The 57,050-nt window shown below is 69.1% G+C and carries 45 protein-coding genes and 2 pseudogenes; 24 read left to right on the top strand and 23 right to left on the bottom strand.

Annotated features, from left to right (window positions below; all coding sequences use genetic code 11):
* Nucleotides 1–153 precede the first annotated feature (153 nt).
* On the top strand, nt 154–411 hold the full coding sequence (locus tag NS2_RS12580; protein ID WP_033087543.1) for a hypothetical protein: 258 nt from the start codon (nt 154–156) through the stop codon (nt 409–411).
* Here NS2_RS12580 and NS2_RS12585 read toward each other — a convergent pair.
* The 4 genes from NS2_RS12585 to NS2_RS12600 are packed head-to-tail and all read right to left on the bottom strand — an operon-like array spanning nt 385 to nt 3,790.
* Nucleotides 385–1,098, bottom strand: coding sequence for an ABC transporter permease (locus tag NS2_RS12585; RefSeq protein ID WP_033087544.1), 714 nt, complete (start codon nt 1,096–1,098; stop codon nt 385–387). The two genes, NS2_RS12580 and NS2_RS12585, sit on opposite strands and share 27 nt — an antisense overlap.
* Nucleotides 1,095–1,736, bottom strand: coding sequence for an ABC transporter permease (locus tag NS2_RS12590; RefSeq protein ID WP_033087545.1), 642 nt, complete (start codon nt 1,734–1,736; stop codon nt 1,095–1,097). Before NS2_RS12590 ends, NS2_RS12585 begins: the two co-directional genes overlap by 4 nt.
* Nucleotides 1,733–2,878: an ABC transporter ATP-binding protein gene (locus tag NS2_RS12595; protein WP_036546107.1), complete on the bottom strand. Its 1,146-nt coding sequence runs from the start codon at nt 2,876–2,878 to the stop codon at nt 1,733–1,735. The genes NS2_RS12590 and NS2_RS12595 overlap by 4 nt, the downstream gene beginning before the upstream one ends.
* A gap of 15 nt (nt 2,879–2,893) precedes the next feature.
* The gene (locus NS2_RS12600; RefSeq protein ID WP_081985859.1) at nt 2,894–3,790 is read right to left on the bottom strand and encodes an ABC transporter substrate-binding protein; all 897 of its coding nucleotides are present in this window, start codon (nt 3,788–3,790) and stop codon (nt 2,894–2,896) included.
* Nucleotides 3,791–4,090: 300 nt separating this feature from the next.
* Here NS2_RS12600 and NS2_RS12605 point away from each other — a divergent pair, with 300 nt between their 5' ends.
* Nucleotides 4,091–5,020, top strand: coding sequence for a glycine betaine ABC transporter substrate-binding protein (locus NS2_RS12605; RefSeq protein ID WP_033087547.1), 930 nt, complete (start codon nt 4,091–4,093; stop codon nt 5,018–5,020).
* A gap of 50 nt (nt 5,021–5,070) precedes the next feature.
* Here NS2_RS12605 and NS2_RS12610 read toward each other — a convergent pair whose 3' ends face one another.
* Together NS2_RS12610 and NS2_RS12615 are read right to left on the bottom strand one after the other, a co-directional pair.
* A complete protein-coding gene (locus tag NS2_RS12610) occupies nt 5,071–6,486 on the bottom strand; it encodes an AAA family ATPase (RefSeq protein ID WP_033087548.1) in 1,416 nt (471 codons plus the stop codon).
* 149 nt (nt 6,487–6,635) lie between these two features.
* Nucleotides 6,636–7,265, bottom strand: a complete 630-nt coding sequence (locus NS2_RS12615; protein WP_033087576.1) for a TetR/AcrR family transcriptional regulator — start codon at nt 7,263–7,265, stop codon at nt 6,636–6,638.
* An 86-nt stretch (nt 7,266–7,351) separates the two neighbouring features.
* Between NS2_RS12615 and NS2_RS12620 the strand changes: the two genes are divergently transcribed.
* The 5 genes from NS2_RS12620 (at nt 7,352) to NS2_RS12640 (ending at nt 13,878) form a co-directional block, all read left to right on the top strand.
* The gene (locus tag NS2_RS12620) at nt 7,352–8,884 is read left to right on the top strand and encodes a flavin-containing monooxygenase (RefSeq protein ID WP_033087549.1); all 1,533 of its coding nucleotides are present in this window, start codon (nt 7,352–7,354) and stop codon (nt 8,882–8,884) included.
* A gap of 36 nt (nt 8,885–8,920) precedes the next feature.
* A complete protein-coding gene (locus tag NS2_RS12625; protein WP_033087550.1) occupies nt 8,921–9,751 on the top strand; it encodes an SDR family NAD(P)-dependent oxidoreductase in 831 nt (276 codons plus the stop codon).
* A 13-nt stretch (nt 9,752–9,764) separates the two neighbouring features.
* On the top strand, nt 9,765–10,679 hold the full coding sequence (locus NS2_RS12630) for an alpha/beta hydrolase (protein ID WP_033087551.1): 915 nt from the start codon (nt 9,765–9,767) through the stop codon (nt 10,677–10,679).
* Nucleotides 10,680–10,793: 114 nt separating this feature from the next.
* Nucleotides 10,794–12,590 (top strand): AMP-dependent synthetase/ligase, encoded by a 1,797-nt coding sequence (locus NS2_RS12635; RefSeq protein ID WP_033087552.1) that lies wholly within the window; start codon nt 10,794–10,796, stop codon nt 12,588–12,590.
* Between the two features lie 136 nt (nt 12,591–12,726).
* Nucleotides 12,727–13,878: an epoxide hydrolase family protein gene (locus tag NS2_RS12640; RefSeq protein ID WP_033087553.1), complete on the top strand. Its 1,152-nt coding sequence runs from the start codon at nt 12,727–12,729 to the stop codon at nt 13,876–13,878.
* 43 nt (nt 13,879–13,921) lie between these two features.
* Here the strand turns inward: NS2_RS12640 and NS2_RS12645 are convergent, their stop codons facing one another.
* Nucleotides 13,922–14,797 carry an alpha/beta fold hydrolase gene (locus NS2_RS12645; protein WP_033087554.1) on the bottom strand — a complete coding sequence of 292 codons (876 nt, stop codon included), beginning with the start codon at nt 14,795–14,797 and terminating at the stop codon, nt 13,922–13,924.
* Nucleotides 14,798–14,885: 88 nt separating this feature from the next.
* On the opposite strand from NS2_RS12645, the gene NS2_RS12650 reads away from it, so the two are divergent.
* From NS2_RS12650 to NS2_RS12660, 3 genes are all read left to right on the top strand, one after another.
* Nucleotides 14,886–15,470, top strand: a complete 585-nt coding sequence (locus tag NS2_RS12650) for a CGNR zinc finger domain-containing protein (RefSeq protein ID WP_033087555.1) — start codon at nt 14,886–14,888, stop codon at nt 15,468–15,470.
* Nucleotides 15,471–15,575: 105 nt separating this feature from the next.
* Nucleotides 15,576–17,102 carry a molybdopterin-dependent oxidoreductase gene (locus NS2_RS12655; RefSeq protein ID WP_045437172.1) on the top strand — a complete coding sequence of 509 codons (1,527 nt, stop codon included), beginning with the start codon at nt 15,576–15,578 and terminating at the stop codon, nt 17,100–17,102.
* A gap of 148 nt (nt 17,103–17,250) precedes the next feature.
* The gene (locus NS2_RS12660; protein WP_147207172.1) at nt 17,251–17,871 is read left to right on the top strand and encodes a Uma2 family endonuclease; all 621 of its coding nucleotides are present in this window, start codon (nt 17,251–17,253) and stop codon (nt 17,869–17,871) included.
* A gap of 74 nt (nt 17,872–17,945) precedes the next feature.
* Here the strand turns inward: NS2_RS12660 and NS2_RS12665 are convergent, their stop codons facing one another.
* Entirely contained in the window at nt 17,946–19,439 is a 1,494-nt protein-coding gene (locus NS2_RS12665) for a DHA2 family efflux MFS transporter permease subunit (protein WP_033087556.1), read from the bottom strand.
* Between the two features lie 17 nt (nt 19,440–19,456).
* The gene (locus NS2_RS12670) at nt 19,457–20,080 is read right to left on the bottom strand and encodes a PadR family transcriptional regulator (protein ID WP_033087579.1); all 624 of its coding nucleotides are present in this window, start codon (nt 20,078–20,080) and stop codon (nt 19,457–19,459) included.
* A 244-nt stretch (nt 20,081–20,324) separates the two neighbouring features.
* On the opposite strand from NS2_RS12670, the gene NS2_RS37420 reads away from it, so the two are divergent.
* Entirely contained in the window at nt 20,325–20,450 is a 126-nt protein-coding gene (locus tag NS2_RS37420; RefSeq protein ID WP_256255711.1) for a hypothetical protein, read from the top strand.
* Nucleotides 20,451–20,550: 100 nt separating this feature from the next.
* Here the strand turns inward: NS2_RS37420 and NS2_RS12675 are convergent, their stop codons facing one another.
* Nucleotides 20,551–24,321: a multifunctional oxoglutarate decarboxylase/oxoglutarate dehydrogenase thiamine pyrophosphate-binding subunit/dihydrolipoyllysine-residue succinyltransferase subunit gene (locus NS2_RS12675; protein WP_081985857.1), complete on the bottom strand. Its 3,771-nt coding sequence runs from the start codon at nt 24,319–24,321 to the stop codon at nt 20,551–20,553.
* Nucleotides 24,322–24,433: 112 nt separating this feature from the next.
* Nucleotides 24,434–28,283: pseudogene (locus NS2_RS12680) on the bottom strand (ABC transporter ATP-binding protein).
* Nucleotides 28,284–28,431: 148 nt separating this feature from the next.
* Here NS2_RS12680 and NS2_RS12685 point away from each other — a divergent pair.
* The gene (locus NS2_RS12685) at nt 28,432–28,965 is read left to right on the top strand and encodes a VOC family protein (protein WP_033087558.1); all 534 of its coding nucleotides are present in this window, start codon (nt 28,432–28,434) and stop codon (nt 28,963–28,965) included.
* A 46-nt stretch (nt 28,966–29,011) separates the two neighbouring features.
* On the opposite strand, the gene NS2_RS12690 is transcribed toward NS2_RS12685, so the two are convergent.
* The 3 genes from NS2_RS12690 to NS2_RS12700 form a co-directional block, all read right to left on the bottom strand.
* The gene (locus NS2_RS12690) at nt 29,012–29,800 is read right to left on the bottom strand and encodes an ABC transporter permease (RefSeq protein ID WP_033087559.1); all 789 of its coding nucleotides are present in this window, start codon (nt 29,798–29,800) and stop codon (nt 29,012–29,014) included.
* 352 nt (nt 29,801–30,152) lie between these two features.
* The gene (locus NS2_RS12695; RefSeq protein ID WP_261772279.1) at nt 30,153–30,965 is read right to left on the bottom strand and encodes an ABC transporter ATP-binding protein; all 813 of its coding nucleotides are present in this window, start codon (nt 30,963–30,965) and stop codon (nt 30,153–30,155) included.
* Nucleotides 30,962–31,678, bottom strand: coding sequence for a hypothetical protein (locus tag NS2_RS12700; RefSeq protein ID WP_033087580.1), 717 nt, complete (start codon nt 31,676–31,678; stop codon nt 30,962–30,964). Before NS2_RS12700 ends, NS2_RS12695 begins: the two co-directional genes overlap by 4 nt.
* Before the next feature lie 124 nt (nt 31,679–31,802).
* Between NS2_RS12700 and NS2_RS12705 the strand changes: the two genes are divergently transcribed.
* Entirely contained in the window at nt 31,803–32,642 is an 840-nt protein-coding gene (locus NS2_RS12705) for a helix-turn-helix domain-containing protein (protein WP_036546123.1), read from the top strand.
* A 5-nt stretch (nt 32,643–32,647) separates the two neighbouring features.
* The gene (locus tag NS2_RS12710) at nt 32,648–33,121 is read left to right on the top strand and encodes a VOC family protein (RefSeq protein WP_081985858.1); all 474 of its coding nucleotides are present in this window, start codon (nt 32,648–32,650) and stop codon (nt 33,119–33,121) included.
* Here NS2_RS12710 and NS2_RS12715 read toward each other — a convergent pair.
* Nucleotides 33,106–34,140, bottom strand: coding sequence for a glutathione S-transferase family protein (locus tag NS2_RS12715; protein WP_045437180.1), 1,035 nt, complete (start codon nt 34,138–34,140; stop codon nt 33,106–33,108). The two genes, NS2_RS12710 and NS2_RS12715, sit on opposite strands and share 16 nt — an antisense overlap.
* Nucleotides 34,141–34,339: 199 nt before the next feature.
* Here NS2_RS12715 and NS2_RS12720 point away from each other — a divergent pair, with 199 nt between their 5' ends.
* Nucleotides 34,340–35,134, top strand: a complete 795-nt coding sequence (locus NS2_RS12720) for an enoyl-CoA hydratase/isomerase family protein (RefSeq protein ID WP_033087562.1) — start codon at nt 34,340–34,342, stop codon at nt 35,132–35,134.
* Between the two features lie 333 nt (nt 35,135–35,467).
* Nucleotides 35,468–36,703 (top strand): class I adenylate-forming enzyme family protein, encoded by a 1,236-nt coding sequence (locus NS2_RS12725; protein ID WP_071343650.1) that lies wholly within the window; start codon nt 35,468–35,470, stop codon nt 36,701–36,703.
* Nucleotides 36,704–36,729: 26 nt separating this feature from the next.
* Here NS2_RS12725 and NS2_RS12730 read toward each other — a convergent pair whose 3' ends face one another.
* The gene (locus tag NS2_RS12730; RefSeq protein ID WP_033087563.1) at nt 36,730–37,464 is read right to left on the bottom strand and encodes a tyrosine-protein phosphatase; all 735 of its coding nucleotides are present in this window, start codon (nt 37,462–37,464) and stop codon (nt 36,730–36,732) included.
* A gap of 380 nt (nt 37,465–37,844) precedes the next feature.
* On the opposite strand from NS2_RS12730, the gene NS2_RS12735 reads away from it, so the two are divergent.
* Both NS2_RS12735 and NS2_RS12740 read left to right on the top strand, forming a co-directional pair.
* The gene (locus NS2_RS12735) at nt 37,845–38,327 is read left to right on the top strand and encodes a hypothetical protein (protein WP_033087564.1); all 483 of its coding nucleotides are present in this window, start codon (nt 37,845–37,847) and stop codon (nt 38,325–38,327) included.
* 58 nt (nt 38,328–38,385) lie between these two features.
* A complete protein-coding gene (locus tag NS2_RS12740) occupies nt 38,386–39,564 on the top strand; it encodes an amino acid deaminase/aldolase (RefSeq protein WP_033087565.1) in 1,179 nt (392 codons plus the stop codon).
* A gap of 8 nt (nt 39,565–39,572) precedes the next feature.
* On the opposite strand, the gene NS2_RS12745 is transcribed toward NS2_RS12740, so the two are convergent.
* Nucleotides 39,573–43,340: a bifunctional RecB family nuclease/DEAD/DEAH box helicase gene (locus NS2_RS12745; RefSeq protein ID WP_052086316.1), complete on the bottom strand. Its 3,768-nt coding sequence runs from the start codon at nt 43,338–43,340 to the stop codon at nt 39,573–39,575.
* Between the two features lie 615 nt (nt 43,341–43,955).
* On the opposite strand from NS2_RS12745, the gene NS2_RS12750 reads away from it, so the two are divergent.
* Nucleotides 43,956–44,678 carry an alpha/beta hydrolase gene (locus tag NS2_RS12750; RefSeq protein ID WP_033087566.1) on the top strand — a complete coding sequence of 241 codons (723 nt, stop codon included), beginning with the start codon at nt 43,956–43,958 and terminating at the stop codon, nt 44,676–44,678.
* A gap of 69 nt (nt 44,679–44,747) precedes the next feature.
* Here NS2_RS12750 and NS2_RS12755 read toward each other — a convergent pair whose 3' ends face one another.
* Both NS2_RS12755 and NS2_RS12760 read right to left on the bottom strand, forming a co-directional pair.
* Complete coding sequence (locus tag NS2_RS12755) at nt 44,748–45,419, bottom strand: phosphoribosyltransferase (protein WP_052086317.1); 672 nt, start codon at nt 45,417–45,419, stop codon at nt 44,748–44,750.
* Nucleotides 45,420–45,602: 183 nt separating this feature from the next.
* Nucleotides 45,603–46,436: a carbon-nitrogen hydrolase family protein gene (locus NS2_RS12760; RefSeq protein ID WP_081985864.1), complete on the bottom strand. Its 834-nt coding sequence runs from the start codon at nt 46,434–46,436 to the stop codon at nt 45,603–45,605.
* A 242-nt stretch (nt 46,437–46,678) separates the two neighbouring features.
* Here NS2_RS12760 and NS2_RS12765 point away from each other — a divergent pair, with 242 nt between their 5' ends.
* A complete protein-coding gene (locus tag NS2_RS12765; RefSeq protein ID WP_033087567.1) occupies nt 46,679–48,490 on the top strand; it encodes a DEAD/DEAH box helicase in 1,812 nt (603 codons plus the stop codon).
* An 82-nt stretch (nt 48,491–48,572) separates the two neighbouring features.
* Here the strand turns inward: NS2_RS12765 and NS2_RS12770 are convergent, their stop codons facing one another.
* Both NS2_RS12770 and NS2_RS12775 read right to left on the bottom strand, forming a co-directional pair.
* Complete coding sequence (locus tag NS2_RS12770; protein WP_147207173.1) at nt 48,573–49,388, bottom strand: hypothetical protein; 816 nt, start codon at nt 49,386–49,388, stop codon at nt 48,573–48,575.
* A gap of 218 nt (nt 49,389–49,606) precedes the next feature.
* Nucleotides 49,607–50,782, bottom strand: coding sequence for an RNA-guided endonuclease InsQ/TnpB family protein (locus NS2_RS12775; RefSeq protein WP_033087568.1), 1,176 nt, complete (start codon nt 50,780–50,782; stop codon nt 49,607–49,609).
* A 124-nt stretch (nt 50,783–50,906) separates the two neighbouring features.
* On the opposite strand from NS2_RS12775, the gene NS2_RS12780 reads away from it, so the two are divergent.
* From NS2_RS12780 to NS2_RS12790, 3 genes are all read left to right on the top strand, one after another.
* The gene (locus tag NS2_RS12780; RefSeq protein WP_033087569.1) at nt 50,907–52,076 is read left to right on the top strand and encodes an acyl-CoA dehydrogenase family protein; all 1,170 of its coding nucleotides are present in this window, start codon (nt 50,907–50,909) and stop codon (nt 52,074–52,076) included.
* A gap of 9 nt (nt 52,077–52,085) precedes the next feature.
* Nucleotides 52,086–53,213, top strand: coding sequence for an acyl-CoA dehydrogenase family protein (locus tag NS2_RS12785; RefSeq protein WP_033087570.1), 1,128 nt, complete (start codon nt 52,086–52,088; stop codon nt 53,211–53,213).
* A 428-nt stretch (nt 53,214–53,641) separates the two neighbouring features.
* Entirely contained in the window at nt 53,642–54,742 is a 1,101-nt protein-coding gene (locus tag NS2_RS12790; RefSeq protein WP_036550432.1) for a hypothetical protein, read from the top strand.
* A gap of 395 nt (nt 54,743–55,137) precedes the next feature.
* On the opposite strand, the gene NS2_RS12795 is transcribed toward NS2_RS12790, so the two are convergent.
* Nucleotides 55,138–55,656 (bottom strand): hypothetical protein, encoded by a 519-nt coding sequence (locus NS2_RS12795; RefSeq protein WP_033087572.1) that lies wholly within the window; start codon nt 55,654–55,656, stop codon nt 55,138–55,140.
* Nucleotides 55,657–55,950: 294 nt separating this feature from the next.
* Here NS2_RS12795 and NS2_RS12800 point away from each other — a divergent pair, with 294 nt between their 5' ends.
* On the top strand, nt 55,951–56,220 hold the full coding sequence (locus NS2_RS12800; RefSeq protein WP_143161447.1) for a hypothetical protein: 270 nt from the start codon (nt 55,951–55,953) through the stop codon (nt 56,218–56,220).
* Between the two features lie 16 nt (nt 56,221–56,236).
* Here NS2_RS12800 and NS2_RS12805 read toward each other — a convergent pair.
* Nucleotides 56,237–57,043, bottom strand: a pseudogene (locus tag NS2_RS12805) (hydroxymethylglutaryl-CoA lyase-like TIM-barrel protein); the annotation flags it as partial.
* Nucleotides 57,044–57,050 lie beyond the last annotated feature (7 nt).

Raw genomic sequence — 57,050 nt, forward strand, 5'->3', positions numbered from 1 at the left:
GCGCTGCCCGGGCCTATCTACTAACGTCCGCAGCCCGGTCCATGACGGCAGACGAAGAGCAGCAACTCGCTGACTTCGACGCGACCTGCGAGGAGTGGCGCAACGGTGCGTAGAGGAGACGTCTATCGGATCATTACGGTGACCGGCAGAGCGATGAACGCGCTGGTCATTTCCGATCTCGATGTCGCCGAGCCGATCGGCTACATCTTCATCACCCCCATCGTGGAATCGCCGGGCACACGCCAGCATGTGACCGCGCCGATTTCCGCCGTCGAGAACGGTTCCGCCGTCGTCTGGCGCACACAGGCTGTCCCTATCGCCCACCTCGAGAAGGGCGAGTTCGCCGGACGGGCTACCACCACCGAATTGGCCGAGGTCGACTCGCTATTGAAGGCGCTCTTCGGGCTTTAGCGGTCGCGCGGGAGCGGTGACGCGGCGCAGGCGGCCCGTGCCCGGGGCGCTGAGCCACACCGCGAAGGCCAGCAGGCCGTCCAGTACGAGCGCCAGGGCGGCCACCAGGATCGCGCCTACGAGGACCTTGTCGTAGCGGTAGAGGCTGATGCCGTCGAAGATGTATCGGCCCAGGCCGCCCAGATTCACGTAGGCGGCGATGGTGGCGGTGGCGACGACCTGGAGGGTGGCCGCGCGCAGACCGCTCAGCAGCACCGGCAGCGCGTTGGGCAGCTCGACCTGGAGCAGCACCCGCGGCTCGCTCATGCCCATGGCCCGGGAGGCGTCGACTACGGTCGGGTCCACATTCGCGATGCCCGCGTAGGAGCCCGCCAGCAGGGGTGGGATGCCGACGGTCAGCAGGGCGAGGAGTGGCGGGGTCAGGCCCAGTCCGAGCCAGAGCACGACGAAGGTGAGCACGCCCAGGGTCGGCAGCGCGCGCATGGAGTTGGCGAACCCGACGATGAGCGCCGAGCCGCGGCGGGTGTGCCCGATCAGCAGGCCGATCGGGACCGCGATCGCCGCCGAGAGGCCGACGGCCAGCAGGCTGTACCAGAGGTGCTGGAGGATGCGCTGCCAGATTCCGGCCGGGCCGGACCAGTTCGCACCGTCGGTGAGGAAGGACCAGGCGTCGGCGAAAAGGCTCATGCCGCATGTCCTTTCAGCCACGGCGTGGCCAATCTGCCCAGCACGTACAGCAATCGGTCCACGATGAGGGCCAGCACCAGCACGACGAGGATGCCCGCGATGATCTCGTCGGGATAGTCGCGCTGATAGCCCTGGGTGAACAGCTTGCCCAGCCCGCCGACGCCGATCAGCGCGCCGACGGTGACCATGGAGATATTGGTGACCGCCACCACGCGCAGGTTGGCCACGAAAACCGGTAGGGCCAGGGGGAATTCGACGGTGAGCACGCGCCGCAGCCGGGTGTAGCCGATGGCGTCGGCGGCGTCGAGGGTCTCGGCGGGCACCGAATCCAGGGCCGTCGGCACCGCGGTGACGAGCAGCGCCACCGAGTAGATGGTGAGGGCGATAACGACATTCAGCGGATCGATGACCCCGATGTTCAGCAGCGGCGGCAGAATCACGAACAGCGCCAGCGACGGAATCGTGTAGGCGATGCTGGCGGCGGTGGTGGTGATCCGCCGCAGCCATCGCGCCCGCGACGCCAGCGCCCCCGCCGGGACGGCGATCGCCAGGCCGAGCAGCAGCGGCAGCAGCGCCAGATACAGGTGGGTGCGGGCGTATCCGGCGATCTCGTCGAAATTGTCGATGAGGTACCTCACCGGGACTCCTCGAAGAAGGCCCGGTTGCGTTGGGCGTCCTCGGCGGTGCGCTGGCGATGCAGCTGTTCGAGCACGTCGCGGGCGTGTATCGCACCCACGGCCGCGCCGGAATCATCGATGGCCACACCGATTTCCGAGGGGGAGGAGATGGCGGCGTCGAGGGCTTGACGCAGGTCGCCACCGGGCGGGAAGAGCGAGCCGCCCGCGGCCACGCTGTTCGCGAGGGCGTGCCCGGCGCGTACCCCTTCCACGCCGGTGGTGTCGATCCAGCCCACCGGCTTCTTCGCGTCGTCGATGACCAGCCGCCATTCGCCCTTCGCCAAACGGATCTCGTGCACCCGGTCGGGCGTAACCGTCGAAAGTTCGTGCAGTGGAACCGTTTCGGCCGATCGGAACGAGAGCTCCCGGTAACCGCGGTCACGGCCCACGAATCCGGCCACGAAATCGGTTGCGGGCTGGGCGAGTACGGTCCGCGGTACATCGTGCTGCTGGAGGTAGCCGCCCGGCCCGAAGACGGCGATGTGATCGCCCAGCTTGATCGCCTCGTCGATATCGTGGGTGACGAAGACGATGGTCTTGTGCATTTCGGCCTGCAACCGCAGCATCTCTGCCTGCAACTCGGTGCGCACCACCGGGTCGACGGCGCTGAACGGCTCGTCCATCAACAGGATCGGCGGATCGGCCGCCAGCGCCCGCGCCACGCCGACCCGTTGCTGCTGACCGCCGGACAGCTGCGCCGGATAGCGTTGCGCCAGACCGCGATCCAGCCCGACGCGATCCATCACCTCCAGCGCCGCCTTGCGGGCGGCCCGGCGGGTCTGCCCGCGCAGCACCGGCACGGTGGCCACATTGTCGACCACGCTGCGATGCGGCAGCAGCCCCGCGTTCTGGATCACATACCCGATGCCCAGCCGCAGCTTGACCGGGTTGATGCGCGAAATATCCTGCCCGCCACCGGTGATCGTCCCCGCGGTGGGCCCGATCATGCGGTTGATCATGCGCATGGAGGTCGTCTTGCCGCATCCGGACGGCCCGACGAACACGGTGAACGACCCCGATTCGATGCGCAGATCGAGGTGGTGGACGGCGGTGGTGCCGTCCGGGTACGTCTTGCTGACGCCGGAGAATTCGATGTCGGACACCGTGTCACGCCCTCCCTATGCGATCGGCTTGTCGAGCCCCTGCGCGGCGACCCACTGCTTGGCGGCCGTGGCCGGCTCGGTCTTGCTGCTGCCGGAGACGGCGGTGTTGAGCGAGATGAGCTCGGCGGTGGTCAGTTTCGCCGATACGGCATCGAGCACCTTGAGCAGCTTGTCGCTCTTCTTGGCGGTATTGAACAGCGGCACCACGTTCTGCGGCGGGAAGTTGTGCTTGGGGTCGGCCAGCACCACCAGGTTGTTGGCGGTGATGGCGGGAGAGGTGGTGAAGATGTCAGCCGCGGTGACCTGGCCGTCGACCAGCGCCTTCACGGTGGCCGGGCCGCTGCCGTCGGCGATCGGCACGAAGTTGGCGGCCGGAATGTCGAGGCCGTAGTTCTTCTTCAGACCGGGCAGTCCGCCCGGGCGCTCGGCGAATTCCGCGGGCGCGGCCAGTTTCACCTCGGATGAGTGCGTGGCCAGGTCGGCGATGCTCTTCAGATTCCACTTGTCGGCGGTGGCCTTGGTGACCACGACCGCGTCGGAGTCCTCACCCGGCGCCGGGGTGCCGATGGCGAGCTGATCGCCCAGCGCCTTGGTCAGCGCCGCGTTCACCTCGTCGGGCGAGGTGGCGGTGCTCGACTTGTCCAGGTACTGCAGCAGGTTGCCGGTGTAGTCCGGGATCAGCGAGATGGCGCACTGCTTCAGTGCGGGCACGTAAGCCTCGCGGCTGCCGATATTGAGCTTGGAGTCGATGCTGAACCCGTTGGCGCGCAACGCTTCCGCGTACACATCGGCGACGGTCTCGGATTCCGGGAAGTTGGCCGAGCCGACGGTCACCTTATTGGTGTCGGAGCCGCAGTCGCCCCCGCCGCCGAGCGGGTTGGACTTACCGCCGCCACAGGCGGACAGCGCCATGGCCGCGGCCAACGCCACCGACGCGGCGAGAATCCTGAATACGGTCCGGGCGGTGCGCCTGCCGTCGGCGCGCGTGGTGATGAGCGAGTGCACTGTCGTCCTTCCGAGCGGGGTGCCTGCGGCGTGCGGGATGAATGGACCACCCCGAAACAGACCTAACTGTCCATATTGCCCGCTCTGTTCCGCGAACGTTGCCTACCCGAGGTCGGTTTCGCGATCTGGCGGATGCGGCCGAGCCATCCTCCCCGGCGTCCGCACCCTCCGGAAGCACTGCGATCAGGCTGCGGCAGACTGTTGCGGGTGTCCGCCGCAACAGCCGCTCTCGCGCGCCGCCTGACCCGTCCGCTGCTGGTCGCGGTGGTGGCGGCGGTCGCCGTCGCCTGCGGGAGCACCGACTCCGGGCCGGTATTGACCGTCGGCGCGGGCAATTCCGCGGAATCGATGATGATCGCCGAGATCTACGCGGGCGCGCTGGCGCGAAGCGGGCTGCACACGCGGACCAAGGAGCGCATGGGGGAGCGCAAGGACCTGCTCGCCGGGCTCGACTCGGACAGTATCGCGCTGTTCGGGGACGTCAGCGGGGATCTGCTGGCCGCGCTGGACTCGACCTCGATGGTGACCAAACCGGACGAGGTCAATGCGGCAGTGTCCAAGGCGCTTCCGGAAGGCGTGGTCGACTCCGATCCGGCCGACGGCACCGACCTGCGCCCCACCGTGGTCGCCGCCGCCTCCCGGCCCGCCGACTTCCCGTCCTCGCTGCAGAACCTGGGCCCGCGCTGCGAGGAGCTCAATATCGGCATCACCACCGGCCCGCCGCTGGACGCCCTGCGCGCCCCGCTGGATCCCATCCGCGACGTGCTGAACCCCCTGCGCAATGTCTACCACTGCGAATTCGCGCACGCGGTGACCTTCACCACCGACGCGACCCTGCGAAAAGCCCTCTCCGAAGGGGAGATCCAGCTCGCCGTGCTGACCGGACCGCCGTCCTTCCTCCCCGACGGCGGCGCGGACCTGACCCCGCTCGCCGACCCGGACTACGCTTTCCGCGCCGCGAGCGTCCTGCCGGTCATCCGCAAGGCCGCCCTCACCGACCAGCAGATTCGCAAACTCAATTACGTCGCAGGCGAACTCACCACCGTCGAGCTGGCCGACATGATCCACCAGGTCCGCGACCAGGGCGCGATCCCATCCGCCGTCGCCCGCGTCTGGCTCGACGCCCACGCGCTGTGAACGGGCGAGCGATCTGCTCGAACCACCCCGGCCGTCTCGTGCGGCGATCGCTACGAGTGCGAGGTCCGGTCTGTCGGCGCGCCGAGCAGTGAGCGGGTGAGAGCCGAAGCGGCGTCGTTCATTTCGGCCAGCGCGGCGGTCAGCTCGGCATCGTCCACGATCACCCGGTCCCGTTCCGGTTGTGCGGTAATGGCGCGCAGTGCCGCGCGGCGGAGCAGTTCCTTGATGAAGGAGGCGGTCTGCTCGGCGGTGGCCGCGACGATCGGGCCGAGGTCGGCGGTCACGGTCAGACCGCTGCTGTAGAGGGCGAGCAGTGCCGCGCGGCCGCGGGCGTCCGGTCGCGGGATCTCCACCGCGAGATCCACGCGGCCGGGCCGGTCGGCCAGCGCCGTCTCGAGTTCCCCGGCGCGATTGGTGGTCAGCAAGAAGGTGACATCGGCGTCGCCGCCGATGCCGTCCATGGCATCGAGCAGGCTGAACAGCAGGGGATTTCCGCTGGGGCTGTAACTGCGGTCCTTGGCGATGAGGTCGACGTCCTCGACCACGACCACGCTCGGTTGCAGGCGTCGCGCCAGCGCGGCGGCGGGATCGATCATGCGCATGGCCGGACCGCTGATCACGATGACGGTCGTGTCGGGAAGCCGCCCCATCAGATATCGGACGGTGTGGGTCTTGCCGGTGCCGGGTGCACCGTGCAGCAGCAGACCGCGCTTCACGTGCTGCCCGGCCGCCCGCAATCGCTGCCCGTACTCGGCGATGCCGACGGTGTGACGTTCGATCAGATCCAGCACGCCGTCGGGCAGCACCACGTCCGCCGGGCTCAGGTGCGGGCGCGGCAGGAAACTGACCAACTCGTTGCCGCGATGCTCACTGACTCCGAAGGACAGCACCTGACCCCGGTACACGTCGTGCTCGGCCATCAGCTGTTCGATCCGCTCGCGGGCGGCGGTGGCGGTAACCCGTTCGGCCGCAAGCACGACCAGCTGACACATCTGATTCCCGTACCGGGGATCCGCGCCGCGCACGCACAGCACCACCGGCTCACGGTTCGGCGCGGTGGTGTTCACCAGGCCGAGCTTCACGGCCTCGGTGGATTTGTCCGGGCCGATGGCCACCGTCGTGTAATCGACCGTGCCGAGTTCATAGAACCCGTGGCGGCGGGCATGGGTCAGCAGTCCCATGAGGTCGTCGCCCGACCGCTGCGCCCCCGCTATCCCGAACCAGTCGGGCGCGGACCCGCATTCGGCCACATAGGCATCCACCCCGCGCTGGACATTCGCGTGCTCCCACCCCGGCCACTCCTGGGTCACCATCGTGACCGCGGTCAGCTCCACCCCCAAATGCCCGAACACCTTCTCCACCAGCGGATTGACCTGCCCGTCCCCGGACACCGCATCCGCCGTGGCCTTGATGATCCGCTGCAGTTCCGCCGCGAACTCCCCGGCGTCGAACGCCTCACTCCCCATCCAGCCAAGCATCCTCGCCCTACCCCTGCGCCGCAATGACTTTCGCCCGCTACCGTGGATGGTCCGGCCGCACGCCGACCCGCGTGCGTGGCACCCTGGCGGCCGCGCTCATCGTGGTCGCGCGATGGGGGAGTGTCCGCGCAACGGCGTCACTGTTGCAGTGCCGCAGCCAGATCCGCGCTCAGCGCCAGTGCCGGTAGCGATGCGACCAGCATGTCGACGAGTGCCTCGCGGGTGATGGGTTTCTCGCGGAGCCAGGTGAGGACGACCTCTTCGACGAAGGCGATCCAGCCGCGGACGGCCAGGGCCAGACGCGGCTGGTCGGGGTCGTCGGCGGGGATGGGGGCCTCGGCGAGAATGCGTTCGGCGGTGGCCTGGCGGGCGTTCGCCACCAGTTCGGCCATTTCGGGACGCGTGCTGACCGGGCCGCGCAGCAATGCCTGGTAGGCCGAGCTGTTCTCGCTGACGTAGTCGATGTAGCGGTCGATGGAGTCGTGCAGCATGGCGTACAGGTCCAGGCTGCGGTCGGGGGCGGTGCGTTCCAGGAATTCGGCGTTGGCCTCGCGCAGGATGGCCAGCTGGAAGTCCTGCGTGGAGGAGAAGTAGTGGAACAGCAGGCCGCGGGAGATGCCGGCGCGGTCGGCGATCTCGGTGACGGAGATGTCCTCGAGATCGCGGTCGCGCAGCATTTCCACGCCCAGTGTGATGAGCTGCTGGCGGCGCTCGGCCGGGCTCAGGCGGACGCGCTTGCCGGCGGCTCCGGTTTCCGGTCTGCTCACGCTGCGCTCCTTGGTCACGAGTCCACTTTACTGAACGTGAGTCAATAGTATTGACTCGTGCTCAATAAGACCCTACTCTCGCGTATATGAGTCGCAAGGTTACAGACAAAGCTGTCGGCAACAATGCTGCTCGGGCTGGTGCTCGGCACGCACACGTGATCATCGTGGGCAGCGGGTTCTCGGGCCTGGGCCTGGCCATCCGGCTGAGCCAGCAGGGCCGCTCCGACTATCTCGTGCTGGAGCGCGGGAACGATGTCGGCGGCACCTGGCGAGACAACACCTACCCGGGCGCGGCCTGCGATGTGCCCTCGCAGCTGTACTCGTACTCCTTCGCGCTCAACCCGGAGTGGTCGCGCTCGTTCTCCAAGCAGCCGGAGATCCAGCGCTACATCCAGGGCGTCGCCGACAAGTACGGCGTGCGCGACAAGCACATCTTCAACTGCGAGATGACCGGTGCGCAGTGGAACGCCGCCGACGCGCGCTGGGAGATCCAGACCAGCCAGGGCGCGTTCACCGCCGACATCCTGGTTTCGGCCGTCGGCGCGCTGTGCGAGCCCAACCTGCCGGACATCAAGGGCATCAACGACTTCCGGGGCGAGATCTTCCACTCCGCCCGCTGGAACCACGACTCCGACCTGACCGGCAAGCGCGTCGCCGTCATCGGCACCGGCGCCTCCGCCATCCAGATCGTCCCGGCCATCGCGCCCAAGGTCGCGCACCTGGACGTCTATCAGCGCACCGCGCCCTGGCTGCTGCCCCGCAGCGACCGCGAGTACCTGGCCCCGGAGAAGTTCGCGCTCAAGCACATTCCGGCCCTGCGCGCGCTCTACCGCGCCGGCATCTATGCCGCCCGCGAGACCCAGGTGGTCGGTCTGGCCAAGTTCCCGCCCGCCATGCTCGCCCTCGAGGCCGTGGCGCGCGCCAAGCTGTTCGCCGAGGTGCGCGATCCGGAGCTGCGCCGCAAGGTCACCCCGGACTTCCGCATCGGCTGCAAGCGCATGCTCATCTCCAACGAGTACTACCCGGCGCTGAGCCGCGACAATGTCGATGTCGTCACCGATGGCATCAAGGAGATCCGCGAGGGCTCGATCGTCACCAAGGACGGAGTCGAGCGCGAGGTCGACGCCATCATCGTGGCCACCGGCTTCCACGTCACCGACTCGCCGGTCTACGACACCGTCTCCGGCCGCGACGGCCGTACCCTGGCAGAGGTTTTCGACGCCATCGGCCAGCAGGGCTACAAGGGCTCGGCCATCCACAACTACCCCAATATGTTCTTCATGCTGGGCCCGAACGTCGGCCTGGGCCACACCTCGATGGTGTTCATGATCGAATCGCAGATCAACTACATCGCCGACGCGGTGGCGCAGTTCGACAAGCTGGGCCTGCGCACCGTCGAGGTCCGCAAGGACGTGCAGGACGAGTTCAATGCCGAGCTGCAGCGCAAGCTGCAGGGCGCGGTGTGGAGCACCGGCGGCTGCGCCTCCTGGTACCTCGACAAGCACGGCAACAACACCACGCTGTGGCCGGACTTCACCTTCCGGTTCCGTAGTCTGCTGGAGCACTTCGACGTCTCGGCCTACGACACGACCACCGAGCCGGTCGCACTGGCCGTCTAGCTCGATCCCCAACTCAGGCAACCGAAAGCGGTAACCGTGAGCAATGATGCTTACTTCAAGGACAAGGTCTGTGTGATCACCGGTGCGGGTTCCGGCATCGGCCGCGCGCTGGCGGAGAACCTGGCCGGGCGCGGCGCGCACCTGGCGCTGTCCGACATCGACGCCGAGGGCCTCGCCGAAACGGTGAAGCGCTGCGAGAAGTTCGGCGTGAAGATCAAGTCCGATCGGCTCAACGTGGCCGAGCGCGAGTCCGTGCTGCTCTACGCCGACGAGGTGAACAAGCACTTCGGCAAGGTCAACCAGATCTACAACAACGCCGGCATCGCCCACTACGGCAATGTGCTCGAGACCCAGTTCAAGGACATCGAGCGCATCATGGACGTCGACTTCTGGGGCGTCGTCAACGGCACCAAGGCATTCCTGCCGTACCTCATCGACTCCGGTGCGGGCCACGTCGTGAACATCTCCAGCCTCTTCGGCCTGATCGCCGTCCCCGGCCAGAGTGCCTACAACGCCGCGAAATTCGCGGTGCGCGGCTTCACCGAAGCGCTGCGCCAGGAAATGCTGATGAGCGGCAAGCCGGTCAAGGTCACCTGCGTGCACCCCGGCGGCATCAAGACCGCCGTCGCCCGCAATGCCACCGTCTCCGAGGGCCTCGACCAGAAGAACCTGGCCGCCCTCTTCGACGCCAAGCTGGCCATGCACACCCCGGAAATGGCCGCGCAGACCATTACCGAGGCGGTCCGCAAGGGGCACGGCCGGGTGCTGATCGGCTGGGAGGCCAAGGCCCTGGACCTGTTCGTCCGCTCCACCGCCTCGTACTACCAGCGCATTGCCGCCGTGGTGCAGAAGCGCTTCCTGCCGTAAGGATCTTCCGGTCATGCTCGATGTGACACTGCCGCTGCCCATCGTCCGCGCCGCGCTGAATCCGGTCTTCCGGATCCTGCTCAACCACCGGCTGCCGTTCAGTGTCCAACGGGCGCTGATGGATTGGGGCGCACCCGCACAGCGCGCCCCGCGCGGCATCCATGTCGAGCGGGTCCGCCTCGGCGGCCGTCCCGCCGACCGCGTGACGGTGGGCCCGGTTTCGGACTCCGCCACCGTGCTGTACCTGCACGGTGGCGGTTACACGGTCGGCTCGCCCGCCACGCACCGCGCGCTGGCGGGCTACCTGGCCCGTGAAACCGCTTGCCCGGTACAGGTTCTGGACTACCGCCTGGCACCCGAGCATCCGTTCCCGGCGGCGCTCGACGACGCCGAGGCGGCGTTCCTGGAACTGGTGGCCGCCGGCTACCGGCCCGAACGCATTGCGGTCGCGGGTGATTCGGCCGGTGGCGGGCTCTCGCTCGCGCTGGCCGAACGGCTGCGCGACCGGCACGGGCTGGTTCCGGCCGCGCTCGGGCTGATCGCGCCCTGGGCCGACCCCAACGAGGTGCCGGCCCGGGGCCGCGATCTGATCATCAACCGGCCGTGGTCGCGGGCCTGCGCCGCCGCCTACCTGGGCGGGGGCGACGGCTCGGACCCCGGCTACGCGCCGCTGCTCGGTGAGCTGCGCGGGCTCCCGCCCACCTATGTCCAGGCCGATGTGGACGAGTTGCTGCACGACCAGTGCACGCGCCTGGTCGCGCAACTGCGCGCGGCCGGGGTGCCGACCGAGTTCACCGAGACCGAGGGACTCTGGCACGTCGCCCAGTTGCAGGCGGGGTTGGTCGGACCGGCCGCACAGGTCACGCGGGAACTCGGTGAGTTCCTCCGGAAGGCCCTGCGGCCTGCGCAAACCCGGTCCATAGGATAGAGACCGAAACCTGTCGGAGGGCCGTCCGGGAACCGGTTCGGGCCCTCCGCCGGGAGGTACCTGTGAACGTGGCGTAAATTACCGGCCAGTAGAACCCACTGTGGAAGGGCAGCGATGCGAGAGTTCGAAGTCCCGGCTACCTACACCATCCCGGAGAACGCCAACATGTCGGACGGCGCGTTCCGGCATGCGGCGCAGACGCCCGACCTGGTCGTCTTCAACACTCCGGACGGTAAGGGCGGCTGGAACGACGTCACGGCGACCGAATTCGCCAAGGCCGTCACCGATGTGGCCAAGGGTCTCGTCGCCTCCGGCATCGAACTCGGTGACCGCGTCGCCATCATGGCCGCCACCAGCTACGAGTGGGTCGTCCTCGACTTCGCCATCTGGGCCGCCGGCGGCTGCACCGTCGCCATCTTCGACAGCTCCGCCGCCGAACAGGTGCGCTGGATCCTGTCCGACTCCGGCACCAAGCTGATCGTCGTCCAGAACGACAAGCACCGGGCCACCGTCGCGGAAATCGAAGGCGGACTGGGCGATCTGAACGAAGTCCTGCAGATCGACAAGGGCGCGGTCGCCGAGCTGAAGGCCCGCGGCAAGGATCTCGACGACGCCGTCGTGCACGAGCGCCGCGCCCAGGTGAAGGCCGCCTCCCCGGCGACCCTCATCTACACCTCCGGCACCACCGGTCGCCCCAAGGGCGTCATGCTCTCGCACTCGAACCTGTACGCCGAGTCGGCCGCCGACCGCTCCGCCATGAGCGAGTTCCTGCGGCCCGGCTGCAAGTCGCTGCTGTTCCTGCCGCTGGCCCACGTCTTCGCCCGCGCCGTCGCGCTGGCCGCCTTCGACGCCGGTGTCGCCGTCGCGCACACCGCCGACTGGTCCACGCTGGTCGAGCAGTTCGGGCAGTACAAGCCGAACTTCATCCTCTCGGTGCCGCGCGTGTTCGAGAAGGTGTTCAACGGCGCCAAGCAGAAGGCGCACGACGGCGGCAAGGGCAAGATCTTCGACTACGCCACCGAGATCGCCATCGCCTACAGCCAGTCGCTGGAGAAGGGCGGGCCCAACATCCTGCTCAAGCTGCAGCACATGGTGTTCGACAAGCTGGTCTACGGCAAGCTGCGCGAGGCCATGGGCGGCCAGTGCGCCTCGGCCGTCTCCGGCGGCGGGCCGCTGGGATCGCGGCTGGGCCACTACTTCCGCGGCGCGGGCGTCACCATCTACGAGGGCTACGGCCTCACCGAATCCACCGCGGCCGTCAGCGTCAACACCCCCAAGTTCATCAAGGTCGGCTCGGTCGGCCGCCCGCTGCCGGGCCACGGCGCGAAGGTCGCCGACGATGGCGAGCTGCTGATCCGCGGCGGCGTCGTGTTCGCCGGGTACTGGAACAACCCGGACGCCACCGCCGACGCCTTCGACGCCGACGGCTGGTTCAAGACCGGTGACCTGGGCGCCATCGATGACAACGGCTTCATCTCCATCACCGGCCGCAAGAAGGAAATCCTGGTCACCGCGGGCGGCAAGAACGTCTCCCCGACCATGCTCGAGGATGCGCTGCGCCAGCACCCGCTGATCAGCCAGGTCATGGTGGTCGGCGACGGCGAGCCGTTCATCGGCGCGCTCATCACCCTCGACCAGGACGCCCTGCCGAGCTGGCTGGAGCGCAACGGGGTCGGGGCCGACACCCCGATCGAGCACGTCATCGAGAACCCGGCGCTGGTCGCCGAGATCAATGACGCGGTCGCGGCCACCAACAAGCTGGTCTCGCATGCCGAGGCGATCAAGAAGATCCGCATCCTGCCGGTCGACTGGACCGAGGAGGGCGGCGAGCTGACTCCGAAGCTGTCGCTCAAGCGGGCCGTGGTCATGAAGAAGTACGCGGCCGACGTGGACGCCATCTACAACGGCTGATCGCAGCCGGATCGGCCGAGGGGCTCGCGGATCTCCGCGGGCCCCTTCCCGTTTCCGGGTGAAGAGCCCGGTGGAGGGGATGAATAACGAATCCTCGTGATGTGGCGACCGGGTCTTTACCGGAAGCATCAATGCCATGAGCGACAACGCAATCCACCCCTTCCGTATCGATATTCCGCAGGTCGATCTGGATGATCTGCGGGACCGGCTGACCCGCACCCGCTGGATCGACGAGGTTTCCGGCACCGGCTGGGAACGCGGCGTGCCCACCGCCTACCTGCGCGAGCTCGTCGGGTACTGGGCCGAGAAGTTCGACTGGCGCGCAATCGAAGCCGAACTCAATATCCACCCGCAGTTCACCACCGTCATCGACGGGCAGCACCTGCACTTCCTGCACATCCGGTCCGAGTGGGCCGACGCCACCCCGCTGCTGCTGATCCACGGCTGGCCCGGTACCCCCGCCGACTTCCTCGATCTGATCGACCCCCTCACCGCGCCGAGCGAGCCCGGCGCACCAGCCTTCGACCTGGTGATCCCGACCCTGCCCGGGCACGGGTTCTCCGGCCCGCTCACCGAAACCGGCTGGAACGACGGCAAAGTCGCCGCCGCGCTGGCCGAGCTCATGACCCGGCTCGGCTATGAGCGGTTCGGGGTGCACGGCGGCGACCACGGCGCGTTCATCGCACCCAAGCTGGGCCGCGACTTCCCCGACCGTGTGCTCGGCGTGCACGTCAACGCCCTGGTCACCTTCCCCACCGGCGATCCCGCCGACATGGCCGCGCTGACCGAGGGCGAGCAGGCGCGACTGGCGGCCATGAAGCAGTTCCAGGACAACGGGTCGGCCTACATGAACCTGGCCGGTTCACGACCGGACACCATCGCGCAACTGCTCGCGGATTCGCCTGCGGGACAACTGGGTTGGATCGTCGAGAAGTACAAGGAGTGGACCGATGCCACCCGTGAACTGCCCGAGGACGCCATCGACCGCGACCGTATCCTGACCACGGTGGCCATCTACTGGCTCGCCGACACCGCGCGCAGCGCGGCGAGCTACTACTACGAGCGGTTCCACGACTACGCCATGTTCGCGCCCGGGCCGCGGGGCACGGTGCCGACCGGGGTCGCGGTCTTCACCACCGCGGACTTCGCCATCCGCCGCTTCGCCGAGAAGTCGCACAATATCGTGCACTGGTCGGAGTTCTACTCCGGCGGCCACTTCCCGGCGCTGGAGGTGCCGGAACTGCTCACCGGCGAGATCCGCGCCTTCTTCGCGGGACTGAACGACTGATCCACGCCGCCAACGTCATTCGGTAGGCCCCGCCCCGCGGGGCCTACCGCTTTGCGGGTAGCCGATCGAGGAAATCGGCGATGAGCGGGGCGATTTCGGCCAGGTGGGTTTCCAGGGCGAAGTGGCCGGTGTCGAACAGATGCAGTTCGGCGTCGGGGACGTCCGCCAGGTAGGCGTGGGCACCCGGCTCGGTGAAGAAGGGGTCGTTCGCGCCCCAGGCGATGAGCGTCGGGGGAGCGTATTTCCGCAGCCAGGACTGCCATTCGGGGTAACGGGCAACATTCGACTTGTAGTCGAAGGCGAGGGCCACCTGGGCCTCCTTGCGACCCGGCAGATCCAGATAGTGCTGGTCCAGGGTCCAGGCATCCGGATCGAGCAGGCCCGGGTCGGTGACACCCGCTTCGTATTGACCGCGAGTGCCTTCCAGCGTGAGCAACTGCCGGATGCCGTCCTCGTCGCCCTCGTGGTCCGGTCGCAGGTCGACGAGACCCTGTGCGGCCTCGGACAATCCGGCCTCGTAGGCATTGCCGTTCTGCACCACCAGGCCCGCGATCCACTCCGGATGCCGGGTCGCCAGGCGCAGGCCGACGGGTGCGCCGAAATCGAAGATGTACATGGTGAACCGGGCCAGGCCGAGGCGCTGGACGAAACCCTCGGTGATGTCGGACAGCCGGTCGAAGCTGTACTCGAAGTCGTCGGGGGCCACGGTGTTCCCGAAGCCCGGATAGTCGGGGGCGATGAGCCGGTAGCGGTCGCCGAGGGCATCGATGAGGCGGCGGAACTGGTGTGAGGCGGTGGGAAAACCGTGCAGTAGCAACAGCACCGGCGCATCCGCGCGGGCGGGTACGGACTCGCGGTAGAAGACCTCGACCCCGTCGACATCGAGACGGCGGTGCTGCACCAGGGGAAGTTCGCTCATGACTCCACATGCTTTCTCGTAACGATGTTGCATTAGTTTTACGCTTCGTTCTCCTAATGTGTCAATGGCTGGGTGTAGCATTAGCCGCGTGGCTGATCTCGAACCGCTGATCGGTGAACCCCTCGCCCTGGACCTGGTGAACACCCGGCCCGCCGGCGCTGATCTGCTGGAAACTCCTGAGCAACTGGCCGATTGGCTGCGACTGGAGGCCGACCGACTACCCGAGCCGCCCCCGGAACACCTCACCGGCAGCGACCTGGCCGCCGTCCACGCCGTGCGCGACCACACGGCCGCGGCCCTGGCCGCGCTGCTGGACGGTCGCCGCCCGCCGACCGCCGCGCTGAACGGACTCGTCGACGCGCAGAAGGCCGCCCCCGCCATCCGCCGCCTGGACTGGCACGGCAATACCGTCACCGAATCCGTGGCCCGCATCGGCACCCCGGGCGCTCGCCTGGCCGCCCACCTGGCCGACGCCGCCGCCACCCTGCTCCTGGACCCGGCCGTCCAGCGCATCAAACAGTGCGCCGCCCAGGACTGCGTCATGCTCTTCCGGCCCGCCCACTCCCGCCGCCAGTGGTGCTCGCCCGACCGCTGCGGAAACCGTGTCCGCGTCGCCCGCTACTACCAGCGGCACAAGGCGACCGAGTGGGTGTCACCGGCCGACCGTGAATGATCGACCACACCGGCGACGGCCGGACGTGAAGCCGGATCTCCGCGTCACTCTTCTGTAATTCTTCGATCGGGTTCGCGGGCCGAAGCGCGCAGTAGGGTCGGTTTCGTGGCTGATCGTGGAACGCGAATTGCCGGCGGGATCGTCGCGGGCGGGGTGACGCTCGGCGTGGCCGAGCTGGTGTCGGTGCTGGTCAGCCCCGACAGCACGCCGTTGCAGGCGGTGGGCGGGTGGATCGTCGACCACACGCCCGACGGGTTCCGCGAATGGGTGATCGGGCTGGTCGGCACGAATGACAAACTGCTGCTGTTCGTTTCGATGGGCGTGGCGGCGGTCGTGCTGGCCGGGGTGGCCGGGGTGATCGAGCGGGTGGGGCGGCCCTTCGGGTCGGTGCTGTTCGCGGCGTTCGGCCTGCTGTCCACCATCGCCGCGCTCGGGCGGCCGAATGCCTCCTGGATCTGGGCGCTGCCGTCGCTGATCGGCATGGTGGCCGGAATCCTGATGCTGCGCAGTCTGATCGAGAAGATCACCGCGCTCGACGAGGTGGCCGCCGAGCATATGGCCGTCGAGCGACGGCAGGTGCTGCGCGGGATCGGGATCGCGGGGGCTGCCGCGCTGGTTGCCGGGGTGGCGGGGCGGGTGATCGGGCTGCGGTCGCGGGATGTGTCGGCCGAGCGGGCCGATGTGGTGCTGCCGTCGCCGAGCGGGGTGGAACCGTCGGTCGAGCCCGGGGCGGATTTGCGGATTCCGGGGCTCACCCCGTACCTCACCAAGAACGCCGACTTCTATCGCATCGACACCGCGCTCACCGTGCCGCAGGTCAGCAAGGACGACTGGTCGTTGCGGATTCACGGCATGGTGGATCGCGAGATTCGCTTGAGCTATGCGGATCTCGCGGCCAAGCCGCCGATCGAGCGGCTGGTCACGCTGACCTGCGTCTCCAATCCGGTCGGCGGTGACCTCATCGGCAATGCGCGCTGGCTGGGCTATCGGCTCGACGAGCTCATCGCCGCGGCCGGGCCGCATCCGGACGCCGACATGGTGCTCTCGCGCAGCATCGACGGATTCACCGCGGGCAGCCCGCTGGCCGTGCTCGTGGACGGCCGCGACGCCATGCTCGCGGTCGGCATGAACGGTGAACCGCTGCCCACCGCGCACGGCTATCCCGCGCGCCTGGTGGTGCCCGGCCTCTACGGCTACGTCTCCGCCACCAAATGGGTGACCGAACTGGAGATCACCAGATTCGATCGGGCCGAGGCCTTCTGGACCAAGCGCGGCTGGTCGGCGAAGGGCCCCATCAAGACCGAATGCCGTATCGACACGCCCCGCGCGCACGGCACCTTCGGCGCGGGCAGGATCACCGTCGCCGGGGTCGCCTGGGCGCAGCATCGCGGCATCAAGGGCGTGGAAGTGCGTGTCGACCAGGGCGATTGGCAGCCCGCCCGCCTCGCGGTCGCCCCGTCCATCGATACCTGGGTGCAGTGGGCCTTCGACTGGGACGCCACCGGCACCGGCATCCACACCATCTGGGCGCGCGCCACCGACGGCACGGGCGAGACCCAGACCGACAAACAGGCCGACGTGGTCCCCGACGGCGCGACCGGATACCCCTCGCTCACAGTACGAATCAGCTGACTGGGAAAGACCGGTCGTTCGGCAGGTCGATCGCGGCGCGCCGATGCTGCGCGGGGGAAAGTTCCGAACGGCTCGTTTGTCGGCGTGCGCGGTTTAGGATCGGCGCGGCAGTCGCCGCCCGCCCGATCGAGGAGCCGAGGGAGCGCGCATGTCCGGAGTACTCGAATGGGCGCGGGCGGAAAACCTGCAGCCCGAACCGATCACGCTCGACGTCTGGAAGAAGCTGCCCCGCGACTTCTGCCGACTGGTCGAGGTGGTGAACGGCGATGTGGTGCGGGCCGAGTCGCCGCCGCTGGCGCACCGCAATGCCGCGCGCCGCCTGGCCTCCATGCTCGAGGCGGCCGCCGAAACCCATATGAGCCGATACAACGACGGCTGGCTATACGTCGGTGTGGATCAGGACGTGCTGCTGTGGGAGCACCCGCGGCTCACCGTCCGCCGCCCGGACGTCGTGTTGTTCTCCTGCGCCCCAGCCGATGTCGGCCCGTTGCAGGCCCCGCGGGGGAAGATCGCCATCGAGGTGGTCTCCCCGGCCACCGAACGCGTCGACACCGCCGACAAGCAGGCCGAGTACGCGCTGGCCGGAATCCCTTGGTACTGGCTGGTCTACATGGATCGCGACCGCGTGCACGCCATCCAGACCCACGTCCTGGTGCTGGGCCACTACCGCCCGCACCGCCGCCTGGACCCCTTCGTCGGCGAGACCCTGATGGACATGCCCATCGAGATCCGAGTCGACTGGACCCGCCTCATCAGCCTGATCCTGTGACGGCACGAAAAAGCGCTGCCCACCGGGAAATCCCGGCGGGCAGCGCTTTTCTTCGCGTGGCTCGCGCGACCGCCTCAGTGCGTGGCGTCGGCCTTCTGCGAGGCCTGTTCCGGCCGGCCGGCGGGCGCGCCGAAGCCGACGAACAGCGCCGAAGCCACCACACCGATCAATAGGATGCCCGCCGGCAGGTACATGGACTGGCTCAGCGCGGTGCTGAGCTTCTCCAGGATGGGACCCCGGACCGCCTCGGGCAGGCTGCTCAGGCTCTTGCCGCCGGTACCCTCACCGATCGGCCCGCTGGGCAGGTGCTGCGCGGAGATCCGCGCCGACAGCAGCGCGGCGACGGTGGCCGAACCGAGTACCGAACCCACCTGACGCATCGTGTTGTACACGCCCGCACCCGCACCCGCCTGCTGGATCGGCAGGTTGTGGGTGGCGACGCTGGCCAGCGGCGCCCAGATGCAGGCATTGGCGATACCGGCCACCCCGCCGATCACCAGGTACACCGGGATCGAGGCATCCGGCTTCATGAGCACCGCGAAGCCGAAGATGGTGGCCGCGAAGGCCGCGAAACCGATGGTCGGCAGCACCCGCGGCGGCATCCGGTCCGACAGCTTGCCGATGAGCGGCGCGGTCACACCGGTGAGAATCGCCATGGGCGCCAGCACCAGCGCCGAGCGCGTCGGCGACATGTCGCGCACCTGCTGCAGATAGAAGTAGAACGGCACGAAGGTCGCCGTGATCGCCGCGCCCATGGCCGCGATGGCAACGCTGGACAGCGCGAAATTGCGATCCTTGAACAAGCCCAGCGGCACCAGCGGCTCCCCGTTATTGCGGGACTGGTTGTAGACGAACAAGCCCAGCACCGCCACACCGGCGATGATCATGCCCCAGATGACGCCGTCCCAATCACGGGTATTGCCCTCCTGGATGCCGAACACCAGCAGGAACATGCCCACCGCCGAGAGCGCCACGCCGACCAGATCGAACTTGTGCTCATGGGTTTCCAGCGACGGCACCAGCCACACCGCGAGCGCGAAGGCCACCACGCCGATCGGCACATTGATGTAGAAGATCCACTCCCAGCCCTTCCAATCCACCAGTGCGCCACCGAGGATCGGGCCGACCAGGGTGGCCAGCCCGGCCACGCCGCCCCACAGGCCCATGGCCGCGCCGCGCTTGTCCGGCGGGAAGGTGCGGGTGATGACGGCCATGGTCTGCGGCGTCATGAGCGCCGCGCCGAGACCCTGCACGGCGCGGGCCGCGATCAGCATCTCGATGCTGCCCGACAGCGCGCACCACAGCGAGGCGGCGGTGAACACGGCCAGGCCGAGCAGGTAGATGTTCTTGGGACCGAAGCGATCTCCGAGCCGCCCGGTCACCAGCAGCGGCACCGCGTAGGTGAGCAGGTAGGCGCTGGTCGCCCAGATGACCTTGTTGATATCGGCATCGAGGGACCGCATGATCGCCGGATTGGCCACCGCGACGATGGTCATGTCCAGCAGGATCATGAAGAACCCGACGACCAGCGCGTATAGCGCCAGCCACGGATTGCGTTGAGTGGACATGGATTCGGGTTCCTATCTCAGGGGGTGGTTTGGCTGCCGACGCGTTCGCCGGATACCTCGTCGAAGTTCTCCCACTCGAGGTCGCCGCTCTCGAGTTCGGTGATGAAGCCGCGCAGCCATTCGGCTTCGGCGGCGGCCTGTGCGCGCACGTAGTCGACCCGGATCCAGTACCGCCGCGGCACCTCGCGCGCGACGGCCAGCTCGCGGAGTGAGGTGAGATCGGCGATCCTGGTGTCGATCCAAGAAACGCGTTCGCGGAGTGCGGCGGCGACCTCGTCCACAGGCAAATTGTGCGCTTCGGCCAAAGCGGGCACGAAGGCCGGGTATTCCTGCACCGGTTCGCGCAGCAGCTCGGTCACCCGGAACCGCAGGGCTTCCCGGCCCGCCCGCCGAATCCGGTAGGTGGTGCGTTCCGGCCGGTTACCGGCCCGATCGGTGCCCTCGGCGGCCACCAGTTCCTGATCCGCCAGCCGCGCCACCGTGTGATACAGCGAGCCCGGCTTGACCTTCACGAATTCGTCCTCGTGCCTGCTCAACAGCAGCTGGTACATCTCGTACGGGTGCATCGGGCGTTCCTCCAGCAGTGCGAGGACCAGCAGCGCCAGGGGCGTCAGCTTGGGTACCGCCTGCTTTCCGGTCACATCGACCTCCATTTCCCGACGACGGTAGCGCCCGTCCCCGACATCCTCCGCACCAAATATTCCGCGTGGAATATACGACGCGGAACATGTGCGGCGCAACCCCCTCGCCCCGCCCCGCGGCGTGTGTGAGTCCGGTCACTGGACCGTGAAATGCCTTGTCGCACGCGACTTCCCGGCGGGCACCTACCAAAACTGGTCGGTAGCATTAATTTCGCTAGGGAAGTAGCAGAAAGAGGTATGCGCAATGTCCGATCAGGAATCGAACACCCAGGAAACCGCCGCCGCCGACGGCATCGCCGCCATGATGGCCGCCTGGGACATCAAGGGCACCAGCGATTCCGCCGACGCCGCGGGCGACGCGGACAAGTAAGGGCGACGCGGACAGGTAATCCGCACCCGCGCAACGGAAAAGCCGCCCGCCGGATCGAAAGATCCAGCGGGCGGCTTCGTTTCGCCGTGTGTCGGTCCGATCAGACGGTCGGAGCCAACGCCTCGTCGATGATCTCCTGCTGCTCCACCGCGTGCACCTTGGACGAACCCGAGGACGGGGCCGACATGGCGCGACGCGAGATCCGGCGCAGCTTGCCGAACCGGGCCGGGAGGATCTCCGGCAGGTTCAGGCCGAAGAACGGCCACGCACCCTGGTTGGCCGGCTCCTCCTGGACCCACGCCAGATCGGTGGCGTTCGGGTACTGCTCCAGGGCCTCGTTGAGGCGGAACTTCGGGATCGGGTACAGCTGCTCGACGCGCACGATGGCCACGTCCTCGCGGTTGTGCTTGTTCTTCTCGGCCGCCAGCTCGTAGTAGATCTTGCCGGAGGTGAGCAGCACTCGCTTGACCTTGGTGCGGTCGCCGTTGCCCGACTCGTAGGTGGGCTCCTCGAGCACGGTGCGGAACTTGTTGTCCGTGAAGTCCTCGACCTCGGAGATCACGGCCTTGTTGCGCAGCATGGACTTCGGGGTGAAGACCACCAGCGGGCGGCGGATGCCGTCGAGGGCGTGGCGGCGCAGCAGGTGGAAGTAGTTCGACGGGGTGGAGGGGACCGCCACAGTCATCGAACCCTCGGCGCACAGCTGCAGGAAGCGCTCGATGCGACCCGAGGTGTGGTCGGGACCCTGGCCCTCGTGACCGTGCGGCAGCATCAGCACGACCTCGGAGAGCTGGCCCCACTTGGCCTCACCGGAGGAGATGAACTCGTCGATGATGGACTGCGCGCCGTTGACGAAGTCACCGAACTGCGCCTCCCACAACACGAGTGCGTCCGGGTTGCCCAGCGAGTAGCCGTACTCGAAGCCGACCGCCGCGTACTCCGACAGCGCCGAGTCGTGCACCGCGAACCAGCCCGGGTTCGCCGACCCGATGTTGTGCAGCGGGGTGTACTCGTCACCGTTCTTGCGGTCGATGATCACCGAGTGCCGCTGCGAGAAGGTGCCGCGGCGCGAGTCCTGACCGGTCAGGCGGACGGCCTTGCCCTCGTCGATGAGCGAGCCGAAGGCCAGCAACTCGGCCATGGCCCAGTCGACCTTGCCCTCGTAGGCCATCTCGCGGCGCTTCTCCAGCACCGGCTTGACGCGCGGGTGCACGGTGAAGCCCTCGGGCACGTTCACGAACGCGTCGCCGATGCGCTGCAGCACCGTCTTGTCCACGGCGGTAATGAGATTCGGCGGCATCGCCTGCTCGTCCTCGACCGACTCCGACGCCTCCGGCGGGAACTTCTCCAGCTCGCGCACCTCGTTGAAGATCCGCTCCAGCTGACCCTGGTAGTCGCGCAGGGCGTCTTCGGCTTCCTTCATGGAGATGTCGCCACGGCCGATCAGCGACTCGGTGTACGCCTTGCGGACCGAGCGCTTGGTGTCGATCACGTCGTACATGCCCGGCTGGGTCATCGACGGGTCGTCGCCCTCGTTGTGGCCGCGGCGGCGGTAGCAGATCATGTCGATCACGACGTCGCGCTGGAACTTCTGGCGGTAGTCGACGGCGAGCTTGGCCACCCACACGCAGGCTTCCGGATCGTCGCCGTTCACGTGGAAGATCGGCGCACCGATGAACTTCGCGATGTCGGTGGAGTATTCGGTGGAGCGCGAGTACTCCGGCGCGGTGGTGAAGCCGATCTGGTTGTTCACCACGATGTGCACGGTGCCGCCGGTGCGGTAGCCGCGCAGGCCCGACAGGTTCAGGGTCTCGGCGACGACACCCTGGCCGGCGAAGGCCGCGTCACCGTGCAGCATGAGCGGCACGACGGAGAACGAGCGGTTCTCCTCGCCGGTGGCGACGATGTCTTCCTTGGTGAGCAGATCCTGCTTGGCGCGCACCAGACCCTCGAGCACCGGGTCGACGGCCTCGAGGTGGGACGGGTTGGCGGTCAGCGAGACCTCGATCTCGTTGTCGCCGAACATCTGCAGGTAGGTGCCGCGCGCACCGAGATGGTACTTCACGTCGCCGGAACCGTGGGTGGCGGCCGGGTTCATATTGCCCTCGAACTCGGTGAAGATCTTCGAGTAGGGCTTGCCCACGATGTTCGCCAGCACGTTCAGGCGGCCGCGGTGCGGCATGCCGATGACGACCTCGTCGAGGGCGTACTCGGCGCACTGGTCGATGACGGCGTCCATCATCGGAATGACCGACTCCGCGCCCTCGAGCGAGAAGCGCTTCTGGCCGACGTATTTGGTCTGCAGGAAGGTCTCGAACGCCTCGGCCGCGTTGAGCCGGGACATGATGTACTTCTGCTCGGCCACAGTGGGTTTCGCGTGCTTCTGCTCCACGCGCTCCTGAATCCAGCGCAGCTGCTCGGGATCCAGGATGTGGGTGTACTCCACGCCCACGTGGCGGGCGTAGGCGTCGCGCAGGATGGACAGCACGTCGCGCAGCTTCATGCGCTCCTGGCCGTGGAAGCCCGCGACATTGAATTCGCGGTCCAGGTCCCACAGGGTCAGGCCGTGCTGGGTGACATCCAGGTCCGGGTGCGAGCGGAACTTGTCCTTGACCAGCCGTAGCGGATCGGTGTCGGCCATCAGGTGGCCGCGGCTGCGGTAGGCGTTGATCATCTCCTGCACGCGGGTCGACTTGTCGATGCCGCGTTCCTGAATGTCCTTGCGCCAGCGCACCGGCTCGTAGGGGACACCCATGCCGTGGAAGATCTCGTCGTAGAACTCGTCGGAGATCAGCAGGTTGTGGATGGTGCGCAGGAAGTCGCCGGACTCCGCGCCCTGGATGACGCGGTGGTCGTAGGTCGAGGTCAGCGTCATCAGCTTGCCGATGCCCAGCTCGGCCAGCTGGCCGTCGCTCATGCCCTGGAACTCGGCCGGGTACTCCATGGCGCCCGCGCCGATGATCGCGCCCTGGCCCTGCATCAGGCGCGGCACCGAGTGGTTGGTGCCGATGGTGCCCGGGTTGGTCAGCGAGATGGTGATGCCGGCGCAGTCGTCGGTGGTCAGCTTGGAGTCGCGGGCGCGGCGGACGATGTCCTCGTAGGCGCTGTGGAACTGCGCGAAGGTCATGCCCTCGGTGTTCTTGATGGCCGCGACCGCGAGCGAACGGCTGCCGTCCTTGGCCTTGAGGTCGATGGCCAGACCGAGATTGGTGTGCGCCGGGGTGACCGAGTTCGGCTTCCCGTCGACCTCGGCGAAGTGCCGGTTCATGTTCGGGAAGGCCTTGATGGCCTGCACGATCGCGTAGCCCAGCAGGTGGGTGAAGGAGATCTTGCCGCCGCGGGTACGGGCGAGATGGTTGTTGATGACCAGACGGTTGTCGATCATCAGCTTGGCCGGAATCGCGCGCACCGAGGTAGCGGTGGGGATCGCCAGCGAGGCCGACATGTTCTTGACGATGGCCGCGGCGGGGCCGCGCAGCACCTTGGTCTCGTCCTCGGCGGCGGGCTTCGGACCACCGGAGGTCGGGGCCGCGTTCGACGCGGGTGCGGGAGTGGTCTGGGGGGCTCGAACCTGAGCGGGAGCCGGGGCGGGCGCGGGGACGACCGGAGGGGGAGGGGCTACAGGGGTGGAATTCACGACGGGCGCGGGGGCCGCAGCGGCGGGGGGAGCCGGAGCGACGACGGCGGCGGCCGCCTGGCTGTTGTTACCGGATTCGGCAGTGTTCTCAGGGGTGTAATCCGCCAGGAACTCGTGCCAGCTTTCGTCGACGGACGACGGGTCTTGCTTGTACTTCGCGTACATCTCGTCGACAAGCCACTGGTTCTGTCCGAACTGGTCTGTTGAGCTGCTCACAGCAGGTGTTCGCCTCATTTCGTTCTTCGCGCTGCGACGTTTGTGACGTGCCCGGCACGGGTAATCGGCGGATGCGCGCCGATGCGCCCCCACTGAGGATATGCCCACCCCTGTTCGCCCACGGGCATGGCTACCACCGAGCGGACACATTCTCTCGTGACGACTCGTCCTCGCTCGAGAATATTCCTTCCATCGCCCGGGCCGCAGCCCACAGCCGGTAGTACGCGCCGCGCGCCGCCAGCAGTTCTTCGTGCGACCCGATTTCGCTGATCCGCCCGTGTTCGACCACCGCGATGCGATCGGCCTGAGCGGCCGTGGCGAGCCGGTGCGCCACGATCACCGAAGTCCGTCCGCGCGTCACGGATTCGCTGGCCACCAGCACCGATGCCTCGGCGGCCGGGTCCAGGACGGCGGTGGCCTCATCCAGCAGCAGCAGATCGGGCCGGACCAGCTCGGCCCGGGCCAGGGCGATGAGCTGACGCTGCCCCGCCGAGAGCCCGCGCCCGCGTTCCCCGACCGGCTGCGCCATGCCGTGCGGCAATGCCTGGATGGTTGCCAGTGCGCCCACCGCCGCGGCCGCCGCCTCGATCTCCGCGGGACTCGCCAATGGTTTTCCAAATGCAATGTTGCTGGCAATGTCTCCGGTGAACAGGTGAGCTTCCTGAGGCACCACGCCCAGCCGGGAACGAAACTCGGTGAGGCGATAGTCGCGAATGTCCACGCCATCCACGCGGATTGCGCCGGAGTGAGTCGAATCGTGGCTCGTATCATGCCTTTCCGCTATGGAGAACGGGGTAACACCGTCGGGAATTTCGTGATTCCGCTCACCTGACACCGGTTCTCGGGGCATGTCGTAGAGGCGGGCCAGCAGCTTCACGATGGTCGACTTGCCCGCACCGGTCTCGCCGACCAGGGCCAGGCTGCCGCCCGCCGGAATGGTCAGGTCGACCCCGTCGAGGGCGGGCCGGTTCGCGCCCGGGTACCGGAAGTGCACATCCTCGAACGCCACCTCGCCCCGCAGCCGCCCGTCGATGACGGCCGGATCGGCCGGATCCGGGGCGATGGACGAGGGCGTGCGCAGCAGTTCCCCGATGCGCCGCAACCCGACCCGCGCCTGCTGATAGCCGTCGAACAGCTGCGACAGCTGCATGATCGGCCCGAACAGCAGCTGTAGATAGAGGACGAAGGCGACCAGCGTGCCCGGGGTGGTGGAGCCGCGCGCCACCGCCCACGCGCCGGTGAACACCACCGCCGCCAGCGCCAGATCCGCCCACATGCCGACGAAGGCGAAGAAGACGGAGATGGCCCGCTGCGCCCGCATCCGGCTGACCCGGAAGTTGTCGGAGTAGCCCGCGAACCGGGTCGCCGCGATCGATTCGTGCCGATTGGCCTGGACGACCCGCAGCCCCGCGACGTTCTCGGCGAAGTCGGCGTTGACGGTGGCCGAATGCTCGCGCGCCGCGCTGTAGGCCGCGTCCGACACCTTGCGGAACCACCAGGTGCCGACCAGCAGCGGTGGTAGCGACACGAAGACCACCAGTGCCAGCCGCAGGTCGATCACCGCCAGCGCCACCGTGATTCCGCCCACCGTCAGCAGCGCGACCAGCGCGTTCGGCAGCCCGGTCTGCATGAAGGTGGACAGCGCGTCGATGTCGGTGGTCATCCGGGTCATGATGCGGCCGGACAGTTCCCGCTCGTAGAAGTCCAGCCCCAGCCGCTGCAGATGCGCGTAACTGCGCACCCGCAGCCCGAACAGCACCCGTTCCCCGGCCCGATTGCTCCACAGCACCGAGGTCGCCGCCACGATCCAGCCCAGCGCGACCAGCGCCACGCCGATCCCGGCCGCCCGCACCAGCGCCGCACCGTCGTGCTTGCCCACCCCGGAGTCGACCGCGTAGCGCACGATCGACGGGAACCCCACACCCACAACCGCATCCAGCGCGAGCAGCACCATGGTCCCGGCGACCAGCCATTTCACCAGCCCCAGCGCATGCCGCAGCCGGAACCCGGGATCGGGCTCCCGCAGCCCGGCCGAATCCAGCCCGGGCTGCTCGGTGGGCGCGGGCAGCTTGCCCAGCACCCGCCGAACCTCCTCCGGCGTATCGCGATCCGGCTCCTCAGCCTGGGTCGGCGGCTCATCCGGATCGGTCGTCGCCGTCGCTCCGGCGCTGTCCTTGCTGGAATCTGCTGAGGCAGAAGAGATTCCATGCGGCAACACGCTGGAGCGGCCGGGGGTGGTGCCCATGTCGGGGCGGGTTCCGGGACTGATGCCGAGGCCGGAGCCGGGGGTGGCGGGACCCGAGGCGGCGGATTCCGGTGCGGGCAGGCGGATTACGCGGTCGGCGTGGGCGAGGGTGGATTCGCGGTGGGCCAGGATCAGGGTGGTGCGGCCGGAGTCGGTGGGGAGGGAGGCGAAGATGGCGGCCTCGGTGACGGCGTCCACCGCGGAGGTGGCGTCGTCCAGGATGAGGATGCGCGGGTCGGCCAGCAGGGCGCGGGCCAGGGCGATGCGCTGGCGCTGGCCGCCCGAGAGGGTCAGGCCGCGTTCGCCGACGACGGTGTCGTAGCCGTCGGGGAGGGCGTCGATGAACTCGTCCGCCGCGGCCTGTTTGGCCACTGCGTGGATCTCGGCCTCGGTGGCCTCCGGCCGGCCCAGGGCGATATTGGCGGCGATGGTGTCGGAGAGCAGGAACGCCTCGTCGAACACCACGCCGACCGCCGCGCGCAGTTCGGCGGCGCGCAGGTCGGCGATATCGGCGCGGGAGTCCTTGCCGTACAGGCTGATCCGGCCCGACTCCGGTGAATAGAACCGGGGCAGCAGCAGACTCAGCGTGGACTTGCCAGACCCGGCGGGCCCGATGATGGCCACCGTTTCCCCGGGGGGCGATGTTCAGTGTGAAGTCGCGCAGTACCGGCCGTCCGGGCTCGAATCCGAAGGACAGGCCCGCGATGTCGATGCCCAGGGGGCCGTTCGGAACGTCCAGGGGCTCTTCGGGATCGATGAGTTCGGGTGCGCTGTCGATGACCTGGTGCACGCGGTCGGCGGCGGCGCGGGTCAGCTGCGCGGTCACCACCACGTAGGACATGACGCGGGTGGAGTTGGTCATGGTGGACACGTAGGCGACGAAGGCCAGGAAGGTGCCCAGCCCGATGCTGCCGCGGAAGGCCAGCAGCCCGCCCACCGCGATCACCGCGACCAGCCCGGCTTGCGGGATCGCCTCCAGGGTCGGGCTGAACCGGGCGTCGATGCGGGCCGCGCGCATGCGCTCGGCGTACAGCTTGCGGCCGTGCCGCTCCAGCACGCCGACCATGCGGGCTTCCTGCCCGAAGCCCTTCACCACGCGCACCCCGGTGACGGTCTCCTCGACATGCTGGGCCAGGTCGGCGGCCCGCTGCTGCGCCGACCAGGTGGCCGCGTACAGGCGGGGCCGGACCCGGTAGACGACCAGCGCCAGCACCGGCACCACCAGTAGCGCCGCCAGCGCCAAAGGCGTTGAGAGCCACAGCATCACGCCCGCGGCCAGCACGAATTGCGCGGCCGCCAGTGCCGACCACGGGGCCATGGCGAGCAGCCCCTGGATCAGGGTGAGGTCGCTGATCGAGCGTGAGATGACCTGCCCGGTGCGCAGCGCGTCCTGACCCGGGCCGTCCAGACGTTGCAGCGCGCCCAGCAGGTCGACCCGCAATTCGTGCTGGACATCGAGGGCCAGCCGCCCGGCCAGCATGCGGCGTCCGAAGGAGGCGAGAAACCGGCCGAGGGCGACCACGCCCAGCGCCCCGGCGGTGGCGGCGATGATGCGGGTGTCACCGGCGGTCGCGCCGTCGAGGGCGCGCTTGGCCAGCAGCGGCCCGGTCACCTCGACGATCCCGCCGAGCGTGACGGCCAGCGCCAGCCCGGCGAGCAGCTGCGGGTGCTCCCGGCACCGCTGCCACAGTCGGCGCAGCCAGCCGCGGTCTCTCTGTACATCCATCGAATTCATCCCGGAGAACAACGATCTTCCCACCCCCACTTTGTTCCCGCCCGAACTCGGCGGTTCCAGTGTCCGCCCAGCTCTTCAGTATCCACCCGGTCACCGACACCCGGGACGCCGTCTTGTGCGGTGCAGGTCGGCGTGGTCGGCTGGAGGCATGCCGATTCAGCGCCTCAATCACGCCGTCCTGTTCGTCTCCGACGTGGAGCGCTCCGCCGCCTTCTACTGCGAGGTGCTCGGCTTCCGCCGATTGCCCGGCGGCTTCCCGGAGGCGGTGTTCCTCCAGGCCGCCGGTTCGGCGAACGACCATGACCTGGGCCTGTTCCGGTCACCCGACCCGGCGGTCGCGCACCGCACCGGCCGGATCGGGCTCTACCACCTGGCCTGGGAGGTGGACACGCTCGGCGAGCTCCAGCGCGTTCGCGACGCGCTGACCGTGGCCGGTGCGCTCACCGGCGCGTCGGATCACGCCTCCACCAAGGCGCTCTATGCCGCCGATCCCGACGGCATCGAATTCGAGGTCTGCTGGCTGGTTCCCGACGCGGCGGTCGAGGCCGAGCTGGCCGCCATGACCGCGCCGAGTGTGCCGCTGGATCTGCCCGGCCTCGTCGCGAAATACGGCGCGGACACCCCGGGCGGCCCGCGCACCGATCACGAGGTGTGGCGTCGGCTGTTCGCCGACCGCGCCTGAGGACTGTGCCGATCGGGTCGGAGGCCGGTTCGCCGATCGGGTCCGATCAGATGTCGCGGCGGGTGAAGAACCACCAGCCCGTCGCACCGGCCGCGGCGCTCCACAGCACCAGCAGTGCCATGGCGGCCGGTGTCGGCGCGATGAGCGCGCTCTTGGCGTAGCGTCCGCCGCTGATCGCCCCGACTGTCGAGGCCACCGGCAGGATGGCCGCCAGCCCGCCGAATCCGATGGCGCGCACGGTAATCCAGATCAGCGGCTCCAGCACCGCCCAGCCCAGCACGGCGGCCAGCGCCTGCGTCGGGGAGCGCAGCACGAAGCCGAGCGCGGTTCCGATCACCGCCCAGCACAGTGCCGCCAGCGCCAGCCCGATCAGCACGCCCCAGAATCCGGCGTCCAGCGGCACCCGCGAGCCGCCCGCGAGGCGCATGGCGGCGCCGCCGAGGATCTCCGTGACCAGCACCGTGCCCAGCGAAAACGCCGCCGCCACCGCCAGTTTCGAGCCCAGCAGCAGCGTCCGGTCGGTGGTGAACAGCGTGCTCAGCGCCATCGAGCCGGTCTTGAACTCGGTGGCCGAGCCCAGCGCGCCGAAGGCCGCCGCCGCGGCGACCGTCAGCACCAGCACCCAGGTGGTCAGCAGTGCGGCCCAGCCCGTCCCGGAACTGAACCCGGTCTCGTGCTCCCCGCCGGTCTGGAACCCGGTGCCCAGCGCGAGGAACGCCGCCACCCCCGCGGCGACGACCCCGCCGCCGATCAGCCGGTTCAGCCGCACCGAAGTCACCTTGCGCACTTCGGAATTCGCGGCCCGCACCACCACCGGTGGCACCGTCAGGTTCATCGAGGGTCCTTTCGTCGAGCGTCGCCGGGCCCGCGCGCGGGTCGCCTGCCCCCGCCGACGCCGCGTTCCACCGTTCCGGCGCGCTGTCGCTTCGTCGTTCGGGCGTGCTGCCGTTCCGTCGTTCCGGTGTGTTGCTGACCGGAATCCACGGCGCTGGGCGAGATCACGGTCTCGCGCGGGCCGGGATGGTGGGAGGGGCCGCGGATTCCGGCGCGGTGCGGGGCGGTCACCGGTAGGGTCCGGGCGCGGCCGGGTAGGCCGGGGTAGGGGCTCCGGTGTGGGTGAGGGCGGCCAGGACCTGGTCCGGGTGGATGTGTTCCTGGGTGATCTCGGTGAGCTGGACCCGGGCGGCCTAGGCGGCCGATTCCAGTTGTGTCAGTGAGGCTTCCGCCACGGCGAGCCGGCCGTCGGGGCGCATGACCGTGTCGGTGAAGCCCTGGGCGGCCAGTGTGGTGGCCAGCGCGATCGGGCTGGTGGCCTTGACCAGCAGCCGATCCGGGTGGCTGCGCCGCAGCCGGGCGGGGCTGCCCTGGTAGGCGACGCGGCCGCGGTCCAGGACGATGAGCTCGTCGGCGATGGCCAGCACGGTGCTCAGGGTGCGGGAGGTCAGCAGCACCGTGCCGCCGCGGCGGGCGTGCCCGCGCAGAAAGTCGTTGAGCCAGGCGGTTTCGCGCAGGTCGAGTCCGGTACCCGGATCGTCGAGGACCAACAGCGGGGGGTCGCCGAGCAGGGCCACCGCCAGCGCCAACCGGGTCCGGGCGCTCTCCGGCAGCGTGCCGATGCGCTGACCGGCGACCTCGCCCAGACGCACCAGCGTCAGCAGTTCGTTCGGCTGCTCATCGGAAACCCCTGTGGCGGCGGCGAATACGCGCAACTGCGCGGACACCTTGCGGGCGGGGTGCAGCCCGCGCGGGGTCAGCATCGCCCCGATCACCTGCCGCCCGGGGCGCGCCCCCGAGCCGGGGCCGCCCACGCTCGCGGTGCCGGAGGTGGGTGTCAGCAGCCCGAGCAGCATGCGCAGCACCGTGGTCTTGCCCGCGCCGTGCGGGCCCACCAGGGCCGCCACCTTGCCCGCGGGCACCACGAAACTCACGTCCTCGACGGCGGGTTCGGTGTCGAAGGTCTTGGTCAGCCCCGCGGCGGCGAAGGCGAGCGGCCGGGTCACGGCCGCTTGTCCCAGGCCGGTGCCTCCACGGAGGGCAGCGGATCGGCCTCGACGATCAGGGGCTGCGGCCAGGTCAGCGGCGGTGCGCCGAATGCCTTGCGGGAGTTGTCGACAATGCCGTGGACCAGCGCCCGGTTGCCGAAACCGCCGATGGCCGCGCCGATTCCGGCCGGAATCACCTTGCCGACCATGAGCGCCCCGCGCTTGGCGATGAACTGGACCATGAACCGTTTGAGCAGCGAATCGTTCATGGCGGACAGCCCCGGGATCTTGCCCGCCAGCAGGCTGCCCCAGTTCTTGGCCGAGTGCCCGACGCTCTTCTCCACGATCTCCATGCCGCTCTCGCCGAGCACCACGGCCAGCACCAGCGCGCGGCGGCGCTCCTTGTCCTCCGGCGCGAGGCCGTGCACGGCCGCCACGGCCAGGGTGTACACCGCCGAGGCTTCCAGGAAGAAGGCCGTCTCCGCGCTCATGGCGGCCAGCGAGGCCACCGTCCCGACGCCGGGCACCGCCGCAGTCGCGCCGACCGCCGTGCCCGAGGTGGTCACGGTATTCAGATAGAGCTTCTCGATGCGCGCTATGAGCTGCGCGGGCGACTCGCCCGGATGCGACTCGCGCAGCTTGCCCACGTATTTGGCGACAGCCGGAGCCTGCACCTGGGCCCCGTTGTCGCGCAGGGAGACGACCGCCTTCTCGAACCCGGCCTTGAACATCGACAACCCCTTCATAGTGCGGTCCTGCGCCAAACTGTATGGCACCCCGACAACGATTCGCGAGATAGACCGGTTCCGGATGGGAAGGTCCCGCGACACGCAAGATCGGCCTAGGGTGGAGCGCGTGGCAGGCGTGTCCGAAGGCGCGTCGGGTGTTCCCGATCCGCGACTGCGCGCATTCGTCCTCGGGTACGAGGGCTATCTGCTGCGCGGGTTCGCGCCGGGCACGCATGTCGGGATGCCGGGTTCGACGCTGACGGTGATCGTCACCATCGGCGAGCCGATCGACATCGCGGTCTCCTCGCAGCCCGGTCAGCTCGGTGGGCGCTGGGACATGCTGGCCAGCGGGCTCACCACGCATCCGGCGGTGATCGTGCACAACGGGTTCCAGCACGGCGTGCAGTTGAATCTGACGCCCGGGGGCTGCCGGGCGCTGTTCGGGATGCCCGCGGCGGCGCTGGGATCGTGGATCGTCGACCTGTCCGACGTGCTCGGCCCGTGCGCGCTCGAACTGCGGGAACGGCTGTCGCCGCTGAGTTCGTGGCCGCAACGCTTCGCCGTTCTCGACGAAATCCTGCTGCGCCGGGTGCGGCCGGTGCCCTGGGACGACGGACTCGCTCGCGCGTGGACCCTGCTGTCCGGGCCCGACCCGGCCGTGCGGGTGGCCGCCGTCGCCGACGAGATCGGCTGGAGCCGAAGGCATCTGGGCAATCGCTTCAGCGCCGAGTTCGGCATCACCCCCAAGGACGCGGTCCGGGTGGCGCGATTCGAACGCTCGCACCGGCTGCTGCGCGATCCGGTGCTGCCGCCGCTGGCCGAGGTGGCCGCCATCAGCGGCTACTACGACCAGGCGCACATGGCCCGGGAATGGCGGGAGCTGGCGGGCATGCCGCCCTCGGTGTGGCGCGAGCGCGAGGAGTTCCCATTCGTCCAAGACCGAGAAGTGGCCGGGGCGGGAGGGTGAGTGGCATGAGCGAAACGACAACACCTGTACAGACCACCGTCGTCTGGCCGACCCTGGTCTACCGCGACGCCAAGGCCGCGATCACGTTCCTGGAAAAGGCTTTCGGCTTCGAGACCCGGGCCTGCTATGCCGACGGCGATATCGTCCATCACGCCGAACTCGCCTGGCCGGGCGGCGGCGCGATCATGCTCGGCGGCGTCCGCGACGGCATGGCGCTGGACTGCCAGCCGCCCGGCGTCGGCTCCGTCTATATCGCCATCGACGACGCCGACGCGCTGTATGCCCGGGCAAAGGCGGCGGGCGCGAACGTCACCCGTGAACTGCGCGACGAAACCGGCTACGAATCAAGGGGTTTCACCTGCCGCGACCCCGAAGGCGTCTACTGGAGCTTCGGCACCTACCGGGGCGCGACGAGGGAGCAGCTCGGACCGCGCCGGATCGGATCAGACCGCACCGGATCGGATCAGACCGCGCCGTGACCGGCGGGCACCCGTTCGGCGTCGACCGGCGGAGGTGGCGGGGCGCCGTCGCCGAACGGCTTGCCGCCCAAGGATTCCCGACCGTGCGGGGTCAGCCAGTCGCCGAGTTCGGGGCCCTTGGGCACGATCCGCGTCGGATTGATGTCGGTGTGCACGATGTAGTAGTGCTGCTTGATCTGCGTGAAATCCACGGTGTCGCCGAAGCCCGGGGTCTGGAACAGGTCGCGGGCGTAGGCCCACAGCACCGGTAGCTCGGTGAGCTTGTCCCGATTGCACTTGAAATGCCCGTGATACACCGGATCGAAGCGGACCAGCGTGGTGAACAGCCGCACATCGGCCTCGGTGATGGTGTCGCCGACCAGATACCGCTGGGTGGCCAGCCGCTCCGACAGCCAGTCCAGCGCGGTGAACAGCCGATCGTAGGCCGCCTCGTAGGCGTCCTGCCCGCCCGCGAACCCGCACCGGTACACGCCATTGTTGACCTCGGTGTAGACCCGGCGATTCACCGAATCGATCTCCGCCCGAAGGTCTTCCGGGTACAACCGCGGCGCGCCGGGCCGGTGGAACTCGGTCCACTCGGTGGAGAAGTCCAGGGTCAGCTGCGCGTAGTCGTTGGTGACCACCGCCCCGCTGCGTTCGTCCACGACGGCGGGCACGGTGATGCCGCGCGGGTAGTCCGGGAAACGCTCGAGGTACGCGTCCCGCAGGAAGTGGATGCCCAGCACCGGATCCACCTCGCCGGGATCCAGATCGAAGGTCCAGCTGCGCTTGTCGTGGGTGGGCCCGCACAGTCCCAGCGACAGCGCCGATTCCAGCCCGAGCAGCCGCCGCACGATGAGCGTGCGATTGGCCCACGGGCACGCTCGGGCCGCGACGAGCCGGTACCGGCCGGGCTCGACCGGATATCCGTCCCGCCCGTCCGCGGTTATCCGCGTGTCGATGTAGTTCGTGTCCCGCTTGAATTCACCGGGCTCGACATAGGTCCCCGGTTCGGATTTCGACGTGGTCACCTGTGCCATTTTGCCCTCCGCTTCGCTCCGGGCGGGTTCGCGGCCCTGAGGTCTCGATTCTTCCCTCCCTCCGCTCCTCCGCTACGCTCCCCCGCTCCAGTCGGTCCAGAATCGAGACGGCCGCGAACCATCGGGTGTTCTTCGCCGGATCGAACCTGTTATGTGCCCGGTCTGTTCGCGAAGTGAGCGGCCGCATACATTCGCTCTCATGACTGACTCGAAGCCGACCCGTCTGGAACGCACCGTGACCGCGGGCGGCGCGGACGCGGCGATTCTGACCATCGCCCGTCCGCCGCTCAACCTCTTCGACAAGGCGCTGCTCGAGGCCCTCGCGGTGGATCTCGAGGAGCTGTCGGCGAATCCGCCCCGGGCACTGCTCATCCGGGCCGACGGCAAGCTGGTGTCCGGCGGCGTGGACGTGCACGTCTTCGACGGCCTGACCGAGGACGAGGGCGCGCAGCTGTGGCGGACCCTGTTCGCGCGCATCATCCATCCGCTCGAGGCGCTGCCCTGCCCGGTCGTCTTCGCGGCCCACTCATTGACCCTGACCGCGGCCTTCGAAATGGCGCTGGCCTGCGACATCATCCTGGCCGCCCCGAAGGCCAAGTTCGGCCTGGTGGAGACCGTGGTCGGCCTGACCCCGTCGATGGGCGGCCCGCAGCGGCTGGCCGAGCGCGCCGGTTCCGGCCGCGCCCGCGAGTTCGTCATGACCGGTGACCTCTACGACGCCGCCACCCTGGCCGATTGGGGTGTGGTGAACGCCGTGCACGAGGACGTCGACACCGCCGCCCGCGCGTTGCTGACCCGCCTGGCCGACGGCCCGACCCGGGCGCACGCCGCCACCAAGGCGATCATCGAGGCGTGGCGTTCCGGCGGTGTGGCGCACGCGGATTCGGTGACGCCGGAGGTGTCCGGGCAACTTTTCGGCACCGAGGATCTGAAGAACGCGGTGCGCAGCTTCCTGGATGTCGGGCCCGGAAAGGCCACGTACACAGGCAAGTAGGCCCCGGCCCGGGGTTTCGACCGCCCGGTCGCGTTGCGCGCCCGGGTGTGTCGGCTGTCCCCCGGGCGTGTCAAGCCCCTCACCTGCATGGGGATGAAATTGGGGGGGTAATGAAAACCGCCCGGCGGTGAATTGCGGTGTGGCTGTGCGAAAGGCACCGCGAATCCGACGTTTCCGCAGGCTCGCCCGGGGGAAGCCTGGTTTCACAGGGCGGTTGTCTGTTTCCGTGGCGTCAAACCCTGACATCCGTTTGCCGACAATCCGCCCAAGGTTGTGACCTGCATCATATAGTCACTCATGCCTGGCAGGGCTTACGAGGCACTCGGAGGGACGATGTCGCAGTTACTCGTGGAATACCCGCACTATCGAAACGGTCGGCGCGAGAACCCGCTCGCGCGCGCCGCCGACGGCATCCTGCGCTACGGCAATCTCACGCCCGCGCTCACCGAGCTACTCGACATCCAGGTGCACACCTTCGCCGCCCGCGAGGCCGTGGTGGAGATCGGCGGCCCCCGGCTCACCTACCGCGAACTCTGGTACTCGGCCTCCCGCATCGCCGGCGGCCTGCAGGAACACGGCATCGGCTACGGCGACCGGGTGGCGGTGCGCATGCCGGTCGGCGCGCGCTGGGTGCAGGCCTTCCTGGGCGCGCTGCTCTCGGGCGCGGTGCCGGTCCTGGTGCACGACGGCCTCCCGGACGCGGTGGCGGAGCGCGTGATTCGCGACGCCTGCACCGACTTCGTGCTCGACGGCGGCGGCCGCGCGGCCGGCTTCGGCGAGGCGCTGCCCGACGCCGCGGCATTCATCGACGACGGCGCCTCGCTCGGCGAGCTGGCGCTGCTCTGCTACACCACCGGTGCCGAGACCGGGCCGCGAGGGGTGGAGCTGACCAACGAGAACCTGCTCTCCGCAATCCGATCCGTGATCGGCGCGCTGGAGCTGCCCACCGACGGCCTGCGCAATCTGGTGCTGCTGCCGCTGGCCCACGCCAGCGGCTGCGTCGACCAGCTGCTGCCCACCTTCGCGGTCGGCGGCACCGTGGTGCTCACCCCCGACCGGTCCGCGGTGCCCGAAGCCCTTGTGGCCGAACGGATCGACATGATCTCGGCGACGCCCCGAGTCTTCGCCGGGCTGCTGCCCGACCTGGCCGGACTGCGGGTGGAGCAGGTGCGTCAGGTGTGCAGCGCCGGGCATCGCGCGGAACTGGCGGCGGCCGACCCGGACGTGTCCGACGCGGTCTCGGCCAGCCTGCGCGAGGTTTTCCCGGCGGCACGTCAGTGGTCGGTCTGGGGCGCGACCGAGACCTCCGGCATCGGCCTGGCCCGCGACGACGACGCGGCCGGCCGCGACACGCTCGGATTCGCCTTCGGCGGAACCGAACTGGCCCTGTGGGGGCCGCGCGCGGCCGCCGACCACGGCGAACTGCTGTGCCGGGGACCGAATGTCACCCCGCGCTACTGGAACGATCCGCAGACCACGCAGTCCCGCTTCACCGGGTCGTGGTTCCACACCGGCAACCAGGTCAGCATCGACGCCGACGGCCTGGTCCGCCGGGCGGCCGCGGACTGACCTTGGTGGCGCGGCTGGACGTTGGCTCAGTCCAGCAGGCGGATGTGCAGGGCCTCGCGCACGTCGGGCGTGATGCCGATTTCGGCGAGGTAGCCCTCGATGCCGCCGTACATGGTGTGCATGGACTTCGAGGCCGACTCCAGGTACTCGGGCCGCACGCCGAGCAGGTCGTCGGAGAGCTCCCGGTTCGCCTCCGCGGACATGAACGCGCGCAGGGTGGGGACGGCGTCATTGCTGAGCAGGTAGTCGGCGTAGATGTCGTCCTCGGTGACGCCGACCGCGCGCAGCAGCGTGGCCACGGCCCAGCCGGTGCGGTCCTTGCCCGCGGCGCAGTGCACCAGCGCGGTCCCGGTCAGCACCGATTCGGCCAGCGCCCGGATGGCGGCGTGCGCCTCGGGCAGGGCGGGGAAGAGGCGGTAGACCTCGAGCATGTGGGCGGCGGCGGTGTCCTCGGCGCGCGCCTCGTGCGGCGGGGTCTCGCCCATGCGCGAGTCGAAGGGAGTGACCCTCAGGCGAACCCCGTCCGGCACCACGTCGTGGCCGATGAAGTCGATCTCGGCGAACCCTCGCAGGTCGTGCACATCGGTCACCCCGAGCTCCGCGAGCACGGCCAATCCCGCCTCGTCGACGCGGCTGAGCTGGGCCGACCGTAGTAAGACGCCGTGGCGGACAATGCGTCCGTCGGCGGTCCGGGCCCCGCCCAGGTCGCGGAAGTTGAAGGTGCCGGAGATCCGGAATTGGTCGTGGCGCGCAGAAGTCACACCGTCAGGTTATCGATGAGCCGCGAATGCGTCCGGGGTGTGGGCTCGCGCACACACGCTATGTTTCGCCGCACACCGGTCCCTAAAATACCGAGTGGTCCCATCAACAGCTTTACCAGGGGATCGTTCAATTTGATCATTCCCATTCGATCGCGGCCCAGTTCCAATTAGGTAACAAAACATTCTTGCGGTACGGAACTGGCTATCAAAGCTGGTTGTCGAGCCAGAAAACGACGTACCATCGATACCCGTTGAACGGGTACGCCGGTGTACTGACCGGAAAGATCAACGCCGATCTACAGAGGTCGATACTCGAGCGCAACCCGTTGAGCGAGCCGCGCAGGCGAGGTGCGCGAGTTCTTTCGCTAAGGGAGTCGTCGTTGAGCGCAAGTGGAGAAATCACCCAGGTCGGACTTCGTCCGGCCATGACCGAGGCCATCGAAAAGACGGCCGGGTCGCTCGACTTCAGCGGTAACCGTGCCCTGCGCATCCTGCTGCACGCGGGTGTCAGCACACTGTGGCCGATCTTGAAATCCTCACCGGACCGGCAGTTACGCGCCTATGAGTCCACCTTGCAGGTGCTGCGGCAGCGCTGGGAGAACCAGGCCGCCTGCGTGCCGGACCCGGTCGCCACGGCCATGTTCCGGGACATGGACGCCGATGTCACCGCCTTCCTGGAACTGTGTGCCAGCCGTTCGGGCACCCAGTGGCTGGAACCGGTGGACGCCATCGCCGCCTATCTGCTGGCCGTCATCCAGGGCATGGTGCTGCGCTGGCTCGCCGACTGCGATGACGAGATCTCGCTCGTCGTGCTCGACGACCTGGTGTCCTACCTGTCCACCAAGGCCGTCGACGTGCCCTGAGTCCCCGCCCCGGAAACAAGTACTGGACGCGTGACCAGGTTCGTGGTCGAATGATCTGGTGACCGATCCGTCGCCGATCAGCGGGCTGCACGCGGCCACCGCCGACCTCGAGCCCCCCTTCGCCGCGGTCGATATGACCGCCCTGCGCGCCAATGCCGCCGACCTGGTCGGCCGCGCCCGCGGCGTGCCCATCCGGGTTGCCAGCAAATCCGTGCGCTGCCGCGCCGTGCTCGAAGAAGTGCTGGGCCCCAAGCTGACAGCTTCCGGCGGCTTCGCCGGCATCATGGGTTACTCACTGCGCGAAGCCATCTGGCTGGTGCGCGAGGGAGCCCGCGATGTGCTGCTCGGATACCCGACCGTCGACCGGCACGCGCTGGCCGAACTCGCCGCCGACCAGCTGCTGCTCGACTCCATCACGCTCATGGTCGACGACACCGACCAGCTGGATCTGATCCGGGACGCCGTCGGCAGCGAAAAGGTCGCTCCCCGTGTGTGTCTGGATGTCGATGCCTCGCTGCGCATCGGCCCGCTGCACCTGGGCGTACGCCGCTCGCCGATTCGCACCCCCGAGCAGGCCGCCCGGCTGGCCGCCGAAACCCGTTCCCGCGGTTTCCGGGTCGTGGGCCTGATGACCTACGAGGCCCAGATCGCCGGGCTGCCGGACTCCAATCCCGCTGTGCGCCTGGTGAAGAAGCTCTCGGCCGACGAGATCGGCAAGCGCCGCCGCCAGGTGCTGGCCGCGGTGCGCTCGGAGGTCGGCGAGCTGGAACTGGTCAACAGCGGCGGTACCGGATCCATCGAGGTCAGCATCTCCGACCCGGATGTCACCGAGGTGACCGCGGGCTCGGGCCTGTACCTGCCGACGCTGTTCGACGGCTACCGCAATCTGGCCCCGCGCCCGTCCATGTACTTCGCCACCCCGGTGCTGCGCCGCCCCGCGCCGGGCATCGCCACCGTCTTCTCCGGCGGCTACATCGCCTCCGGCCCGGCGGGTGCCACGCGGGTCCCGAAGCCGTTGTGGCCCAGCGGTTTGAAGCTGATCGGCACCGAGGGCGCGGGCGAGGTACAGACCCCGCTGACCAATGCGGGCGGATTGCGGATCGGTGACCGCGTCTGGTTCCGGCACGCCAAGGCGGGCGAACTCTGCGAGCGATTCAACGAGGTCCACCTCGTCGACGCGGACGGCAGCCGCACCACCGTGCCGACCTACCGCGGCGAAGGCCACTGCTTCGGCTGACGGGGCGGTCAGACCCGATCGAGTTGCAGGACCGCGGCCAGGTCGGAGAGCTCGGCCGTGGTCGCCGGGAGGTATTCGGTCAGCAGCGGTGAGCGCACGATGATGGCCGACCACATGGCGCGCGAGATGGCGCTGGTGAGCCAGTGCCGCGACAGCAGCGCGCCGATGCCGTGCGGGGCGTTGTCGGGGGCCGAGGTGGTCATGGAGACCAGCACCACCGCGGCCTCCCGGCCCTGGAAGTGGTCGGGGGTGCCGACCAGGACGTCCTCGATCCTGGCCCGCGACAACAGGGTTCGGATGCGCGCCACCTGGGCGTGATAGGGCGCGACCACCAGGATGTCGTGCGGGTGCAGGCGGCGGGTGAGCGCGCCGGTTTGCCAGGGCAGGCCGAGCAGGGTGCGCACCTGGCGCACGATCTCCCGTGCCTCCTCGGCGGATTCGGTGCCGTTGCCGTGATGCTCCACCGGCACCGTGCGCACGCCGGGCGGAATGCCGTCGAGTTCCCTTGCCAGGGTGACGGTTTCATTGGAGCGCAGCCGGTTGTCGTAGCGCAGCCGCGACACCGGGCCGCACATGCGCGGATGCATGCGCCAGGTGCGGTCCAGGAAGTAGCCGTAGTCCGCGGGCAGGGTGCGGTGCGCGCCGAGCAGCCGGCCCAGCACCGATTCGGCGATGGGTTCGGGATGCGCGCCGCGGCCCGCGGGCGGAGTGGGATCGCCGACCAGCAGCAGGTTGCGGGCGGCCACCGCCACCGCCATCGCCTCGGCCAGCGGGAACTTTCCGGCATCCACGATGACCAGCAGGTCCAGGCTGCCACGGGCGATGCGGTCGGGATCGGTGAAGTCGGTCGAAAGTCCGCCCACCACACAGCCGTTCACCGCATTGTCGAGGAAACGCGGATACCGAGACGCCTCGATGGGCAGCCACTCCGGGGCCACCGACCGGGTGTCGGCCTTGGCCACCAGCTCCGGCAGCACGCCCACCTGCACCACCGCGTCCAGGACGTGCTCGACCACCTGGTGCGAGCGCGCTACCACGCCGACGCGCCACTTGTAGCGCGTGACAAGCCTTTCCACCGCGCGGGCGGTGGTGTCGGTCTTGCCGGTGCCGGGCGGGCCCTGCACGGCCACATAGGAATCGGCGAGATCCAACACGGCCGCGGTGACCGCGGCGGCGTGATCACCGAACACCTCGGGCAGGGCCGCGCCGGAGCGCAGCCGGGGCGGGCGGCGGCACAGGATGTCGAATACCGCGGTCTCGGGCACCTGCGGCAGGGTCACCAGCAGCTGATGCGCGGTGTCCTCCAAGGCTTCCGACAGCTGGATGTCGTGGCCGGGCGGGCACGGCGCGATGGCGGTGGGCAGCTCGTCGTAGGGTTCGCAGCCCTCGGGCAGCATTTCGACGACGCGCACGACATCCTCGAAACTGGTGTCCAGGGCGCAGCCGAGCACGGTGGCGTGCGCCAGCGCCCGGATGCCCGGGGCCGCGCTCATGCCGGGCGCGGGGCGGTCGTACAGCGTGAGCACCGCAGTACCCGGCGGCGGTGCGTTGCCGGTGCCGAGCCGCCCGGTCAACGTCAGATAGCGCCGCATGGGAAGCTGCCCCGTGCTGTGCCAGTCGGTATCCACCGATCCCGAGTCCGCGACGAGAACCCCTGCGGTATCGGCCCATTCGGCCACCGGATGATCGAGCCGATCATCGTGCGCCCACCGCAGCGGCCGCCGCTCGCGCCGGTGATACCCCAGCGCCGCGGCCGCCAGCCCGGCCGCCTCCTGCGCTTCGCCGCGCTGCTCGCCGTCGCTCTCCGCGAATTCCCGTAGCGCCGCCTCGATTTCGTCCGGCCCGGTCTCCGCGTAGTCGTACGCCCACCGCCGGCTCGGCCGCACCTGGTGCTCGGCCGCCAGTTCCAGCAGCCAATCCCGCAGCCGCAGTACGGCTTCCGCCCCGCCGTCGTTCTCCTCCTGATTGGGCGGCAGCTGATGCAGGTCGTAGGACCGCTCACCCACGACCAGCGCGGCCCGCACCACCGGATACAGATCCACCAGGGCGGGCAGCAGTTCGGCCACCACATCCTCCCCCTCGGAATCCCGTTCCCCGATCCCGTGCAACAGCCCGCGCAGATCGCCCCGGTAATGATGGATCCGCAACTCCGGGCACTCGCGCTCGCACTCCATGAGGAACCCCAGCAGCGCATCCGCGTCATCCCGCCGCCGCGCAACCGGCCCGCGGCCCGCCACGCGAACAACGAAGGTGCGCTCCGATTTCGGAGCCGCCGGCGCGGCCACGAACCCCAGCGCGACCGTGCTCACGCCCGGCATCGGCCCCGGCGCGTCCATCGCGATCGTGGTGCGACCCTGCGATCGGGCGAACCGACCGGTGGTGAGCTCCCCGGAGTCGGCGGGCGGCTGCGCCGCGGCGGCCGCAGGCCCGTTCACCGGTGCGAGCCCGGCCGTGGTCGCGGGCGCCGCACCGCGACCAGGGTCCGAATGGAACTCGTCCCGGTCTGAAGGGTCTTGTGCTCCGGCCGATCGGGTTGTCCCGTCGGCGATTTCATGCGCCGCAGTGGCGGGTGCGAGCCCCGATGCGGCGAGCGCGGGGACCGATGTGGCCGATCCGGGGACCGATGGGGTGGGTGTATGAGCCGGTTCGGCAGGGGTGGCGGCGCGGTGCGGGTATTCGGCCGCCATTCGGATGGTCACCACCAGATCGCCTGTGGTGTAGGCGATTCCGGAGGGGGCGCGGGTGCAGCCGGGGGCGTCGGGGGCCGGGGCCGGGGTGACGCTGACGAAGAGGTCGCCGCGGGTGGGGGTGGGGAGGGCGGCCAGGGCGGTCGGGTCGATGAGGGCGTGGACCGGGCGGCCGGTGCGCTCGCGCAGGATCTGGACCTCGGCCTGGCGGCGCAGGGTGGTGAGGGTGGCGGCGGGGATGCCGGTGACCGCGGCGTCGGCGACGGCCAGGCGGTCGAGGGTGGTGATGCCGGCGTCGCGTAGGTGGGCGCGGGTGGCGGGACGCATGCCCGCCACCAGCAGTAGGTCGCGGCGGGTCTCGAGTTCGGCGGTGCAGGTGGGGCAGCGGCCGCAGGCCAGGAAGCGCCGGTCGCCCCACTGCACGGGGAGCAGTTCGCCCAGTTTGGCGTCGACGATCAGGTTCAGCCGGGCGCGCCGGGCCTGGTACACCACCGCCATATCGGCGAGCGTGTGGGTGACCGCGAACCCGTCCTCCCACACCCGCGCCTGCGGGGATACGCGGAATCCGTTGCCGCGTAAGGCCTCCGCGGCCGCGGCCAGTCCCAGCAGGGTGGTGACGCCGCCGCGCCGCCCGGCCACCCCGGCCACGATGTAGTCGTGCCCCTCGGGTGCGTGATCGCGCAGCAGGAATTCGCAGCGGGCCACGAAGTCGTCGTCGAACACCACGCCGCCCGCGACCGCCTCGGCATCCGCGCGCAGCGCGGTCAGGGTCTGCGCGTGGGCGTCGCTTAGTCCGGTCAGGGCGCGCTCGCGCAGTTCCTCGGAGACAACCGCGGCGCTTTCGAGGGCGTGGGCGGCGGGCCCGGATAGGCGGACGCGGGTGACAGCCGGGCCGTAGCGGTCGCGCAGATCGGCCAGGCGGTGCTCGACGGCCGGATCGGGGGTGCGGGTCAGCGCGCCGGGTGACTGGACGTCGACCGGCGCCACCAGTCCCAGTTCGGCGTCGAGCGCGCGCAGCAGCGCGAACTCACAGCGCGCCGCCGTCACCAGGTCACCGGTGCTGCACACGACACGATCACCGAACAGCATCAATCGCGGCCCTCCTGTGCCTCTCCTCCGCCGACACCCGCACCCGGCCGGGGCGTGATCACGTGGCCGAGTCGCGCCATAGCGTCGAGTCGCGCCATAGCGTCGAGTCGCGCCATAGCGTCGAGTCGCGCCATAGCGTCGAGTCGCGCCATAGCGTCGAGTCGCGCCATAGCGTCGAGTCGCGCCATAGCGTCGAGTCGCGCCATAGCGTCGAGTCGCGCCATAGCGTCGAGTCGCGCCATAGCGTCGAGTCGCGCCATAGCGTAATGACTGCGGGCGGTGTGATGTGCCGCCAGGTACGCCCCGCGCGCCGCGCCCGGCCCGCCCGTACCCCGCCCACGTCAGCGCCGGTTTGCGGGCGATGTTGGGAGACAACGCGACTCGCGCGCGCCCCCGCCCCGCCCGCCGCCCCCACGGCCGGTCGCACCTCAGAAATCACGTCCCGACCCCGGCGTGTCGCCAAACGAATCGCGGCGCGGCGCGAAGTCCTCGGCAACCACGCGTACCGCCGGCCGCACCCCTCGCGGCGCGGTCGTCCGGGGCCGTTGCTCATTACTCGCCAGTCGCCTGATCGGAGCACCCCCACGGCGGCTCCGGGTCTGTCACAATCTGCCGATGCTCTACCTCGCGGGCGCTCGCGGCCGCCTTCACTACCGACGATGGCAGCTCGACAATGCACAGGCCGTCCTGGCTCTCCTACCCGGAATCGGCCAGCACAGCGCGCACTATCACCGATTCGCCCGGGCGCTGGCCGCCGACGGCATCGAACTCTGGGCCCTGGACACCTCCGGGCACGGTCTCAGCGAAGGGGACCCGGAGCGGCCGGGCACCATCTACGAATTGGCCGATGACGCCCGATTGTTCCTGGATCGAGTGCGCGCGCAGTCGAATTCCACGCCCTTCCTGATGGGTCACTCGCTGGGCGCGGCCACCACGCTGGCCGTGCTGCGGGAATCCGCACCGGGCGAGTATCCGGGCCTGGTGCTGTCCGGCACGCCCAAGGCGGTGCTCGAGGGCAGGTCCCCGAAGTCCGCGCGCGGGGCCGCCGGCTCGAATCGGGCTCGCGTACATGCCGGACCGCGCTCGCGCGCCGCCCTGGCGACCGAGCGGGAGTCGGATTGGCCGGGCCCGCGGCTGCCTGAGGGCCTGCCGGTCCTGATCGTGCACGGCGCGGACGACCGCCGCGCCCCGGTCGACCCGGTCCGGGACTGGTCCGACCGCGTCGGCGCGCGCTTCCACACCTTCCCGAACGCCGGGCACGACCTGTTGCACGAGCCGGTGCATGCCGAGGTCACCACCCAGATCGTCGAATTCGTGCACGCCCGCTCCCTGGTCTGATCCCGCTGTGCGCCGATCCGGCGCGGCGGCACCGCAATGGCGTCACCGAGGTTCAGCGATCCGCATCGTTCACCGATCCGGATCGCGGGAATCGGTTTCGTCGGCATCGCGGGAGGTGGTGGGCCGCAGCAACTCCACCACTTCCGCGTCGGTGAGCTGATGGAAATCCCGGTACGCGCCACCGACTCCGCCGAGTGAGCGCGGCACCAGCGGGCACACCACCTCGTCGGCGAGGGCTCGAATCCGCCGCAGCGCCTCGACCGAGGACACCGGCACCGCGACCACCGTCCGGCGCGGCTCGTGCAGGGCGGCGATCTCGCACCCGGCGGCCACGGTCGCGCCGGTGGCCATGCCGTCGTCCACGATCACCACGGTCCGGTCCTTCAGCGGGATCGGCGGCCGCACCCGCAGCACCCGCCGCCGGCGCTCGAGTTCGGCCCGTTCCAGGTGCTCGATCTCCGCTAGCTGGTCGGCCGTCACCCCGGTGTGCCGCATGACGTCGTAGTTGAGCACCCGCACGCCGTCCTCGCCGATGGCGCCCATGGCCAGCTCCGGCTGCCAGGGCACGCCGAGCTTGCGGACCAGCAGGATGTCCAGGTCCCCGCCGATGACCTCGCGCACCGCCACGGCCACCGGAACCCCGCCCCGGGGCAGCCCCAGCACCAACGGATCCGCCGCCCGCAGGTGCTCGAGAACCGCACCCAGCGCGCGCCCGGCGGCCCCCCGATCCGGATAGATCATTGCTCTGCCTATTTTGCCCCTTCGCTCCGCTCCGGGGCGGGTTCGCGGCCCCGAAGTCTCGATTCTTCCCTCCCTCCGCTCCTCCGCTTCGCTCCCCCGCTCCAAGGCGGAGGTCTATCAAGCCGCAGTCCAGAATCGAGCGCTCCGCCTCCCCGCGCTTGGCCGCGAACCTTTGGGCCGGTGCTATTCGCCGCGAATGGTGTATCGGCGCAGTGCGAGGCTGGGATTGGTGGTGCGGACCTCGGCGAGGTGGTCCAGATCGACGCGGGCGGTGGCGATGCCCGGCCGGTCGCCGAGCTCGGCCAGCACCGCGCCGGTGGGGGAGACGATCATCGAGGTCCCCGAGCCGCGCGGTGCGGACTGATCGGCGGCGGCCACGTACATGGTGTTCTCGATGGCCCGGGCGCGCAGCAGCGTCGTCCACTGATCGACCTTGCCGGGACCGGGAATCCACTGCGCGGGCAGTAGCAGCACGTGTGCCCCGTCGGCGGCGAGGCGCCGAATGCCTTCGGGGAAGCGCAGATCGAAGCAGGTCTGCATGCCGAACACCACGCCGTCCACGGTGAAGGTCTGGGACTGGTGCAGCGGGCCGGGGATGAGCAGGTCCGATTCGCGGGAGCCGAAGGCGTCGTAGAGGTGCACCTTGCGGTAGACGGCCGCGAACTCGGCCGCCGGCGAGGCCGCGACCAGGGTGTTGTAGACGTGCCCGGCGGGCTGGTCCGGGCCGCCGGACTCGACCACCCCCGCCACCACGTGCACCCCGAATTCGGCTGCGATGCCCCGCAATCCGGTGACGAACGGACCGGTCAGCGGTTCGGCCGCGGCCAGCACCCGCTGGTCCAGGCGCTTGGTGGCGAACATCGAATACTCGGGCGCCACCACCACCTTCGCTCCGAGTTCGCTGGCGGCCTTGACTTCCGCGCGCAACGCGGTGAGATTGGCCACGGTATCGGTGTACGGATCGAACTGCACCACCGCCACGTCCACCGCCGCGCCCGGCGCGGTCCCGGTGGGCAGGCCCGCCGCCGCGGCGGGCTCGGGCACCGCCGTCGTGACGGCTCCCGAGCTGCCCGCATCGGCGGTGGCCAGGGTTCCGGTGACGTAATTGCGGACCGGCGCGGGTTCGGAATTTCCGAGTCCGGAGACCGAACTCGAGGCTGTCGGCTGGGCGGGCGCGGGCGAGTTGTCCGGATGCACGACTCTCAGGGTATTCACCCGATGGTCAACCCCGCAGCTAGCAGGCAGTAAAATCCTTCGCGATGAACACCTCACCGGCCGACAGCGTTCCCACCGACGACGAGAGGGACGTTTCCGGCCCGTCCTTCGCCGATTTGGGTATCGATGACCGCATTCTGCGGGCCATCGCCGATGTCGGCTACGAATCGCCGTCGCCCATTCAGGCGGCGACGATTCCGCCGTTGCTCGACGGCGCGGACGTGGTGGGCCTGGCCCAGACCGGCACCGGCAAGACCGCGGCCTTCGCCATCCCGATCCTGATGGGCATCGAGATGGCGGGCAAGGCCCCGAAGGCCTTGGTGCTGGCCCCGACTCGCGAGCTGGCCATTCAGGTCGCCGAGGCGTTCGGCCGCTACTCGGTGCACATGCCCGGACTGCACGTGCTGCCGATCTACGGCGGCCAGAACTACGCCGTGCAGCTGTCGGGCCTCAAGCGCGGCGCGCAGGTGGTGGTCGGCACCCCCGGTCGCGTCATCGATCACCTCGAGCGCGGCACCCTGGACCTGTCGCAGCTGCAGTACCTGGTGCTCGACGAGGCCGACGAGATGCTCAAGATGGGCTTCCAGGACGATGTCGAGCGCATCCTCGCCGACACGCCCGACGAGAAGCAGGTGGCGCTCTTCTCCGCGACCATGCCGCCGGCCATCCGCAAGATCTCCAAGCAGTACCTGAAGAACCCGACCGAGATCACGGTCAAGTCGAAGACCTCGACCAACACCAATATCACCCAGCGCTGGGTGCTGGTGTCCTACCAGCGCAAGCTGGACGCGCTGACCCGCATCCTCGAGGTCGAATCCTTCGAGGCCATGATCATTTTCGTGCGCACCAAGCAGGCCACCGAGGAGCTGGCCGAAAAGCTGCGCGCGCGTGGGTATTCCGCGGCCGCCATCAATGGCGACATCGCGCAGGCGCAGCGTGAGCGCACCATCGGCCAGCTCAAGTCGGGCGTGCTCGACATCCTGGTCGCCACCGACGTGGCCGCGCGCGGCCTGGACGTGGAACGCATCTCGCACGTCGTCAACTACGACATTCCGCACGACACCGAGTCCTACGTGCACCGCATCGGCCGCACCGGCCGCGCGGGCCGCTCGGGTGAGGCACTGCTGTTCGTGGCCCCGCGCGAGCGCCGGCTGCTCGACGCCATCGAGCGCGCCACCCGCCAGCAGGTCACCGAGATGCAGCTGCCCAGCGTCGAGGACGTGAACGCGCAGCGCGTGCAGAAGTTCGGTGACACCATCACCGAGAACCTCGCCTCGGCGAACCTGCCGTTGTTCCGCAAGCTGATCGAGGACTACGAGCGCGAGCACAACATCCCGCTCGTGGACATCGCGGCGGCGCTGGCCATCGGGTCCTACGACGGCGACAACTTCTTCATGGAGCCCGACCCGGAGCCGACGCCGCGCGAGCGCCGCGAACGCGCGCCCCGCGGCTTCGACGAGCGCGGTGATCGCGGACCGCGGGAGCGGCGCGAGCCCAGCGGCCCGTCGCGGCACCGGCAGACCGGGGAAGAACTGGTCACCTACCGGATCGCGGTCGGCAAGCGGCACAAGGTCGCTCCCGGCGCGATCGTGGGCGCCATCGCCAATGAGGGCGGCCTGCGCCGCAGCGACTTCGGCCACATCAGCATCCGGCCGGACCACTCGCTGGTGGAGCTGCCCGCGGATCTTTCGGACGAGACGCTGAATGCCTTGAGCCGCACCCGGATCAGCGGTCAGCTCATCCAGCTGCAGCTGGACCAGGGCCCGCCGGGACAGCGTTCGATGAGCCGCAACGCGCCCCGGCGCGAGTTCCGCGACAGCAAGCCGCGCTACGAGCGCCGCAAGCCGCGCTCCTGAGGGAGCCGCTCGGAAACGACCAACGCCCGCATTCCGGAAGGAATGCGGGCGTTGTGTTTTTCGAGCGTTGTGTTCTCGCCGATCAGTTGGTGGGGCCGCCGGAACCGGCGTCGGCCTGAGCGGGGGTTTCGGGGGTGCTCGCCGCGCCGCCCGAACCGGAATTGCCGGACGCGTCCGGGGCCTGGGCCGGGGTGGTCGGCGTCGCGGGGGTGGTGGTCGGCGTGGCCGAGTCCGGCTTGGCGGCATCCGGTGTGGCCGGGGCGGTCGGCTGGACCGGCGGGGTGTCGGCGACGGTGAACAGGCCGACGGTCGGCAGCACCACGCAGCGCGCGGCCGGGTAGTCGATGGTGCCCCAGAGCGAGGCGATGACGGTGCCCGCGCCGGCGTCGACGGTCTTGGACATCGACGGCAGGTTGTACTCGGTCCGGTCGTCGAGGGCGGTGATGCCGCTGCGGCCGTTGCTCACATTGAGCCAGGCCACGGTCAGGCCGGAGGCGAGCGGGAAGCCGTTCTGCTGCGCCATCGCCTGGAAGCTGACATTGCCCGGCGGCAGCGAGATCTCGCCGTTCTTACCGGAGACACCGGTGACGGCCATGGCATTGGTCAGGCTGAAGGGGGTGTTGAAGCCGCAGCCGAGGGTGGGCGCCAGGTACGAGAACGGCGTGAACTGAACGTTTTCCAGCTTCGCGGCCATGACCAGCTGGTCGGCGCGGGCGATATTGGCGACCGCGGTCTTGCCCGCGACATCGTTGCCGACGGCCTGCGAGAGCTGGTCCATCGCGTTCTCGACGGGCGTCTTCGGGGGGTCGGCGATGGCCGTGGTGGTCGCGCCGAGGGACGCCGTGGCGGTCAGGGCGGCGAGCGCGAGGGCGCGCCGAGACAGGGTCCAAACCTTCACTGGTGCTGCTCCTGCGTCGGATACCGGATTCCCCGGCAACGTACCAGCTCTGCTCGAGAGCCGCCCGGTCGGTGTGATCGGGACCGGGCGAAGCCGGTGTGATCCGGCCGACAACCCGGTCATTACCGAGGGGTAGGTTTATTGGCGACATCACAGCGACGCTCGGGAGAAGCATTGACTTCATCCCCTCCTGGGAGTGGATTCCTGACCATCGCTGGTCAGGGTTTCTGCTTCACCGACGACTGCCCGCCCGGAGTGCTCCGTTGAGGTCTTACACCGTCTCCACAGACTGTCACCGCCAGTCCGGCGGCCAGAATGTTCTTCGCCGCGTTCACATCCCGATCATGGGATGCGCCGCACGTGCATGTCCACTCCCGCGCGTGCAGCGGCATCCTGTCTCGCAGGGCACCGCATTGCGAACACAGTTTGGACGACGGAAACCACCGATCGACCGCGATCACCTCGCGCCCGTACCACGCGGCCTTGTATTCGAGCATCGACCGGAACTGCGACCAGGACGCATCGGAGATCGCGCGTGCCAGCGAGTGGTTACCGACCATGTTGCGCACGGTCAGATCTTCGATCACGAGCGTTTGGTTCTCACGCACGAGACGAGTAGTGACCTTGTGCAGGTAGTCCAGCCTGCGATCGGTGATGCGGGCATGAATACGAGCGACTTTCAGTCGGGCCTTCGTCCGATTCGACGAGCCCTTCTGCTTGCGCGACAGGGCACGCTGCGCTTTCGCCAGCCGCGCCCGGTCGTTGCGTTCATGACGCGGGTTGGTGATCTTCTCGCCTGTGGACAGGGTGAGAAGATGCGTCAGCCCGGCGTCGATCCCCACTACCGCATCCAGGGCGGGGAGGGGCCCCACGGCCGCGTCTTCGCACAGCATCGACACGAAGTACCGGCCCGCCGCGTCCTTGGACACGGTGACCGTGGACGGCTCAGCACCTTCAGGGAGCGGGCGCGACCACACGATACGCAACGGCTCACTCATCTTCGCGAGCGTGAGTTGCCCGTCATGCCACCGGAACCCGGACCGGGTGTACTCGGCCGCGTTGTGGGACTTCTTCTTCGACTTGAACCGGGGATAGCGGGCCCGCTTGCCCCAGAAGTTCACGAACGCCGTCTGCAAATGCCGCAGCGTCTGCTGCAACGGCACCGACGACACCTCGTTGAGATAGGTGAATTCGTCTCCACGTTTCCATTCGGTCAGCATCGCCGAAGTCTCGACATAGTTGACACGCTCACCGCGCTGCCACGCGGCAGTCCGTGCATCCAACGCGAGGTTGTATACCTTGCGTACACACCCGAAAGTCCGCTCCAGCTCGATGGTTTGAGCGGCGGTCGGATAGAAGCGGTACCTGAACGCCCGCTTCACCGACGAACTCATGCCTTACACACTACCTCATTAGTATGTGAAGACTGGAAAGGAGGGGTAGCGCCGGGCACGCCGAGCACGAGTGGACGTGTTCCTCCCCGCCCCGAAGGACGGGGTTTCCGCGCTACGAAATCTCATGAAGCTGGCCCTATCACCCGATGAGGTGAAATTCCGGGACGAACTGCGCGAGTTCTACCGGACCGAGATCCCGGCGGAGATCCGCGACCGCGTGAAGTACGGTCTCGAGCTCTCTCGCGATGACATCGTCACCACCCACCGCATCCTCAATGAGAACGGCCTGGCCGTGCCGAAGTGGCCGGTCCAGTGGGGCGGCCGCGACTGGACGCCCATGCAGCGGCACCTCTGGGAAGACGAGATGCAGCTGGCCTCGGTGCCCGAGCCGCTCACCTTCAATGCCCAGATGATCGGTCCCGTTATCGCCCAGTTCGGTTCGGAGGAGCTCAAGCAGCGCTTCCTGCCGCCGACCGCCAACCTCGACATCTGGTGGTGCCAGGGCTTTTCCGAGCCCGACGCGGGCTCCGACCTGGCCTCGCTGCGCACCACCGCGGTGCGCGACGGCGACTCCTACATCGTCAACGGCCAGAAGATCTGGACCACGCTGGCCCAGTACGCCGACTGGATCTTCTGCCTGTGCCGCACCGACCCGAATGCCAAGAAGCAGGCCGGCATCTCGATGCTGCTCTTCGATGTGAAGACGCCGGGGGTGACCATCCGGCCGATCAAGCTGATCGACGGGCACCACGAGGTCAACGAGGTCTTCTTCGAGAACGTGCGCGTTCCCGCCGATCAGCTGGTGGGCGCGGAGAACATGGGCTGGACCTACGCCAAGTTCCTGCTCGGCAATGAGCGCACCGGCATCACCGGCGTGGGGCGCACCAAGGTGAAGCTGGGCGTCGCGAAGGAGTATGCGGCGCAGATCCGTTCGGGCAGTGGCACGCTGCTCGCGGATCCGGTGTTCGCCACGCGCGTCGCCGAGATCGAGAACGAGCTGCTGGCGCTGGAGCTCACGCTCATGCGCGTGGTGTCCAATTCCAGTGACGGCAAGCCGAATCCGGCGTCCTCGGTGCTCAAGCTGCGCGGTTCCGAATTGCAGCAGGCCGCCACCGAGCTGCTGCTGGACATCGCCGGGCCGGACGCACTGCCGGTGAACGCCGACGGCATCGCCTCGCCCGGCTGGGCGCAGCGCAGCGGCCCCGGCTACCTCAACTACCGCAAGACCACCATCTACGGAGGCTCCAGCGAGGTGCAGCGCACCATCGTCGCCTCCACCATCCTCGGATTGTGAGCCGCCGCCATGGATTTCGAACTCACCGATGAACAGGTCATGCTGCGCGACACGGTCCGGGACCTGCTGGGCCGCGCCTACGACCCGGAGACCCGCCTGAAGGTCGCCGATACCGAATTGGGCTGGAGCCGCGACGTTTGGCGGCAGCTCGCCGAATTGGGCGTGCTGGGACTGGCTTTCAGCGAGGAGGACGGCGGCGTCGGCGCGGGGCCGGTCGAGACCATGGTGGTCATGGAGGAGATCGGGCGGCGCAATGCGCCCGAACCCGTGATCGACGCCGTGCTCATCCCCGGCGGGCTGGTGGCCGGTGCGGGCACCGCCGAGCAGCGCGGGCGCGTGCTGCCCAGCGTGGTAGGCGGCGAGACGCTGCTGGCCTTCGCGCACGCCGAGCCCGGAACTCGCTGGCCCGCAACCGAACTGGCGACCACTGCGGTGCTCGGCGGTGACACCTACCGGATCACCGGCGTCAAGAACCCGGTCCCGCACGGTGACTGCGCCGATCAGCTGGTCGTGAGCGCTGCCCTCCCGGGCGGCGGGATCGGGCTGTTCCTGGTCGCGGCCGACGCCGAGGGCGTCACCCGCACCGCGTTCCGGACCTTCGACGAGCGACGTGGTGCGCAGATCGAATTCGGCTCCGCCGCAGGCGAACTCCTCGGTGACGGCGGCGACGCGCAGCCGGTGGCGGACGCGGTGACGATGGCGGCGCAGGCGAGCCTGTGCGCCGAATCGCTGGGTGCGATGGAAGAGGCCCTGCGCCTGACCACCGAATATCTGAAGACGCGCAAGCAGTTCGGCGTCACGCTGTCCAAGTTCCAGACCCTGTCCCAGCGCGCCGCCAACATGTACGTCTCGCTGGAACTGGCCCGCAGCATGAGCCTCTACGCCACCGCCGCGGTGGCCGACGGCTCGGTGGACCAGGTGGCCGCCTCCCGCGCCCGCCTCCAGGTCGGCCGCTCCGCCCGCCACATCGGCCAGGAGTCCATCCAGATGCACGGCGGCATCGGCATCACCACCGAATACCCGGTGAGCCACTACGTCGCCCGCCTCACCGCCATCGCCCGCACCCTGGGCGGCGATCTGGAACACCTGCGCGTCCTCACCGACCGCGTGGGCGATTACACCCTCGTGGAGTTCTGACCCCGCTTCGAGCCGCGCCCCGCCCCATTCGTGGAGCGGGGCGCGTGCGTTTCCGCGTCCGGTGCCCGCCCCGGCCGCTCCCGCACCGAATCCTGCTGCGCCGGACAACTGTTCGGGAGAGGTCCCGGCCTCGGGGCGCGGACGACCGTACTCACGGCCGTCGGCGTGCAACCCAGCCGCGCAAGCGTTGATCACCCAGCCGCGTGAGCGTTGATCTCCCAGCCGCGCAAGCGTTGATCACCTAGCCGCGTGGGGGACGGGCGCGCAGCTGCGTGGCGGTCGGTGGCGCAGCTGTGCGAATGCATTGGTGCGGAGAGGATCTCGGCGTTTTCCGGCATTCGCGTGGCGATCGGGCGGGTGTGGGAAGTGGGGGTGCGAAGCTGGGATTTCGGTGTCGGGGAGGGGTGGGGCGGGCGTAGGGTCGGGGGATGGGAGGAGAATCGGTTCGGCTGGACGGGAACACCCTGGTGCTTCCCGGTGGGGTGGGTGTGCGCTTCATTCGCACGCTGCGATTGCCCGAGGAGGGGACGCATCCGCTGCCGCCCGGGCTCGGCGAGTTCCCGGTGCGGCGGGTCGCGGATTACGCGGACTCGGTGCCGGAGGAGTGGGCGAAGCGCGGCGGCGTCATGCTGCCCATGTATCTGCGGGAGGCGATGTGGCTGTCGTTCTCCGCGCCCGAACCCGCGGCGCTGCAGATCGGTGTGGGCAAGGTGTGCGCGGTCTCCGGCAAGCCGTGGAGTGATCGGCTGGCCGCCGACCCGCAGAACTACGTGGTTCTGCCCAGGCAGCCGTGGCTGGACGGCATCAATTCCGGCAAGGGCATCATCCGCCAATTCGTGGCCGTGCCACTGGGTTTGGGCGCGACGGTGGAGGGTCAGGTGACCGGCGAGGAGACCCACGGCGGCATCCAGCTCCAGAACTTCGCCTTGAACGACACCGAACTCGCCCGCTGGCGCCGAGCCGAGGAGGCACGCCGCCGAGCCGACGCCGAACGCGTCCGTGCCATCACCACTTCAGCCCCGCTGCCCGCCTCACCCATGTCCTACAGCGCCCCTCACAGCATCCCCCTCGGCGCACCCCCACCCGCCCCCGGCAGCACTCCGCCGCGCCCGCAACCCGGCGCCGCGCCCCGTGCCCGCCGCAAGGCCAATGCCATGGGCCTCGGTGTGGGCGGCACCATGCGCCAGGAGATCTACAAAGACGACCGCCCCCTGCACGATTGGTCCCTGCACCCCTCCGGCCGCATCTTCGTCCACCTGGTGACCCCACCCGACTGGCACCACATCACCGGCGAAGCCGCCCCGCCCTCCCCGGTCGACCGCAAGGCCTACACCGCCGCGGGCCTACCCTGGTTCGACTACTTCGATTCCGACGCAACCGATCTCGCCCCGGCGGACTCGCTCGCGACCGTGGCGCCGGTCGGCGACTGGCTGGGCGACGACCACGAACCCTGGGAGAACCCGACCCCCGGCCAGATCCACCACCTCGGCGACAAGCAGGGCAAACCGGTCGAAGACGGCGACTGGTAACCCAGTCGCCCACCGCGAAAAGCGTTGTCATGGCGTGCCCGACCCCGGCAATCGGCGACCGCCCCGCAGCGTTCTCTCGACTCCGGCCGCGAGCTCGTCGACAGGTCTCGCTCGGGCGTGGCAGCACGAGCCGGGGAACCGTCCCGACGACAGCCGATTTCGCGCGGTGAGGTGGTTCGCGCGGTGAGGTGGTTTGCGCGGTGAGGTGGTTTGCGCGGTGAGGTGGTTTGCGCGGTGAGGTGGTTTGCGCGGTGAGGTGGTTTGCGCGGTGAGGTGGTTCGCGCGGTGAGATGGTTTGCGCGCTGGTGTGGTTCGCGGGCTGAGGTGGTTCGTAGGCTGCGCGGTTTCGCAGGCTGATGTCGCTCTGCGGTCCGATGTCGTTGTCCGGCTCGACCTCAGCCGTCGGAGTTGTCCGAGGCCGGCCGGTCGGTGGTCGGGGCGGGGGTGACCGTGGTCTCCGGCGGCGGGGTCGTTGCCGGGGGTTCGGTTGTGGGGCGGGGGCGTTCGGTCGTGGTCGGCGGGCGCGTCGTGCTGGTCGGGCGCGACAGGGTGGTGCGAGTCGTCGCGCTCGGGTCGGCGGCCGGGTCGTCCGGGGTGGCCGTGATGGTGGAGATGGGGGCGCGGCGGGAGGGCTGGTCGGCGGCCACACGCCAGGTGGGGGAGGGCGGGATGACGATGGCGGGGGTGGTGGTTCCCTTGGTCGAAGTCGCCGGGGCCGCTTGCAGATCGGCGTTCAGGGGCGGGGGCGGGACGTAGGTGTCGTTGTGGCCGAGGCCGCAGGCACCAAGCAGGATGAGGCCGGCCGAGACCGCGCCGACGGCCGCGGCGGCACCCACCACGGGCTTGGGCAGGTGACGCAGCGGGGTGACCGCGCGCTCGTCGGCGCGGGCGTTGCTGCCGTCTATCGGTGGCACTCCTGATTCGTGTCGAGTGGGCTCACCCTAACGGAGGCTGCGGGGTTGGGCCAGGCGGGTGGTCGGTTCGATAACGCGACGGCGCGGGCGATTCCGTAGGCCTCGAAAATATTTCAAACAGCCATGATTCAGATATCGAATCAGTAAACTCGGCGCGTTTTGCGTACGTGTCGTATGGACTTTCCGTTGCCGAGCCGTAATGTGTGTCCAAATTTACACGTGAGACGCTCGAAATTTGCCAAGGGACGCGCCGAAGAATCGCGAGACCCGGCGTGCGTCGTCGAGGAGTAGATGATGGGTGCGTTTTCGACCTCTCCGCTGCGCGCTTCGATGCGCACTCCAGCCGAATCGGCGGGCACGGCCGAGCCCGCGGCCCCGGGGACACTGCGGATGTCGGCAATCCTGGCCCGCGTCGTCGCCTGGCTGATCTTCCTGGGCGGACTCACCGGCGCGGTACTGGGCCTGGCGGGGCTACGCGTCGAAATCACTGTCGCGGGACTGATTCTCGCCTGCACCGCGGGCCTGGTTTTGCTGAAACTACGCGCCGACGCACACGCTGGCTAATATTCCGCGAATTTCTTTATTCGCGAATAACCCACGCAAATGCCTCGGCTTTGGACCGTGCTCCCTCGGCCGTGCGGGAACGATTGGGTTCGCCTAGTTCCGGCAGCAAACTTTCGGAAAGCTTCACCATGTCCGACAATACCGGCGGTGTAAACCATTCCGGTCGGGTGGCGAACAACAGATCCTCACTCGAGGTGTTGCCCGAGGCCCCCGGCGCGAACGGGCAGCCGCCCAGTCCGCCGAGCGAACCGTCCACCACCGCCGCGCCCGCGTTCAGCGCCGCGAGCGAATTCGCCACGCCCAGCCCCCAGGTGTCGTGGCCGTGGAAGACGATGCGGCGCTCCGGAGTTCCCCACCGCCCGGTCGCGGCCACCGCGCCGATCAGCGCGGCCACCTGACCCGGGTACGCCTGGCCCAGCGTGTCGGCGATGACGATGTCCGCCGACCCCTCGGCGCGCGCGTCGGCGGCGATGGCCAGCACCAGCGCCGGATCCACCGGGCCGTCGAACGGGCAGGTGAAAGCCGTTGCCAGGCAGAGCTGAATGCGCCCGCCCGCCTCGGTCGCCAGGCGGACGGCCTCGGGCATGGCGGCCAGGCTGTCCTCGGTGGTGCGGCCGATATTGGCCTTGTTGTGCGCGTCCGACACCGAGAAGCAGTACTGAAAGTTGCGCACCCCCGCCTCGGCGGCCCGGGCCACGTGCCGCGGCGTCGCCACCCACACCCAGCAGCGTTCCAGCTCCTCCGGCGTGAGCCGGTCGACCAGGTCGAGGGTATTGGCCATGGGCGGCACCAGATCCGGCCGCGCCATCGACCCGATCTCCAATTAGTAC

It is taken from the genome of Nocardia seriolae NBRC 15557, from assembly GCF_007990715.1.
In the GTDB taxonomy this organism is placed as follows: Bacteria; Actinomycetota; Actinomycetes; order Mycobacteriales; family Mycobacteriaceae; genus Nocardia; species Nocardia seriolae.

Excerpts from the sequence above, each read along its gene's own strand:
- NS2_RS12645 (WP_033087554.1), bottom strand. The coding sequence starts at position 14,797 with ATGAGCGAACTTCCCCTGGTGCAGCACCGCCGTCTCGATGTCGACGGG.
- NS2_RS12635 (WP_033087552.1), top strand. The coding sequence starts at position 10,794 with ATGCGAGAGTTCGAAGTCCCGGCTACCTACACCATCCCGGAGAACGCC.
- NS2_RS12640 (WP_033087553.1), top strand. The coding sequence starts at position 12,727 with ATGAGCGACAACGCAATCCACCCCTTCCGTATCGATATTCCGCAGGTC.
- NS2_RS12675 (WP_081985857.1), bottom strand. The coding sequence starts at position 24,321 with ATGAGGCGAACACCTGCTGTGAGCAGCTCAACAGACCAGTTCGGACAG.
- NS2_RS12750 (WP_033087566.1), top strand. The coding sequence starts at position 43,956 with ATGCTCTACCTCGCGGGCGCTCGCGGCCGCCTTCACTACCGACGATGG.
- NS2_RS12775 (WP_033087568.1), bottom strand. The coding sequence starts at position 50,782 with ATGAGTTCGTCGGTGAAGCGGGCGTTCAGGTACCGCTTCTATCCGACC.
- NS2_RS12790 (WP_036550432.1), top strand. The coding sequence starts at position 53,642 with ATGGGAGGAGAATCGGTTCGGCTGGACGGGAACACCCTGGTGCTTCCC.
- NS2_RS37420 (WP_256255711.1), top strand. The coding sequence starts at position 20,325 with ATGTCCGATCAGGAATCGAACACCCAGGAAACCGCCGCCGCCGACGGC.
- NS2_RS12745 (WP_052086316.1), bottom strand. The coding sequence starts at position 43,340 with ATGCTGTTCGGTGATCGTGTCGTGTGCAGCACCGGTGACCTGGTGACG.
- NS2_RS12780 (WP_033087569.1), top strand. The coding sequence starts at position 50,907 with ATGAAGCTGGCCCTATCACCCGATGAGGTGAAATTCCGGGACGAACTG.
- NS2_RS12725 (WP_071343650.1), top strand. The coding sequence starts at position 35,468 with ATGTCGCAGTTACTCGTGGAATACCCGCACTATCGAAACGGTCGGCGC.
- NS2_RS12685 (WP_033087558.1), top strand. The coding sequence starts at position 28,432 with ATGCCGATTCAGCGCCTCAATCACGCCGTCCTGTTCGTCTCCGACGTG.
- NS2_RS12765 (WP_033087567.1), top strand. The coding sequence starts at position 46,679 with ATGAACACCTCACCGGCCGACAGCGTTCCCACCGACGACGAGAGGGAC.
- NS2_RS12660 (WP_147207172.1), top strand. The coding sequence starts at position 17,251 with ATGTCCGGAGTACTCGAATGGGCGCGGGCGGAAAACCTGCAGCCCGAA.
- NS2_RS12785 (WP_033087570.1), top strand. The coding sequence starts at position 52,086 with ATGGATTTCGAACTCACCGATGAACAGGTCATGCTGCGCGACACGGTC.
- NS2_RS12755 (WP_052086317.1), bottom strand. The coding sequence starts at position 45,419 with ATGATCTATCCGGATCGGGGGGCCGCCGGGCGCGCGCTGGGTGCGGTT.
- NS2_RS12690 (WP_033087559.1), bottom strand. The coding sequence starts at position 29,800 with ATGAACCTGACGGTGCCACCGGTGGTGGTGCGGGCCGCGAATTCCGAA.
- NS2_RS12585 (WP_033087544.1), bottom strand. The coding sequence starts at position 1,098 with ATGAGCCTTTTCGCCGACGCCTGGTCCTTCCTCACCGACGGTGCGAAC.
- NS2_RS12715 (WP_045437180.1), bottom strand. The coding sequence starts at position 34,140 with ATGGCACAGGTGACCACGTCGAAATCCGAACCGGGGACCTATGTCGAG.
- NS2_RS12630 (WP_033087551.1), top strand. The coding sequence starts at position 9,765 with ATGCTCGATGTGACACTGCCGCTGCCCATCGTCCGCGCCGCGCTGAAT.
- NS2_RS12720 (WP_033087562.1), top strand. The coding sequence starts at position 34,340 with ATGACTGACTCGAAGCCGACCCGTCTGGAACGCACCGTGACCGCGGGC.
- NS2_RS12610 (WP_033087548.1), bottom strand. The coding sequence starts at position 6,486 with ATGGGGAGTGAGGCGTTCGACGCCGGGGAGTTCGCGGCGGAACTGCAG.
- NS2_RS12620 (WP_033087549.1), top strand. The coding sequence starts at position 7,352 with ATGAGTCGCAAGGTTACAGACAAAGCTGTCGGCAACAATGCTGCTCGG.
- NS2_RS12800 (WP_143161447.1), top strand. The coding sequence starts at position 55,951 with ATGGGTGCGTTTTCGACCTCTCCGCTGCGCGCTTCGATGCGCACTCCA.
- NS2_RS12580 (WP_033087543.1), top strand. The coding sequence starts at position 154 with ATGAACGCGCTGGTCATTTCCGATCTCGATGTCGCCGAGCCGATCGGC.
- NS2_RS12710 (WP_081985858.1), top strand. The coding sequence starts at position 32,648 with ATGAGCGAAACGACAACACCTGTACAGACCACCGTCGTCTGGCCGACC.
- NS2_RS12600 (WP_081985859.1), bottom strand. The coding sequence starts at position 3,790 with ATGGCGCTGTCCGCCTGTGGCGGCGGTAAGTCCAACCCGCTCGGCGGC.
- NS2_RS12700 (WP_033087580.1), bottom strand. The coding sequence starts at position 31,678 with ATGTTCAAGGCCGGGTTCGAGAAGGCGGTCGTCTCCCTGCGCGACAAC.
- NS2_RS12665 (WP_033087556.1), bottom strand. The coding sequence starts at position 19,439 with ATGTCCACTCAACGCAATCCGTGGCTGGCGCTATACGCGCTGGTCGTC.